The sequence below is a fragment of the Gordonia sp. UBA7860 genome (assembly GCF_002500165.1).
GTDB lineage: Bacteria > Actinomycetota > Actinomycetes > Mycobacteriales > Mycobacteriaceae > Gordonia > Gordonia sputi.
Window position 1 is genome coordinate 1 of record NZ_DLSO01000010.1, and the last position, 50,262, is coordinate 50,262.

Consider the following 50,262-nt stretch of genomic DNA (forward strand, 5'->3'; position numbering starts at 1 on the left):
ACTGTGGCTCATCGCCGCGATCGAGCACTACACCGCGATCCTCGGCGATTTCGCGCTCAACAACACGTGGACCGAGGTCGGTGCCGATCCGACGATGTCGGACCTGTTCACCTGGCACGGAGCCGAGGAGGTCGAGCACCGGGCCGTCGCACACGACGTCGCGGTCTACTTCGGTGACAGCTACCTCCGACGCGGCCGGGCAATGCTGATCGCACTGCCCACCCTGCTACTCCTACTGTTCCGAGGCTTCCGGTTCATCACCCATCAGGACCCGGCGATCAAGCACAACAACTACTTCTACCGCCAGTACCACTACGCACGTGGCGTGCGAGCGGGCGTTCTCCCGACGATCCGCAGCGTGCTCTTCGCAACGGCGAGCTACTTCAGACCGGGCTTTCATCCCAACGAAATCGGTTCGACCGCACAGGCTGTCGCCTACCTGGCGTCCTCGCCCGCAGCACGAAACGCTTCCTGAGTACACCTGGAACACGCCATGAATCAACGGGCACACCCACACACCACCGAGATGACCTCGGTGCCGCCGCATCTCTACGGACGATGGCGCCATGATCCCCTGATGACCTTTGGCACCGTGCTGTCCAAGACGTGGTTGCCGTTCTGGCGCCCGTTCTCGCCACTGCGGTCGACGGCCGAGAATGACGGTGTCACCACGCTGCGCATTGTGGGACGAGAGGTCGTCGCGCAAGACGAGAACGTCGTCGCACTGACGTTCGCCGGACTCGACGACCAGCTCCTCGAAAGATGGCATGCCGGAGCACATCTCGACCTCCTGCTGCCGTCGGGCAGAATGCGCGAGTACTCACTCTGCGGCGACCCCGCCGATAGACACACCTACCGAATCGCCGTGCGGCGCATCCCCGACGGTGGAGGCGGTTCGGTCGAGGTACACGACACCCTGCGCGTGGGCGACACGATCCGGATCAAGGGGCCGCGCAATGCTTTTCCGATCGCATTGCCCGGCTACGGATCGCAAGCCCGCTCACTCCGCTTTGTTGCCGCGGGCATCGGTATCACGCCGATCCTGCCCATGCTGGCGGCGGCCGAGCGCCTCGGTCTCGACTGGTCGATGATCTACACCGGTCGCAGCATGGACTCGATCCCGTTCCGCGACGAGGTTGCGCGATTCGGCGACAAGATCACCATCCGCACCGACGACGAGCACGGTCTGCCGAGCATGGAGGAGTTGCTCGGACCGATCGACCCCCAGACCGGAAGGACCCCATCAGGTCTCGCGGTCTACTGCTGCGGTCCGGTACCGATGTTGGAATCGTTGCGGCGCCATCTACACGACCGCCCTGACATCGAGCTGCACTACGAGCGTTTCAGTCCGCCGCCGGTGGAGAACGGTCGTCCATTCACCGTGACGATCGAGTCGACCGGACAGGAGATCGACGTCGCGGCAGACGAGACCTTGCTGAGCGCGCTCCGCAAAGAGGTTCCGTCAGTGCCGCATTCATGCCGCCAGGGTTTCTGTGGCACATGCAAGATCAGGACGTTGTCGGGGGCAATCGACCACCGCGACAACATCCTGACCGAGCCGGAGCGCGCAGCGGGCTCCATCCTCACCTGCGTATCACGCGCCGGTGGCGATCACCTGACCGTCGACCTCTGAGTGCGCGTCCGGCGTGAGTTCGACGCCGCGCGAGTGACTTTCGCCGCGCAGTAGAATCGCAGCGGCAACGGCAGCCACGGCTGTCACCGCAACCGCCACCCACACCGCACTGTGCAGCCCTTCGACGAAGACTTCCTGCACGGCGATGGTCATACGGCCGGAGATCGACTCAGGGGCGCGGGCGGCGACCTCCGCTCCGCCCATCACCGACCGTTCGGACATCTCGGCAATCTGACGCGGAAGTCCAAGTGCGTTAATTCTTTCCGATACGGACGACGCATACACCGACGTGAGGACCGAGCCGAGTACAGCCACGCCCAGTGTTCCACCGATCTCACGCGTCGTGTCGTTGACGGCGCTACCGGCACCTGCCTGCTCCGGTCGCAGCGAGCTCATGATCACGTGCGTACACGGACCCGTGATAGCGGCGAGGCCCGCAGCCATCAGCGCCATCGACCAGATGATGAGTTCCCAATAACCCGACATCCGTGACGAGATCTCCACCAGCGCAAAGCCTGCCGACATCAGGACAGCTCCCGAGGTCACCACCCAGCGGGGCCCGAATCGGTGTGCCAGCGCCATGGCAACCGGGGAGCAAACCGCGGTCACAAGCGCGAAAGGCAGTGTGCGCAGGCCCGCTTCGAACGGCCCGTATCCCTTCACCGCCTGGAAGAACTGGGTGATCAGGAAGATGAAACCGAACAGCGAGAAGAACGCGACAGCGACCATTCCCGCTGCTGCAGCAAACCTGCGGTTGGTGAACAGCGCGACGTCGAGGATCGGGTGCGCCACCACGAGTTCACGCCACATGAAGAGTCCGATGACCGCACTCGCCACAACTAGGCCCACGATGGTTCGTGCATCGGTCCACCCGTGGTGAGGGCCTTCGATCACCGAATAGGTCAGCAGTCCGAGTCCGACGACCGACAGCACCAGGCCGATGACGTCGAACCGCGACACCGATTCCGGGCGCGTACCGGGCACCACCGCGAGTACTGCGATTGCGGTCACCGCCGCGATGGGCAGGCTGACCCAGAACACCGACGCCCACGAGTAGTGCTCGAGCAGCCACCCTCCGAGGACTGGTCCGATCGCCACGGCGACCCCCGATGTCGCACCCCAGATACCGACCGCCGTGGCACGTTGCTTGCCTTCCGGGAAGATCGCGACGATCAGAGCAAGCGTCGCGGGAAAGACCAGCGCCGCGAACACCCCAAGACCCGCACGCGCAGCAATCAGTTGACCAAGCGTGTTCGACGACGCCGCCAGGGCCGACACCCCGGCGAAGCCCGCGAGACCCACCAGGAGCATCCGGCGATGCCCGAACCGGTCGCCGAGGTAGCCGCCGGTGAGAAGCAACCCGGCGAAGACGAGCGTGTACGCGTCGACGATCCATTGCAGTCCCGAGATCCCCGCCCCGAGATCGCGCGACATGGTCGGCAACGCGACGTTGACGATCGTGTTGTCGACCATCACCAAGAGCTCAGCCAAACACAGCGCACACAGCGCCAACCAGCGAGAACGCATGCGACTCCCCTTCGATGTGGATTGCTGTTCTACTGTTGTAGAACAGTGTTCTTAACTAGAAGAACACCGTTCTAGTAGGTTGTCAATATGGCTTCTTCACGAGGTACGCGTCGTACCCCGGCGACCGAGGTACGCACGAATCTCATCGCGTCCGGGCGTCGGATCCTGGAACGAGACGGAGTCGCCGGACTCACCGTTCGGGCGGTCGCCACCGATGCCGACGTCGCACCCATGGGGGTCTACAACCACTTCGACGGCAAGGAAGGGTTACTCGACGCCCTGGTCAGCGACGCCTTTGTCGAGTTCGCGCGCATGATCGACGTGACAGACGACGACGCCCGAGAGAGGTTGGCGCACAGCGGCAGGGCGTACCGGGAGTTCGCGCGGCGCTACCCGGTCGCGTACTCGCTGATGTTCTCGCGCGAGCACCATCCCGACTCCGACGTCGCCGACCACGCCTTCGCGGTCCTGACCGACCACATCAGATACGGCCAGAACGCGGGACTACTCATGAAGATCGATCCGTACCAGGCGACGATGCAGGTCTGGAGCTGCGTTCACGGTGCGGTCTCGTTGGAGTTGGCGGGCACCCATCCCCCGACGATCGATCCCACGGAGAACTACGAGCACGTCTTGGCCATGGTGGTCCGCGGTCTGAGCTCGTGATGCGAGAATGAGCGCGATGAGCAGCGACGAGAAGGCCACCAACGAATACCGGATCGATGATCTGGCACGGGTTGCCGGGACCACCACACGCAACGTCCGCGGATATCAGGATCGCGGACTGTTGCCCAGGCCACTGCGCCGGGGACGGATCGCGATCTACACCGACCTCCACCTCGATCGCCTCAGAGTGATCAACGATCTGCTCCGTCGCGGATTCACCATCCGGCACATCGGCGAATTCCTCACCGGAATCCAGCGCGGCGACGACCTCGCCGACGTCCTCGGACTTCGCGAGGTGGTTGCCGCCCCATGGGGTAACACGACGAAGACCTCGGTCAGCGCCGATGAACTGCGCGAGTTGCTCAACAACAGCAACCCCGCGTACTTCACGCGATTGATCGACCTCGGATTGATCAGGCCAGAGGGGACAGCGAATCCCCCGACGTCGTTCACGGTGCTCGACCAGGACACCATCGACGCATATGCCCGCCTCGTCCGGCGCGGTCTGACGCTGAATTCGATTCTCTCCGTCCACGAGAACCTCAGTACGCAGATGGATTCGGTTGCGGAGGCACTTATTTCGGCTGGACGCGGGACGATCGCCGAGGAGTACAAGGACGGTTGGATACCGCAGACCCCGGCCGAAGCAGATTGGGTGCGTGATCTTCTCGTCGAATTCAGAAGAGCGGGTTCGACGATCGCGCACAACGCCCTCGACCGCGCACTCGATCGCGACATGGCTCGTCAGCTCGACGATTATCTCGCCATCGCCGACGACTCCGTCGATCAAGATCCACTCGACCTCCGGGGAGAACGTCAGAGCCCGCCCGCCAAGGGACGAAAGCGATCAGGGAACGACGATCGGCGGCAATCCTCCGGGTAGCGGAATGACCGCTCGCGGTTTGGGTTTCGGCCGAGCATTGCTGCGCGGGCGCGGCTGTTCTGCGCGCTGCGACTCCTCGGTCCGCGGGGGCGGCGGAGGCGGCGGCACGTAGGTGGCAGCGGGTGCGCGGGCCTCGTTGAGGTCGGCGAGGTCTGCGTACAACTGTGTTGTCGTCGAACTGTGCGTCGCTGTGACGGGACTCGACGCCGATGGCGACGCGGAACCGCCGCTGAGCCCAAGTGCGGTGGCAGCCAACGCAACTCCGACGACGCCGAGCGCTCCGACACCGATCAGGATCTTCTTCCGACCGCGCCGCGCCGGCGCATCAACCGCTGCCCCACCGACCGCTGTCTCGTCAACCGCCGTCTCGTCAACCGCTGCGGCGTCGTGGCCGCGAGGCTCGATTCCGGGCGATATCGGAACGAAGCCGTCAGCCGGATAAAAGTCTTCGACGTTGTACTGGAAACCGGCGTTGTGCTGAAAACCGACGTTGTACTGGAAACCGGCGTTGTGCTGAAAACCGACGTTGTGCGCAAGACCGGCGTTGTGCGCAAGAGTGGCGGTCGGCAGATAGGCGGGCGCCGACTGATCGGAGTATGCGAGCCGGATTGGCTCGATCCGATCGGTCACGTCGAACTCGTTGTCGACGGATCGCCGCGGCGGGTCGAGCGGTGGTTGCTGCCGGCCTGCTTCTACAAACGAATCGCCAGGGACTTCCGCACCGGCGCCGCCCTGAACATCTGCGACCGGGTCGGCGGCTACGTCCGCGACGGAGTCTTCAGCCACCTCCGCGACCGTCTCGCGGTGGACCTCGACGTGGTCGGTGGTCTGGGCCACGGGTTCGGGCTGCCGTGCCGCGGTTGGCTCCTGCTCGGCGGCGACGTCGTGCAGCGCCAGCGTGACGTCGTCGAGAACCACGATCGGGACGTCGGTGACCGGCGCGAGCAGTTCCGGGAGTCCCGGCCACACGGTGTGCGTCGAATCGAAAACCATCGCGCTGACCGTGCGGCCCGTCGAGTCGGCGCACTGCGCGACGGCGTCGGGGACGCGCTCGGCGCAGGCCAGCGTCGACTGTGCGACGTCGCGTCGTGTGACGCGGAACAGTCGGACGTACTTCTCGCCCATGATGAACGTGCCGTCGGACTCGGCGAGGCGGTATCGGCCCCTATGGCTCAGGAGGCGCAGTTCCGCTGTCCACTCGTCGGAGTCAGGGGCGTCGACGCGTCCCGCGCGCACGAGGTGATCGGAGATGAGGGCGTCGAGGTCGGCTCCGCTTGTGCCAGAAGCACGTCTGCTCGCGAAGGCCGCACCGGACTCGACGTCGACGAGTGTCACTTCGACGCCAGCCTCGGTGACGCTCACCACAGCGAAAGAGTCGACGAGCGTCGAGTGACGGCGTCGGAGATGGTCGGAGACACGACTGATCACGGACGCGTCGACAACCCGCCCGTCATTGATCACCCCGTTCGGGATCACCCCGTCGTCCATAGTTCGGTAGTCTCCGTCATCGAGAAACCCCACGCACATTCTCGTGAGTCGCGCCCAGTACACCTGAGCACGCTCGTTTGACCACTCCCCCGCAGTTCTGAGTGTTCAACCTAGCATGACGTCAGCGGTGCACCACTTGTGTCGCATCTTCGAAGGACAGACGACCGAGACCGACCGAATCCCGCTGATCTGCACCGAACCCGCCATCGTGACTCGCCGTTGCGCCGCCGAGTGCGGCGTACGACCATCCCGCCCGCAGCCACGACTGCGGGTCCAGACACCGGCGCCCGTCGACGATGACACGTGACCGCACAACGGGATCGAGTTCGGATGGCGCCATATGCACGAATTGTGCCCATTCGGTGGCGATTGCGACGACGTCGGCGTCCTGGGCGGCCTCGGCGGCCGAATCGGCATAGTCGAGCATCGGATACATCCGCCGAGAGTTGGCATTGGCCTTCGGGTCGAAGACGGTGACCGACGCCCCGCGCAGCGCCAATTGTCCTGCAACACTCAGTGCGGGTGAATCGCGAACGTCGTCACTTTCCGGCTTGAATGCTGCGCCGAGGACCGCGATGTTGGCGCCCAACAGTTCTCGCGGACATACCTGCGCGATGAGGTCGACCATCGCGGAGCGTCGTCGCATGTTGATCGTGTCGACCTCGCGCAAGAACCGCAGTGCCCCATGCGCTCCGAGTTCTTCGGCGCGCGCCTCGAAGGCACGAATGTCCTTGGGCAGGCATCCACCGCCGAATCCGAGTCCCGCGTTGAGGAATCGACGCCCGATCCTCTTGTCGTGACCGATCGCGTCGGCGAGCGTCGAGACGTCCGCACCGACGATCTCGCAGAGTTCACTGATCGCATTGATGAATGAGATCTTGGTCGCGAGAAACGCATTCGCCGAGACCTTCACCAACTCTGCTGTGGACCAGTCGGTTTCGATGACCGGAAGTCCGGTGTCGATGACCTTGCGGTACACATCGCGCAGCACCGCGCGCGCGTCTCGTGCGTCGGCGTCCGGATCGGTGCCGATCACCAGACGATCAGGACGCAGAGTGTCTTCGACGGCGTAGCCCTCGCGCAGGAACTCGGGGTTCCAGGCGAGTTCGACCGTGGCATCCGGCGCCGTCAACGTACTGATCCGACGCGCCAACGACGCGGCGGTACCTACTGGCACAGTCGATTTGCCGACGATCAGGTGGTCACCACGCAGATGTGGCACCAGCGCGTCCACCGCGCCTTCGACAAACGACGTGTCGGCCGCGTGTCCACGCGCACGCTGCGGTGTCCCCACCCCGATGAAGTGCACGCAACCGTGTGCGGCAGCGGCGTCGGCCTCTGTGGTGAACGAAAGTCTGCCCGCAGAGATGTTGCGGCGCAGGATGTCTGCGAGCCCTGGCTCGAAGAACGGAACCTCGCCCGACGACAGGCGAGCCACCTTCTCCGGATTGACGTCGACGCCGAGCACGTCGTGTCCGAGTTCGGCCATACACGCTGCGTGTGTCGCCCCCAGGTATCCACACCCGATCACTGTCAGCTTCATACCTGAAGTGACTACGTGGGCCGATCTGCCAACTCGCTACGAGCATGTGACCAGTCGCGGACGCGCGCGTGAACGTCGAGGAGTGGCCGGTGAACGGTGAGCGTCTACGGTGCGTCGCGGATGAAGTTCAGATACGCCTTCGACGGCGTCGGGCCGCGCTGGCCCTGGTACTTCGATCCGACCGCGGCGCTGCCGTAGGGATTCTCCGACGGGCTGCTGAGCCGGAACAGGCAGAGCTGCCCGATCTTCATGCCGGGCCAGAGCGTGATCGGCAGATTGGCAACGTTCGACAGTTCGAGCGTGATGTGGCCGGAGAAGCCCGGATCGATGAAGCCCGCCGTCGAGTGTGTCAGCAGACCGAGCCTGCCGAGCGATGACTTGCCCTCCAGCCTGCCTGCCAGATAGTCGGGCAGGCTGCAGATCTCCAGCGTCGAGCCGAGGACGAACTCGCCCGGGTGCAGCACGAACGGCTCTCCGTCTGCGGGTTCGACGAGCGTCGTCAGCTCGTCCTGCCGCTGAGCGGGGTCGATGTGGGTGTAGCGGGTGTTGTTGAAGACCCGGAACAGGTTGTCGAGCCGGACGTCGACGCTCGACGGCTGCACGAGAGCAGGATCGAACGGGTCGATCGACAGGTTGCCGTCGGAGACCTCGGAGCGAATGTCGCGATCGGAGAGCAGCACGCCTGCGAGCGTATCGGACGGTGTGTGGTGCAGGTACGACGACGGCGTTCTGCAGTCTTACCGGTTATTCAGATGGAACCGTGCGAGCCAGGGCGCCTCAACCCCCTGAATTGAGCTCTGCGCGGCACTCCTCCGTTGTCTTGGTCTGGATGCAGTCCGACCACGCCCGCTGGTCGTCGGCCCAGCGATGCTCGGGAGTCTGACCGGTGTTGAGTTGCCACTGATAGTTGGTGCAGATGACGGCGTTGCCGTTGGCGTCGACGGTGGTCCGGCCGATGTCCGCGCCAATGCACTGGTCGCCCAGCGACGGCCCTGAAGTGGCGGTTTGAGGCAGGTTCGGATTGGGTGCGACGCCCTGGACACTGGACCACACCGCGGCGTCGGTTCCCGCGAGACGAGAACAGTAGGCCGTCGAGCCGTCCGTGAACAGAGCCGTGGCCCCGATCGGGCTGCACTGGGCACCCTCGTTGACGGGGGCAACCGTTGGCGTCTGCGGCGGTGCCGTAGTTGTCACCGTGGCCGTCGGCGACGACGCGGTAACCGTCACCGTGACCGCTGAGACGCTCGACTTGTGCTGACCGGCGGTCGTCGCGGTGCCGGAGTCCGTCGCGCAACCCGCGAGGACGACGATGAACGACGCCGCGGCCAGTACTCCCCATCTAGAACGCATGACAATCGATTTACTCCGCGTGCCGCAAGCGTGCGAGCGTAATGGCCTATTTGCTCAGCTCACGGTGCGCTCGGCGATGGCCAGCACGAGCCTACGCGGAGCAAATCGCGCACCGTAGGCGCTGATGCGATTGACAAGACCGTCGACGACGCTCGGCTTGCCCGCCTCGAGCGCCTTGAACGCAGTGTCGACGACCTGCTTGGTCGTGCGTCGCGACTTCATCGCCGAACCGTCGCCCGCAACGTCGAAGAACTCGGTGTCGGTGGCTCCCGGACAGACAGCGAGTACGCGGACTCCCTTTCGCTTACCCTCCGACCACAGCGCCTCGCTCAGCGAAAGCACGTACGCCTTGGTGGCCGCATACACCGCCATGGTCGGAACCGATTGGAACGCAGCGTTACTGGCAATATTTACTATCGCCCCCGTACCTGCATCGGCCATGCGCTTGAGGTAGATCGTGGTGAAGTCGGTGAGTGCGCCGACGTTGAGCGCGACCTCGTCGCGGATGCGCGAGGGGTCGGCGTCGGCGAGGTACCCGAAGGTGCCGAAGCCCGCGTTGTTGACCAAGAGGTCGACGCGTAGCCCGCGGCTATCTGCGTCGGCTACCACCTTGTCGGCAGCGCCCGGTATCGACAGGCCGGCGGGGATGACCTCGGCGCGGACACCGTGGCGAGACGCCAACTCGTCGGCCAGCGCAATCAACTTGTCCTCGCTGCGAGCGACCAGGATCAGGTCAGCTCCTCGCGCCGCGAGGGCACGGGCGAACTGTTCGCCGATGCCTCCGCTCGCCCCGGTGATCAACGCTGTGCGGTTGCGGTACTCCATGACTGGTCTCCCCGTCGTCGTTGTGTCTTGCCGTCACATGTGACGGTGGTGTCTGCGCGAGCCTGGTCGCGAGGATAGCCGTGACATCGCGGCCGGTCACCGTCATCGGAGTCCACGTTTGCTAGGCTGTCGTTCGCGAGCAGAGCTCGCACGCCGATGTAGTTCAATGGCAGAACATCAGCTTCCCAAGCTGAATACGCGGGTTCGATTCCCGTCATCGGCTCTCGTATAACCGCAGGTAGGGCGGTTTTTCCGCGTTCGGCTCAGACCAGTTCGGCGATCATTGCGCGGACCATCCAGTCCCGGTAGTCGGGGATCGTCCAGCCACGCATCACGACCAGCAGCTCATAGAGTTCCGGCGCGATCAGCGTCCACAGCGTGTCCCGTGCGTGTTCGACGGTGACCCCGGCCCGCAGGCTGCCGGCGTCGGCGAGGTGCTCCGCGAATTTGGTCATACCGAACAGTCGTTGCTGTAGCGCAGTCGTCCACAACTCGCGTAGTGCGGGATCGGTGCGCGCGCCGTCGCGGATTGCCAACATCAGTCGTCCGGCGCGGACCATCCGCGGCACCGCTCCCGCCACGTACAACTCGAGCTTGCGGCGGGGGTCGGGTTCGGTCTCGACGGCCCGGGTCTCCGGCCGGTCGGCCACCTCGACTTCTTGGTCATCGCCGGCCAATGCCTGGTCAAAGGCGACCTTGATGAGTCCGGCCTTGCCGCCGAAAGACTTGTAGATGGTCTCGGGGGAGACATCGGCAGCGTCTGCAATGTCTGCGACCGTGACTCCGAAACCGTTGCGCTCGAACAACTCTGTGGCGGACAAGACGATCTGGCGCCGTCGGGCCCGGGCCTGGTCGCGTCGTCCCGACGCGTCGTAGCCTCGCTTTCCATTGACTCCAGTCACCCTGTAATCAATACTAGATTTTCAATACAGTCACTATGTATCGAAAGGGATGATGGACGTGCAGGAACAGGAAGCAACTGGGGTGGCCGTGCGCGCAGTGACCGACATGGGTGCCGGCGACCGGGAGGCGTTCGACGCGACCATGCATCCCGAGGCGGTGAATCGGGAGGCGCACGCGGAGCCACCGAACTGTCGCGGCGTAGGGCCGGAAGCGTTCTGGGCTTCCGCGCTCTGGTTGCGGGCCGCCTTTCCCGATCTGCGGCATGAACCGCACGTCGCCGTGGTCGACGGTGAGTTCGTGGTCGTGTACGCGACGATGTCGGGCACACACCGCGGACCGTTCGTCGTCTACGACGCGGCCGGCCGCGTGGAGCAGGTGTTCGCGCCGACCGGCAAAACCTTCGCCGTGACCCAGACCCACTGGTTCCGCATGCGCGACGGACTGTGCGCCGAACACTGGGCCAACCGTGACGACCTCGGGATGGGACAGCAACTGGGCTGGTTCCCCCCGTCGCCTCGCTACCTCTGGCAGTGCGCCCGAGCGAAGCGCACAGCGCGGCGCGCCGAATTGGGCTCGCGCACTCTCTAGTGACTGGTAGACCAGACGCACGTCTGGGCGGCCCAACACTGGACCGGACAGCCATGGCGGCCGACGGCGATCAGGCATATCGATCGATCAGCCGACAGAAATTGGCATCCAGGCGGCGGCAGTAGGCGGTGCGTCCCATTCTTGTTACAGGCCCCGCCTGTGGGCGATCGGATAACCGTCGATCGGAGGAATCATGTGTTGGGGAGATGATGGGAATGTGGCGCAAACGCCGAACGAAGAGGGCGTTCCCATATCAGCGGGTGACCTCGAGCGGGTGCGCGTGCTGCGAGCCACAGCCGTCGACGCGCTACTGGAAGTAAACGCGATCCTATCGAAATATGTTGACGTTGAAGCTGATTCAATCGATTCAGTGACCATCGCGTTGCGGGGCGTCGGCTACGAGTTCGACGGTGTGCCGCCGGTCATGCAGTGCAGTCAGTTCAATTCCGGTGGTGCGTGCGCCTACGTCGAGTGTGACCCGCCCGGCGCGACCTATCCGTGCCCGGTGGTCACGCTACCTCCCCCGACATGACCCGCTCCGGTGAATGTGGTCCATCAGTGCGGCGTCGCCTGCGTGGTGTCACCTGACCCGGCCCATCATCCAGCGAGCCACGCCCCATGCAGTCCCGCCGGAACACGTTGCGGCAGTTCGATGGTCGCGACGGGTCCCGACGCCGGGTCGTCGGCAGAGAGCAGGTAGAAGCGCGAGCGCATATCTGCGGGGTCGGTGCCGATAGCGCCCCAGAAATCGCCTGCGCCACCGGGGATGAAGATCGGCTCGCCAATGGCAACGCCAGGTGTCCAGCAGGTTTCGGTATCCGCGGACAACTCATAGAACCACAGACTGTCCTGATCGCCGACGTCGCCGGGCCCCTTGGCGACGGTCGCGATGCGGCGATGATCACGGGTCAGCAGTCGGTCGTCGACACGCGGGAATTCCATATCGGTGTCTTTTCGGCTGAGCGCCGTGCGCGACAGTCGTCCATCCGGGTGCACCACCGCCCTGTTCAAGGTCGACGACGACGGGCTCGGCTCCGTCGCGAAACCGCCGGGATACGTCCACTCCACGTAGTCGACGGTCACCGAGCCGTCGGGGTTGTCGAAGGCGTTGGCGAAGTGCCACACCCAGAACGGGTCGGTCGTGATCCACCGCACCGCACCACCGTTGCGGGGGATGAGCGCAATGCGAGTGCCATCATCCGGACGCCACGAGAGCAACGAGCCACCGGTCATTGCGGCTTCCAGATCAAAGATTAAGGGGCACAGGAACAATACGATGTAGGTGCTCGTGAGGGCCATGTCATGAATCATCACCGCGTCGGTGAGAGCTTCGACGGGTGTCGGCTCCACCTTCGTGGTGCCATCAGCGTTGATCACCGACCACGTGAGGTACGGCGCCTCGAGTGTGTAGTTGAACAGCACGAGCTCGCCGGTCGACGGATCCAGCTTCGGGTGCGCAGTGCTACCCACGCGCATCGCGCCGGAGCAGTCGGTCCGACCCAGTGTCGCAAGATCTTTCGCGTTGAGCAGATATGGCTGATCGGCCTCGGCCATCGCCATCAGCTTGCCGGCATGGGAGACGATGTTGATGTCCGGAAGCTCACGGACGGTGCCGGCTAGCTTGTCTCCCACTTCCTCCGCGGGAGGGGTGTATCCGTCGGTGATACCCGACCAGATCGCATGTCCGGCAGCCTCTTCCGCGACCACCATGGGTGTGCGGACGAAGCGATTCAGATACGACGCCCGCCCGTTCTCGATGCTGATGCGGTGCACCATGGCGTCGCCGTCGAGGGGGTAGACGTACGACCCGATCGGATCGAACCGCGGGTTGGGTCCATTGCGCAGGTAGCTCCCGGTCAGCGACTCGGGCAGTTCACCTGTCACCGACAGGTCGGCGACGTCCACCTCCGTTCGCTGTGGCGCAAAGATCCCGGCGAGGTGATTGTGGTGGGTGAGTTCTACGGGTGCAGGTCGGGTTGGTGTGGCGGTCATGGTGTCCACTCTCTGTCGAGCCACTTACCAGGATAAGTCTCGAGTCCACTCGCCGAGCGTCATACGCGACTTCCCCCGCCACTGTCTGACGTGACCGATCAGACCTCAGACGCCGCCACGTCGGCACCGAAACCTGCCGCAGCCAACTCTCCGACCACGCGCTCGGCCGACTCAAGCGCCCCTTCGATGTACCCCGCATGCTCGGATGCCGTCTCGGTGCCTGCCCAGTGGATGTTGCCGACCGGCGCGTGCTCGACCGGATAGAAGCCCTCACGCGTACCGAGGCGTGGCAGAGCCGCGTACCCGCCACCGACCCACTCGTCGTGGTCCCATACCTTGTCGCGCCAATCGGCAAAGTCGCGTACCCGGGGGCCCAGATGGTGTTCGAGTGCGCCGAGCAATTGACTTCGACGCTCGTCGACGGTCAGGTCGCCAAGACGTCGGGCGTCGGCGCCCCCGACCAGGATCGTGAGATGTCCGGGGCCGTCGGGAGGTGACGAGTCGAAGGTCGCGCAGCCCGGGTCGCCGAGCAGGATCAGCTCTGCGTCGATCCCCTCGGCCCCGGCCTTCTTGCACTGACCTGATTGCGCCAGAACGGTGCCTCATAGACGGCGAGCGCCTTGTACACGGAGGCTCCTACTCGGCACGGACCGGATCGGCAACGACAGTCCGCACTTGCCGACCGATGCTGGGCAGCACGCGCAGAAGCGCTCGGCCGAGCCCCCGCAGTCGGCATCGCGGCCGAAGCAGAGTCCCGAACGTGCCAGCCGTGCAATCCACGTGCAATAAGCATCGTTGAATCTGGTTGTTGCATGGATCAGTCCGGCCACCATTCCCGCAATCAACGTCAGTTCGATGCTCTGCATCGTCACGTTGACGAGGTGCGCCGGATTGGTGATGGTGACAACTGCATTGCCGTCGCAGCAAGGTTGGGCATGTTCGCAGTGAGCTTCTCGTACTCCGCCGTGCATGTCTCCACGAGACCGCCTCGGAGTCTGAAAGATTCAGCGCGGATCACCCGATCACGCGCTTGGGATTGTGTGTCGAACCGGGCTCCGCGAAGTCCGGATCAAGTCACTCGTGCCGAAAGAGCTGAGCGGTCATCATCAACTCGATGATGTCGACCGCCGCATCCATGCTGTCGCGCTGAAGTCCGTAGCTGAGCAGGCCGATACCCATGGCGGATCCGATGAAGGCCACGAGCAGGTCGTCGTTGGATAGATCTCCGGAGATCTCGCCGTTCTCACGAGCGTCGTCGAAGATCCAGTTCATGGCGTGCAGGATGGGCTCACCGAGGTCCCGTAGGCCCTCGACCAGTTCGGGGTGCCGGCGCAACTCGACTGGCACCGACGCCAGGAACGGCGTGATCGAGGGGTGTCGCTTGTGAATCTCCGCCGACGCCCGCATGATGGCGCCTATCCGTCCGCGCATGGTGCTCTCGGTCGCCACCGCCGCTTGATAGTCGGGCAGCAGCTCGGCCTGCGCGGCCTCGAACGAAGCACGGTACAGGTCGTCCTTCGACGAAAAGTACTGATAGATCGACGAATGCGTGACACCCGCGTCGGAAGCGATGTCCACCATCCGCGCCCCGGAGAACCCGCGCTCACCGAAGTGCTGCTGGGCGGCGGTCACCAGTCGGGCGATGGTCTCCTCGCGATTGCTGCCGGGTGGTCGACCGACACGCGCGGCGCTGGTTCGACGTCCGCGGCGTGAGGGGGGCACCTGTCCATTTAACCCGATTGAGTGGCGCCGACCGCTGAGCGGTGGTGTCATGACACTCAGACCTCCACGATTTCCTTGGGAATCGTCGACTTCGGCCGCAAGTGGGTGATATCGGTCGGGTCGGGTACGAGTTGCGGATCGCGCAGCGCCGGTAGGGGCGAACGCCCGAATGCCTTGCGCACCCCGAACCTGGCGAGACCGAAGATGACCCGCGGGCTGGAGAGCAACTCACTGAGCGACTCGTGCAGGTTGAACACCCGGTCAAAATGCTCGTCGATTGCCTTGTCGGAGAAACCGGCCTCGCTGATGAACTGCAGGCCGGACCACGTGTAGCGGGTGACCAACTTCTTCTTGACGCCGTCGGCCATCACCGCGGAACCCCGCGCGTGGTCGTAGGCACCGTCTCGAGTGAGCGCCAACTGCCAAGCCAGATCAACCAGCTCTGTATGCCTCGAATAGAAGCGGGAAGGCAGCCCATGGGCGTCGACGTCGCTCTCGGCCAGCACATCTCGCAGGATGAGCGCCGACACCGACGCGCAGGTCATCCCTTGCGCGTAGATCGGATTGAAGGCACACACCGCGTCACCGAGTGCCAGATAGCCGTCGGGCAACCCGGTGACCCGGTCGAAGCGCCGCCACACGTTGCGGGTTGACTTGGTCCGATGAACGTCGGATAGCGGCTCGGACAGGTCCAGTACGCGACCGAATTCCGCTGTGCGACTTGATCGATACGCCGCCTCGAACTCGTCCACGGTGGTCGGCATCGGCTGCCCCCACGAACCCATCACCGCGATGAAGCAGTTGTCCTCGATCGGGAAGATCGAGCACAGGTACTGCTCGGGCACCGACGCGTCGCGATCGATACTCGGCAGGACTGTGAGCCACTTCCACCAGGAAACGTCCTCATCCGGCCACCGATACCAGCGCGACGAATAGCTCACCCGAGCGTCGAGCGTCTCTTCTTCGATCTCGACGCCGAGTTCGGACATCCAACTCAGGCAACGGCTTCCGCGCCCGCCCGCATCGACGACCAGATCGGCGGTGAGCACCACGAGTTCACCGGTGTCGGGGTCGACATAGCGAACACCGGTGACACGCGTTCCGGTGGCATCACGCTGGTGTACAAGACCTTTCACCCTCGCACCCTCGATATAGGTGATATTCGGATCACGACGCGACAGATCGCGGATGCAACTCTCGAACTTGGGGCGTGAGGCGAACAGCATGCGCATCTCCGACCGCGACCGCGGGAACCAGCCGCCGGCCAGACACTGCACCGCGTCGTAGGCGGGGTCGAGCATCATTCCACCCTCGGCCAGCACGTGGTCGGTAAAACCCGGAAACAGATCGTCGAGCGCCCTGCGTCCACGGTCCAGCAGAAAATGGTTGTGCCACGATTGCGGCACTCCGCGACGACCTGTCGGGGTCTCCGGGATGATGTCCTGCTCGAGGATGGTCACGGCGGAGAACCGAGTCCGTAGCGCCGATGCAGCACTCATACCCGCAACGCTCCCGCCGACGACGATTGCATGGGATCTGCTGGTGAGCTGGGACCTGTTGTCGGACAAGGCGCGACTCCAATCAGTATGGCCGCGGCACTGCCGAGGCCGACGTCAGTGAAAACAAACTAACATATCTGTTTGTTAATGGGATAGGCTCTGTCCACGACAAAATCCCTCTGCCTAAGGAGAGCTAGTGTCACTCAAACAGTCTTCGGTCGTATCGCGTGAGGCGACTGCGACCAACAGTGTGCTGCTCGACCGCATCATCGGGGCCGCGATCATGGTCTTCGTCATAGGCTCGATCTGGGCAGCTATCGCACCGGTTCACTCAGGGCCGCAAGTCATCTCGCAAATATTGCTGATCGCGTCGATGGCCGTGCTCCTCGTCGGACACATGATCAAACACCTCGGCCCGGTGTTGCTGATCGCCTTCATCGGCACCGCCGCGGTAATGGAGTGGGCATTCGAGCAGACCAATATCAGCAACGGCGGATTCATCTGGGGCGACCTGCGCTACGGCGCCTCCGCGATACTCGGACCGCACATCGGCGACGTCCCGGTCGCTGTGCCGCTGATGATGGCCGGCATCCTCTGGCCGACGTATGTCTGCGTCAATCTGCTCATCGACGGCAAGGTGATGGTCGATCCGCGCACGCGCACATGGTGGGAGAACGTATGGCGTTGCGTGCTGTACGGTTTCGTGCACAGCTGGTACATGTTCGTCTTCAACGGGCTGTGTGAACAGTGGGGTCTCTACCGCTGGGTGGGCAGCAGCATGGACTATTCAGCGGCCGACATGGCCTTCGGCGATCCGCGCGCCCCGATCGGGTGGGCAATCTACGTATTCGTCGCGATGCTCATCTTCACGTTCGTGATGATTCCGCTGCTCGGCAAGGATGCCGTAGCGAGAGCACGCAAGTCCCCGCTGGCCTGGGTCGACGCTGCGCCGGTGGTCTTCATCGCCATCATGGGTATTCAGGTTTTCCTCAACCCGGTCAACCGGTCGGTGGGCAACGTGGCGATGTGGACCCTTGGATTCTTCGGGCTGACCGTCGGACTGCGTTTCGTCGGCTTGATGCGGGCGCAACGCGCGGCAGTGACGGTCCCCGACACTCCGAAGGAGCTGAGCGACGAGGGCGCGGCTCGCGACGGCGTGTAGGTTCAGCCGTTGCGATTCAGGACTCAATCGGTACGAGGGTGATCAGCGCGAGGGCGGGCACCGCCGGCATCACGACGGGCGGAGCACCGCTTTCGGTCGATGACGACCGACCCGACCGCGCTCAGGGACACCGCGACCGCCATCGGGACTGCACCGGCGAACAGGTCGAAGTCTGGAATGCATAACTCGACGTTGCCGCAGTAGTCCGCGAACTCCTTACCCCTGAACGCACGGATGCCGTTCACCGAATACGCGAGCGCAAGCATCCAGAGAATCGCAAAGGGCACCGTCGCCGTAGCCGTCCGACCACGGATTCGTAGCAGAACGGTACTCGTGAGCAGTGCCCCCGCAGCGAGGGCCGCGGCCGTATGAAAGTCTGCTGCCACACGGCCAGAGCCCTCGATGGTGCGCCGATCTCCCGACGTCCAGTAGAAGACGGCCAACGCCCACGGAATCGCCACGGTCGCAACGACGTGCACCGCCAGCCAGACCTGGCGAGGCATCGCTACGTGGCGGGCACGACGGGACATTGACCCATACTGCCAGCGACGTTCACCTGGCCGACGCCAAGGAGCCTCAGTAATGTCTGCCTTCGTAGATCAGGGCAGGACGAAGGAGGGTGCGGATGTCGGCACTAACCGGCGGAGTCCTTCGCCCGACCCACGGCGAGGTTGGGATCATCAGTGCTGTGCTGATGACCGTCGTCGGTGGGTACGTCGACGCCTTCCTCTATCTGCGGCACCAGGTGTTCGGATTCGCACAAACCGGCAACGTCGTGTTTCTGGCGGTCGGGTTGGTCAAGGGCGACGAATGGGCCAAGTTCGCCTGGCCGTTGCTGGCCTACCTCGCGGGCCTTGTTGCCGCCCAAGTGCTTCGCACACTGGTCCCGACGCTCCCGGCGCGCGCTCTCGGCTCGGTGCTCGTCCTCCAACTCGTCGTCTTCACCGTGCTGGCATGCCTGCCGTCGACCGCGCCTGCCGCACTGTTCGTGATCCCCTTGTCGTTCGTGGGAGGGGTGCGGCTCGAATTGTTCCGCACTGCGGGCGGAATCTCGTTCGTGAGTATCGCGACGACGGGCAACCTGATGCGGTTCGTCGCGGCGGCAGCCGACCTCGCACGCGGAAGGTCGTCGGCGCAGGTTCGGGCCGCTGTCGCCACAGCTATCGTCGTGCTCGCTTTCCTTATTGGCGCACTCTGCGGTGCGGGCGTTGCCCAGACGATCGGCCCGGCACTGTGGGGAGCGGTGCTCCTCGAGGCTTTCGGCCTCGCCGTCTTCGTTGCACAGGTGCGTACGCGGCCAGCCGCGTGACGGTAGAGCGTCCCTAGCTGCGGTCCCGCATCATCTGTCACGAAGACAGCTCACCACGTCATCGTCGGCGACCTGGCCGAACTCGCCGTACGAAAGGCCCACGGCACGAAAGGGTTCGGGAACATCGACGGCCACCACCCGGTCGATGTCGGGATCGCCTGCGAATCTGCGCAGAGCGTCTCGCGGAGCAGTCGGCACGGCGATCATGACGCCGGCGGCGCCCGCCACCCGAACGGCACGCGCGGCAACCGCCATCGTGGCACCCGTCGCGATCCCGTCGTCAACCAGGACGACAAACCTTCCGTCGAACGAATACGGTTGCCGTTCTTGGCGATATCTCGTCTCTCGCTCGACGCGCAGCGCGTCTTCACGCAGCACGATCTCGTGCAATTGCCGATCTGACACCCCTAGTCGCCGCGGCACGTCGTCGGCCACGAACACCTGCCCCGCCGCCAGCGCACCCATCGCGTACTCCGGCTGTCCGGGAGCGCCGAGTTTGCGCACAACCAGCACCTCGAGCGGCAGGTTGAATGCCTCGGCGACCTCACGACCGACGGGCACACCACCCCGCGCGAGGCCGACGATCAGCGGAAGTGGTTGCTCTGCAGACGAACTCGGTACGATCCCGCCGGTCTCGCTGATACGGCCGGCCAATGCTCGGCCGGCGTCGGCCCTATCCGCGAAGAGGCGTGACATCACCGGTCCTCGAACTCACGACGAGGCGGCGAGGGTGATCGCCTGGCCAACTGTGACGGAAAAGCTCGGTATGTCCTTCAGATCGATCGTCGCCTCGTACGTCCGGTCGTAGCCGGTCGCGCAGATACGCCAGCCGTCGTCGGTTCGGCGGTAGGTATCCGCATAGAACGCCGCTCCGATCATCATGAAGGAGAACTCCGGCACGATGACGCGATCCTGCAGGTACCACCGACCGGTCGCGGAATCGCCGTCGACGACGATCTCGGGATGATCGACGCGATGCTCGGTGATGACACCCGGTCCGACGGAGCCGCGCATGTATCCGACTAGTTCATCTCTGTCACCGAAGGACAGCTTCTCGCCATAGTCGCCGGTGACGTCCTCGGTGAGCGTCGCGGCGAATGTATCCCAGTCCTTGGTGTCGAGTGCCCGCAGGTAGCGGTACTTGAGCGCCTTCACTTGCTCGAGATCGTCCATGCCCAACGTCTACTCCGCCCCGCTCGTCGGCGGGGGCGTTTGGGCACAACCGCTCGCGTCAGGCCTATCGCACTAACCGGACACAGCGCCTGCGGGGTACTACTTCTTCTTGGTCCCCGGAAGCACGCCCGCGTCGATCACGGCCTTCACATACGGCCGGGAACGCTCGAGTAGTTTGTTTACATCCTCACTCGCCCATGCCGATCCGGTGATGGCGTCCGTCTCGGCTTCGATCGCGCGGTAGAGATCGAGACCGGCCGGGGTCAACTCGTGACCGTCGTCGACTCTGGTGGCGAGCCCACGCTCGACGAGCCTGTCGACCGAAGCCTCCCACGCCTCGTCCGACCAGCCGCGGGTCAGCTGAGCAAGTCGTCGACCCAATGCTCGACGTCGAATCGTCGGGTCGGGCAGCCCTGCCTCGTGGAAGGTCGCAGCGTCGATTCCGTCGAGACCGTTCTGGACGAGGACCGCAATGTGGTTGTCTCCCCGCCACTCTCGCAGCACCGATAGCGTGTGCCAGAGTGCGAGGTGGGGAGAATCCGGTGGCGTCAGCGCCGCCCACGCCGCGGCAAGCGACCTGCCTCCCGTCGGGAGGCTCGACGCGATGTCGTGGTAACGCTCAGCGAGAGAAGCCATTTCAGGTTCGACGACCCGCTCGCCCAGTATGTCGCGGAACTGTGCGTCGAGCATCTGCTCTCGACGCGCGGCAACCTTGTCGAGACCGGCCTTGCGCGCCGACTCCCATGCGTTGGTGATCAGCTCGGGCGCGAAGTTGTAGAACGACGAGACAACGACCGGGGCTGCGCAGTCGCCCAGCGGCGCGCCGCGTGCTCCGACATAGAAGGCGTGCGCGTCGAGGCCCAGATCGTCCTGTGCCGCAGTGAGTCCCGGGTTGAAGTAGGCGAGGACGTGGAACGGCTCGAGAGTTTCGTACGCCAACCTGGCGCGGGCGGCTGCGGTGTCGTCGACTGTGACCATGCGCTCCACCCTCGCGGCGGGAAGGCCCCGCGTCAAGGATGGCGTCGACGAGCCGGCCCGGGAAGTGTGCTCAACAGCCAGACAGATTCTCCTTGACATGTCCGATTTGACGGGTAGGTTGGATGTAGAACATAAGTTCGATACCGGAGACGGGCGGCATGGGGAACGAGACTTCAGACATCCACGAGGGGCAACCAACGGGCGACGATGATGCGTCGAATCCTGTTGCGCTGTATGAACAATTGCATGCATTGCTCGACCAGCTCGACGTCGTCGATACCAGTGGCGCAACGGAAGCCGAGGTGGCGGCCACGGCGATCGAGCACGAGCGCGCGGTGCGCAGAATGATCTCGATCGGCAACAGTCGAATCATGGATGTGTCCAATCGTGCGGCCTATCGTGCTGTCGGCAAACACTCGTTGTCCGACTTCATGATGGGCCCGCTGCGCCTACACGACGCAACCAAGCGCAGAGGGCAGATCCTGGCCCTCGAAGAGACCTTCACGATCACCGGCGACACGATGCCCCCTACCTACCCTCTGCTCGCCGACGCCTTGCGCAGCGGCGCACTCGGTGCCGATCACCTCACCGCAGCACTCACTGTTCTGAACAAGCTCCCGCAGGGCATCGATGCGGAACAGCTGACCCGCGCCGAAGCCGAAGTTGCCGGGTTCGCACAGAATCTCGCGCCGCGCCAGATTCTCGCCGCAGGCAATCGTCTGCTCGCCTACCTCGACCCGGACGGCACGATCACCGACGACAACGACCGCAAGCGTCAGCGCCGCCTCACCATCGATAATCAAGACACACAGTCGATGTCACGAATTCTCGGCACCCTCGATCCCACGACCCGCGCGATGCTCGATACAGCACTCGCAGCGTGGGCGGCACCCGGAATGAACAATCCTGACGACGAGGCCTCTCCCACCGGCAGCAACGAGTTCGCCGATGCGGACGCGCTCAAGGAGGCAGCGGCCCGCGACACTCGCACCCAGTCGCAGCGCAACCACGACGCGCTCTCCGCAATTCTCAGGGCAGTCCTCGACGGCGGACTGCTCGGCGCCAGTCATCGCGGACTTCCGCCACACCTCGTCGTACGCATCTCCGACACGCAGCTCCGTGAGTACGCGGGCTTCGGACAGACCACTACCGGCGCCGACATCCCGATGCCCGACTTGATCCGGTTGGCCGCACAATCGGTCATGCACCTGGCCGTGTTCTCCGAGCACACCGGCGCGCCTCTCTACTTCGGCACAGCCAACCGCCTCGCGAACGACTCGCAGCGGTTCATGCTGTTCGCGCAGTACGGCGGATGCTCCATGCCCGACTGCCCCCGCCCCTTCAGTCACTCCGAAATCCATCACGCCGAACAGGATTGGGCAAAGGGCGGACGCACCGACATCGACGAGCTCGCACCGGCCTGCGGACCCCACAACCGCGCGGTCGGCGACGGCCCCGGGCAGTTCACCACAGAGAAGATCCCCGACGGCCCCGATCGCGGGAGATACGGTTGGCGATCAAACCCCGACCCGGCGTTTCCGGACAAAGAAAACACACTGCGCACCAACAACATCCACGATCTCGACGCGATCATCGACGAGAAACTCGAGCGATGGCGAGCCGAGCTGACGCCGCCAGTCGCGGTACCAGAATCCCCAACTCCACCGCCGGCAGACCCGCGACGCATCGACGACTACACCTACCCGGAGGACGTCGCCGACGAGATCGTGCGCATGCTGCACGACGGCAGCCTGATCACCGTCGGCGAACTCGAACCCGTCTGACGGCGGCGCCGATTGCGGCGCGGTTAAATCGCCGCGCTCCTGTTGCGGATTTCGAGCGAATCCCGCACATTTGTCGACAGTTGATCGTATGGTCAACTCGCACCGACAGATGACCAGGGGGATTCGTTGCGCCGAATGACTTTCGAGGACCGGCGGCAAGCGCTGGTCGATGCCGCAGTCCGCGTCATCGCACGAGATGGGCTTGCCGCTGCGACGACCAGGGCGATCGTCGGCGAGGCAGGAATGCCTCAGGGCGCGCTCTTCTACATCTTCTCGTCCCGCGATGCGCTGATCACCGAGGTCATCACGCACATCACCGAGCAGGAGCGCCTCACCGCGGTGTTGTCTGCCGACATGGTCGCCGACGACGCGAGCCTCCACGAGGTGCTCAGCGAAGCCATGCTCGGCTACCTGCGCATGCTCGAAGAGGACCCAGCGCGTGAGCTCGCGCTCCTCGAGGTGGCGACACACGCGATCCGCCACGATCGCGCAGCCGTCAACAAGCAGTGGCAGACATACCGCAGCGCCGTCGCCGACGCACTGAGCTACCTGGCCGACCGCATGTCGATCACGTGGGAGCTACCGCTGACGCAGGTCGCCCATCTGGTGACCTCCGCGATCGACGGCCTGACGCTGTCGTGGCTGACCGACCGCGACACCGAGGCTGCGCGCCGCAATATCGACGTACTCGCCACCGCGATCGTCACGCTCGCCGCACCGACAGCGGGCTCCGCGGCGGCACCGGAAGCACAGTCGGAACCGGACACACATGCAGCACCGGAAGCACCGGAAGCACCCACAGCACCGGAGACCGACGCACGGTGACTCTCGATCACGACGCCCACCACAGTCCGACGACCCCGTGGCAACGCGTATCGTCGAAGTGGGTCGGCCTCTTCGGACTCTCCTGGCTCGGCATCTGGCTCGCGCAACTCGCGCCATTCCAGCTCACTCTTCCCAACCAGATCAACGACTGGCTCGATATCGGCACCAACGTCGACGAAAGCAATTGGCAGCGAAGCGTTCTCACATTCGGTGTGGTATCGGGTATCTCCGCGGTGTTCGCGCTCGTCGCATTCCCACTCACGGGTTCCCTATCAGATCGCACGACGAGCCGCTACGGACGACGTCGACCGTGGATCATCGGCGGCACCGCGTTGTTCGCAGCGGGGCTCATCGGACTTGGCTTCTCCGACAACATCATTGCGATAACCGTCGGGTGGTGCGCGGCGCTGACCGGCTTCAGCGCCGTGTCGGCGGCCCTGACCGCTCTGATCAGCGACCAGGTTCCCGTCTTCCAACGCGGCGTCGTATCGAGTTGGGTGTCGGCCCCGCAGGCGATCGGCGTGATCATCGGTATCGCGCTGGTGTCGGCGTTCGGGCTCGGCTTCCTCCCGTCGTACGCGCTTTTCGCGGTCGTACTGATCGCCTGCGTCGCACCGTTCGTGATGTACCTCGACGATCCGCCCATCCCGCGTCATGACAAAGGCAGGATCAGTTTCCGCGCCGTCGTATCCGAGCTGTGGGTCTCGCCACGCGAGCACCCCGATTTCGGGTGGACGCTACTCGGCCGCGTGTTGGTGAATCTTGGTAACGCCCTTGGTACTTCGCTGCTCTTCTTCTTTCTGAAGTTCGGCATCCACTCCACCGACGCCGACAACGACATCCTGCTGGTGACAGCGGTCTACATGGTGTTCGTCGTCATCAGTGCGCTGGTGTCGGGCAAGCTGAGCGACATTGTCGGGAGACGAAAGCCGTTCGTCCTCGCCGCAGGCGTGTCGCAGGGTGCCGCGGCTGTCTGCATCGCAGTCGTCGCCGACCTCCCGATGACGATGGTCGCGGCCGCACTGCTCGGCGCTGGTTTCGGCGCGTTCCTCGGTGTCGACCAAGCGCTGGCAACACAGGTTCTCCCCGACGCCGAGCACAACGGTCAGGACCTGGGAATCATGAACATCGCGATGGCCGTCCCGCAGGCACTCGGACCTCTGGTCGGCGCCGCAATCGTCGAGGTAACCGGCGGTTTCAGTGGATTGTTCGCCGCGTCAGCAGTTTTCGGAATACTGGGCGGCGTGTCGGTTCTGCTGGTACGCAGCGTGCGATAGATCGCCCGGCGCCGCCGCCATACCCGTTGGCCCACAGCATTTCCCATTGGCCAACAGCATTTCCCATTCGCCCACACCACTCCGCACCCATTCACAACACTTAGCACTCATTCACAACGCATCCACGTCTCCACTCATCGACAACAGCCACTAATCCACAACGCATCCATCGTCCATGCAGTCGAACGTCCACATTTCACCAGGGGGTCGAGATGAGCACCAACGCATCCCGCGGAACGCCGCACCACACTTCACACGACGACGCCGCACCGAGCGAAGTGAGCCGCCGCGGATTCCTCGGCGCCTCCGCGGCGGCTGTCGGAGCAGGCGTGGTCGGGATCGCCGTGACAGGCTCACTCGGAGCCGGAACAGCAACGGCCGCACCGTCGTCGGGCTATCTCGTGGGGGCGGGCAAGGGCGATCTCACCGGCGCCATCGCAGGCCAGGGAATGATGGGCTACTCCGACCTCAGCCAGGTCGCCACCGGTCTGCTGCAACGCGTGTGGGCGCGCGCCTACATCATCGCCGACGCCGCGTCGGGCAAGCGCATAGTGTTCGTCAACGCCGATCTGGCCTGCCTGTTCGAGTCCCACCGCGTAGGCGTGATGGACGAACTGCGCCAACGATTCGGCAACCTCTACACCGAGGACAACGTCAATCTCAACGCCACTCACAACCACAACACGTGCGGCGGAACCGCCTGGGACTACGCGTATACGCTTGCAGCGTTGGGTCATCGGGAGAACTCCTACCGCGCTGAGGTGGCTGGCCTCGTCGACGCAATCGTGGCTGCCCACCACTCGCTCGCGCCGGGCACACTCGAACTCGGGCATTCCGAGCTACACGACGCCAGCGCCAACCGATCGCTGCAGGCGTTCGTCAACAATCCGACTCCCGATCGTCGACACTTCCCCGAGCACATCGATCCGCAGGTCACTTCGCTGCGACTTCGTCAGGGCGGCAACGTCATCGGCGAGATCACCTGGTTCGCCACACACGGCACGTCGTTGACCGACGCCAATACGTTGATCTCGATCGACAACAAGGGCTACGCGTCGTACCTCGCCGAGCAGAGCAACCCCGACGTCGTCGCATCGTTCCCGCAGACCAACGCAGGCGACATGACTCCGAATCTCGCTGTGCGCAAACTACATCCGTCCGGGCCGACCGAGGATCACCGCGCCAACTGCACGATCATCGGACAGCGACAGTTCAAGGCCGGCGAACGAGCATTCGCCGCGGCGCGCTCGCTGACCGGCGGGCTGTCCTACGCCTACCGTTTTCTGAACCTTTCCGACATCGCGATCGACGGCGCTTACACCCCTGATGGACGCGCGGCACGTACGAGCCCCGCCATCATGGGTGCCGCAGCGGCGGCGACGAGCACCGAAGACAACACGCGCAGCCAGCTCTCCTTCCTCAAGGAGGGCACCGTACTGCCCTTCGCCGCAGCGCTCGGCGCGACGTCGAAAGTCACTCCGCCCGAATGGGTTCAGCAGGTCCAAGCACCGAAGCTGCCGTTGTTCCCCCTCGGCTACATGCCGCCTCACCCGTGGATTCAGCAGATTCTGCCGATCCAGCTGATCCGCATCGGCGATCTGGTGCTCGCAGCAGCACCCGCCGAGTTCACCATCACCGCGGGGCTGCGCGTGCGTCGGATCGTGGCGGCGGCATTCTCGTTGCCACTGGAAAACGTTCTGCTGCAGGGATACTCGAACGGCTACAGCCAGTACGTCACCACTCCCGAGGAGTACCTCTCCCAGCAGTACGAGGGCGGCGAGACCCTCTTCGGTCGGTATACCCTGTGCGCATACATGCAGGAATTCGACAGGCTCGCACGCGAGATGGCAGCCGGGAAGCCGTCATCGCGCGGCCCGAAGCCGCCGGACCAGCGCGGACCTCAACCCGATCTGCTGACCCCGGTACCCGCCGATACCCCCATCAGTGGTCGACGCTTCGGCGACGTCGTGCGTGGACCGAAGACCTCATACCGGTCCGGTGAGACGGTGTCGGTCGAGTTCTGCGGCGCACACCCCTCCAACAAGGTGCACAGGGTGCGGCAGGGAAGCAGCGCGGCCAAGGACGGCTACTTCGTCGTCGAACGGTACGAGGCGGGTCGCTGGGTCGCGGCCGCCGACGACAACACCTGGGGCACCGAACTCGCCTGGAAGCGGCCGGCCGGCAGTTCGACGGCGTCGAGCGTGACCATCCGTTGGACGACCGGCTCCGGGGTTTCGGGGCGCCACCGCATCCGGTACTTCGGCGACGTCAAGCGGGCCGGCGGCGCGCTGTCGTCGTTCGTCGGGACGAGTCCCGCCTTTGACGTGAAGTGATGCCGTGGCCGCACAGCATGACCGGCCTGACTAGGTGACGGGCCTGACGAGATGACGGGTCCAGCGCGATGACAGGTCCAGCGCGATGACAGGTCCAGCGCGATGACAGGCCCAGCGCGATGACAGGCCCGACGCGATGACAGGCCCGGCGCGATGACGCACGGCCCGACAGGCCGAACCGTCGAACCTGTGGTTGGGTTGTGCGCGTGAATGCCCCCGACGTGACAAGCCCCGGCACGGCAGCGAATCCCGGCACCGCAGCGAATCCCGGCACCGCAGCGAATCCCGGCACTGCACCGATTCGTGGCACGGGAACACATCGTCGTGTCCATCGGGGACGCATCATGCACATCGCAGGCTCGCCGACGGTCTCCGAGGCCGACTCAGCGCTCGTCGACATCCCCGACGGTGCGCTGGTCATCACCGCCGAAGGGTTGATCGACTTCTGCGGCCCCTTCGACGAACTGTCCGCGCTGCCCGGGGACGTCGTCGTCGACCACGGCGATGCTTTCCTGCTTCCGGGATTCGTCGATGCTCACGTGCACTTTCCGCAGACCTACGAGCTCAACGCGTACGGCGGCGGCCAGTTGCTGGAATGGCTGAACAACTGCATCTTTCCCGCGGAGTCGCGACTGGCCAACCCGGTGTTCGCCCGCACGATCGCGCGCGACTTCACCCGCGCCAGGATCGCCGCAGGCACCACGGCCGCAATGGTGTTCGGTTCGGCCTTCCCCCTGGCGCAGGACGAACTATTCGAGGCGACCCGGCGCGCCGGGCTGCGCATCGTCAGCGGTCGCGGCATCCAGACCCAGGGCCCGGACTCGGCTGCCCCGCTGATGACCTCGGAGTCAGACGCGATTGCACTGACAACCGCCGAGATCGACCGGTGGCACGCGGCCGACACCGGAAACCCCGACACCGCTCGGCTACTCACCGCGATCGTGCCGCGCTTCACGCTGTCGGTGACAACGCAGACCCTCGCGGCGCTCGGTGAGCTGTACGCACAGGTACGCGACCGCGGCGTCTACGTCCACACGCACCTCAACGAGAACAATCGGCCCGGCACCGGCGAGGTCGACCTGGTAAAGCAACTCTTCGACGTGGAGTGCTACCTCGACACCTACGACGGCAAGTTCCTCCCCGGTTCGGCCGTCGGGGGCGAGAGCCTGCTCGGCAGACGCACCGTTCTGGCCCACTGCGTCCACTGCACCGACGCAGAGTTGGCCCGGATGGCAGAGACCGGCACGTCGATCGCGCACTGCCCGACGTCGCAGTTGTTCCTCGGCTCGGGCACCATGCCGTGGAACCGCACCGTCGACGCGGGCGTGACCATCGCGCTGGGCAGCGACTGCGGAGGTGGCGACGAATGGCTCATCTCGAAGGTCGCAGGCGACGCCTACAAGGTGCACATCTCCGAGCCCGGCGAGGCAAGCGTCGCAATGCATCCGGCGCAGATGTTGTTCAGCGGAACCCTCGCAGGCGCACGGGCTCTCGACGCCGAATCACGCTTCGGCAACTTCGACGTCGGCAAGGAGGCCGACTTCCTGGTGATCGACCCACAGCAATGGCCGCCGCTGGAACGGATGCTACGCAACGGAGTTCGCGACGACGACCCGCAAAGAGCGCGCGACCAAACACTTTTCGCGCTCCTGATGGGAATGCGCGAACCTGCGATCGCGGAGGTCTACGTCGGGGGCGACAAGGTCGACGCCGACGCGGTGTGACGGCTCAAGCGGTGTGATTTTCTGCGCAGTGTGTGAGCTTTCGCGGCCCGGCGTAGCTCAGATCGGGTGGCCGTCCCATTCGTGGTCGTGCATGAAACCCTCGGCAAGACCGACGTGGTAGCGGCGGCAGTCACGCAGGATCGACGCGTAGGCGACTGGCAGCATGATTCCGGGTTTCATGTCTCCACGCTCGAAGATGACGTCCTCGTAGGAGTGAAAGTCCTTCCAGAACTGGCGCATCGACCGCCCCTGGCGTGATGCCTTTGTCCAGCCGTAGAGCAGCATGCCGAGGCCGATCATGCGGTCGACGTCCGAGTCGGGCACGATCAGGTCGTCGTTGTCGCCGAAGAACGCCGCGGGTACGTCGTTGTGGGGGCGGAACATCATGATCCCGCTCGTCGACCGCGGGTTGCACTCGATGCAGTAGATGCTGCCGTCGGTACCCTCGATGAAGTCGAACCCGGCCTGCCCGGTAAAGCTCTGCGCCGCAACGAATTCGGTGATCCAGTCGAGGATCGGTTGGTGTTCGATGGAGGTGAACGACAGACACGAGCTGCCGCCGATCGCGTAGCTGACGGGGTACGTGGCGTGCGCGTTGACCTTGCCATCGCGGCAGACCGAGTAGGTGCAGTACCGCTTGCCTTCCATCCACTCCTGGGCCAGCCACGGATTCGTCGGATCGTATTCGACCCAATCGAGATTCTGTCCGGGAGTGATCTTGTGTACCTTCTGCGACCCGCGCGAGTAGCACTGCTTGAACGCGAACGGAACGTCGAAGTCGAGGGCTGCGGCGTCGTCGGGTCCCTCGACGACCGCGAACTTCAGTGTCGGGATGCCCAGGGAGACCAGCTCGCGCTGAAAGTCGTATTTGTTGTGCAGCTTGTTCTCGGTGTCGAAGTCGGACAAAAACACTTCGCACTCCGGGGGAAACGTCCCACCATCATCGACAGGATGTCGGTTTCCTCGTGGATGGGAATGACCATGTCGACTTTCTCGTCGACGACGATGCGAGCGAGTTCGCGGCAGTAGTCGCGGGGCTCGAACTTCGGTGCGGGCACCTTGTGAAATGCGTCGACCGAGTTGGAGAAGCGGCTGACACCGATCGGAATGCTGTCGACGACGGTCACCCGATGACCTGCCGCCGACATCAGCCTCGCCAGGTTCAGCGTGAGGAAAGAGCGGCCGAAGGTGATCAGGACGTGCTTCTTCGGGGATGTCGCCACATCGCGAGTCTAGTCAGTTGTCCCAACCCTCCGACGCGGGCGGCATGACAGTCCTCGGATCGGCGGCGATAGACCTCGAGACGGGCGCCGATGGGATTGTCGGTACCTCAGTGGATACTGAGAGCGGAATAATAACTCGCTTGCCGACCGTTAACCGATGAGTTGTGGTTATCGGGGGAGTCTCTACTGCACGACCACTGGCGATCGCACAACCGCTGTGATTACACGACCGCCAGCGATTGCACGAGCCTGTGCCAGACGACTCCTCAGCTCCCGTCCACGGGGCGCGAAGCGAGTGGACTGACCGGATAACGAATCGCGAACAGGACGAGAGGTAGGTCGCATGTTCCTCATCGGCGTCATCGCGGCGAGCCTCGCCGCGGTGGCTTACGGCATGTCGACGGTGCTGCGCGCCCTCGGGGCTCGTCGTGCCGCGCAGACCGAGCGTGATGAGGGGATCGAGACCACCAACGCCGCAGGTGGGCCGACACTTCGCTCCACGGCGTCGACCTTCGTCGACCCTGCGTTCATCCTCGGTACGGTCCTGGTGACTGTCGGATTCGCCGGCGGCGCTGTCGCCGCCCGCTACCTGCCGCTGTTCTTGTCGCAGACGATCGTCTCGGCCAACCTGGTGATCACCGCACTGCTGGGCACCATCATGCTCAACATTGCGCTGCACACCCGCGACTGGGTCGCCATCTGGCTCGTCGTGTTCTCGCTGTGCCTTCTCGGTATGTCGTCGTCGCATCAGACGGGCGATTCCGGGGGCTACTCATTCCACTGGCTGTTGTTCTTCGCCACCATCGTCCTGAGCGTGCTGGCGCTGCTGTCGGTGTACCGACTCGGCCGACACGGCGCTATCGCAGGCGGCGCTGCCGCAGGCCTGCTGTTCGGTGTCATCGCCATCGCGGTGCGCATCCTCGATGGCATCCATCCCTTCGACCCCGTCCGACTGCTCCTCGATCCCGCAGCGTGGACCATCGCGGTCGCGGGAGCCGTCGGATTCTTCGTGCAGACCGTCGCACTGCAGCTCGGCGCTGTCAATGGCGTCACCGCAGTGCTCGTGGTCGGCGAAACGGCAGGTCCGAGCCTTATCGGCGTCATGTTCCTCGGCGATCAGGCCAAGCCGGGCCTCGGTTGGCTTGCGCTGGTTGGTTTCGTCGGAGCTGTCGTGGGTGCGGTGCTTGTCGCCTGGTACGGGTCCGGAGATCCCGACCACTTCGGCGAGGCACCCCCGATGAAGGGCGGGTGGCGTCGCGGGCGTGAAGACGATGAGTTCGACGACGAGTATGACGAGGGCGAGTTCGAAAGCGACGAGTTCGAGAGCGGCCAGTTGCGCTCAGATATGACCGCATCCGATGAAATCGACTCGTTCGGATTCGCGCCCGCCGACTTTGACGACGATGACTTCGACGACGATGACTTCGACGACGAAAACGACGAGGACCCCAGCGGTGATGATGGCCGCAGCGGTGCTCAGGGCCGCAGCGCTGGTGACGGCTCGGTGGCGAGGTCGGACATCGACTTCACCGACGTCGACCTCGACGACCGGCAGCACTCGCAGCGCTACTCGCGCTGATCGGTGTCCTCGACCTCCTGGGCGCCAGCGTCCCGACCGCCCGACTCCCGAGCACCCGTCTCCTGACCGTCTGCCGCCTGAGCACCCACCACCTGGGCGCCTGCCGCAAGAGCGATATCGCCCGGCCCGCTGTCCCGCAGCCCCGTATCCCCCTTGCCGCTGTGCCCCTTGCCGCTATCCCCCTTGCCGCTGTCCCCCTTGCCGCTATCCCCCTTGCCGCTGTCCCCCTTGCCGCTGTCCCCCTTGCCGCTGTCCCCCTGGTCCAGCCCTGCCTCCCCCTGGCCCGCGGCAACGCGCACGGCGGCGCGCAGATTGCGGATGGCGCCGAGTCGCCACGCGGTGGCGAACCACATGATGATCACGAACGGCGCGATGATCAGCATCGACCACAGGTAGCTGTTGTTGGGCATGACGTCGGAGATCACCTGCGCTCGTGACACGCCGTCGACCTCGGCGGGCAGCCATGCCTCGAGGATGTTGCGTGTGAGTTTGACCGGCGCGAACGGGCCGGCACTCGACGCGAGATAGAACGAGATCAGCACGATCGCCAATGAGCCGAGCCATCCGATGACCCTGACCTGGGAGCCAAGGATCTCCGCAGCCGTCCTGATCGACTCGACGGTGAAGCCCAACATCAACACCAGGAGCAGACACGCGACCTGGACGGAGAGCAGTTCCTCTATGACAGACGATTCGTCGTCGCTCGACGCCATGCTCGGCAATCCGATTGCCAACGAGATCAGCCCCGAGATCAGTGCGACGAGCGTGACAGAGCTGGCCGCGCCCTCGATCCGGGCGAATGAGCCGCGCATCGCACCCTCGGTCGCTGCGCTCGCCACCTTCGGACCGACGTCGTAGACGATCAGCACGACGAGTCCGGAGATCAGCGCGCTCAGCAGCCACGCAATCGTGGTGGTGCACACGGCCGCCAGCGCGAAGGAACCGATCAGTGGTCCGAACAGGCTGTCGGCGCTATCCGACAGACGTGTTCCGACGAGCCGCAGGACCCCGACGATCGCGATGACGAGTCCACCGGCGAGAAGCGGACCGGAGAACTCCGAAATCTCGACGGCGTCGAGGTCGGGATCGCGACCTCGGATGACATGCCATTCGGCGGCCGTCAGTTGTCGCAGTCCGCTTCCCCACCGCGTGCGGTCGCTCTCGGCTCCGGGCCGTGTGTTGCCCACGTCCACCAGATTAGGTACCGACCGCCCGCTGTTGGGTGAGGATCGCCGCGATGTCGGCGCGGTCGGTCACGTCGAGCTTCACGCAGGCACGGTAGATGTGCCCCTCCACTGTGCGCACGGACACCACGAGGCGCTCGGCGATCTGCTTGTTCGAGAGTCCGGCAGCCACGAGGTTGGCGATCTCGCGTTCGCGCGTGGTGAGCGGCAACGGTTGCGCCGCACGCTGCAGCGCAGGCGTTCGCAGGCCTCCGCACGACGCCGAGATACGATCGGCCATCGCTGCCGACGCGACCGTCGCGGAACGGTGTGAAGCGTTGTCGTGCAACACACTTGCCTGCGCGGCCGAGTCGGCTGCCGACAACAGGTAGCCCAGCTTCTCGAAATCCGCAGCACACAGATCGAGTTCGACGCCGTCTCCATCGGCACTTGCCCGCGCGTGCCGCGCGTAGAGACCGACGAGCGGACCGTCGACGATGTCGCCGAGTTCAGCGAGTCTGTCCGCCACGGACGTGTCACCGAAACGTGCAGCGGCATGCAGTGATTCGGCTTCGACCGCGAACTGCCCTGTCTCACGAGCCTGCTCGGCCGCATCATTGGCGAGGGTGATCGCGGTGGTGATCATCCCGGTGGATGCGGCTTGGCAGGCGGCAGCGACGCCGAGCATCGGGCCGAACACCGCAACCTGCCTGCCGTATTGCTCGCGGGCTCGGGTGAGCGCGACGTCGGCGTCGTCGGGTAATCCCATTGCCGACAGCGACTCGATGAGGAACAGGTAGGCGGGGAAGTTCCAGGTTGCCGAGTATTCGTCGGTGTCGAGCGTCGCGAGGGTCTGCTCGATGCGTCGTGTGACGGCGGTGCACTTTCCGCGCGCGAGGTCGACAGCGGCGACGAGTTCTCCCGCCATCGCCCAGCCGAGGTATTGCGCGGTGTCGGCGAACGTGGCGTACCGCTGTGCTGCGACCTGAGCGTCCTCGAGGCGGCCGGTGAGCGTGAGTGCGAGTACCTCGCCGATGCCCGCCGGAAAGCGCAGCATCCCATCGGTTTTCGCCTCAGCGTCACGTGCCCGGGCCGCAAGCGGCGCGACGTCGTCGCCGCGTCCCTGTAGCGCGCGGGCGAGCATGCCGCCGAACGCCGCCCACTCGACTGCCCAGGGCAGCGGAGATGACGCCGCGAGTACATCGTCGGAAAGCTCGACCGCCCGCGCGAGATCGTTCTCGAAAAGCGCACACGCCGACCCGATCGCGTCGACGATCGGCGTGAGTAGGGGTTCGGTGACGCGCGCACGGACTTCGTCCAGCAGTTCGTCGGCGCGTTTCGAATCTCCCATGGCCCAGAACATGTTTCCGACGCGCAGGACGCCGATGCGGGTGGCTCTGATCTCATCGAGATCGCCTAGTCGGTACTGCGCAAGTAGCTGCTCGGCTTTGTCGGGTTGGGCCTGCCACATCAACGCTCGGGCGAGCAGCTCCGCCTCGTCTGCGCCGCCGCCGTCGGCGATTGCCGCACGCGCGAACCGCTCGCCCATCGGGACCTGTGCCAAGTTGAGCGCGTCGCGGGCCGCCGAACCGAGCAGTGACGGGTCGATGGCACCGACGTCGCTTTCAAGGGCCAAGTCGGCGAGGCGAATCCGCGCCGCGGGCGTGTCCTTGGGACGCGAATCGAGTGCTCTGACGAGTGCACCGCGAAGTCGACGCGACGACGCGAGGCCGAGGCCGTGCCGGATGACCTCGCCGAACAGCGGATGGTGGAACGAGACATTGAGGCTGCGGCCGTCGCGCGTGATGCGGACGAGGCCGTCGATCTCGGCTTGTTCGACGGCCTCCTCGCTGGCAAGGTCGGACAGCACGTCGATGTCGAGCGGTTCGCACAGGCTCAGGTACTTCAGTGCGGCGAGGACGTCGGGCTGCAGTTGTTCGACGCGTCCGGCGAGGAGCGACGCGAGCTCGGAGGTGATCGCCGCACGTCCGCGAAGCTGCCACACGCCATTGACCTGCCGTAGGGTCCGCGCAGCTCGCGCACCTTCGACCAGGTGTCGCAGGAACAGGGCGTTGCCGCCGGATGCCTCCCACATACGGTCTGCGGAATGCTCTTCGAGCTGGCCACCGAGGACGGACTCGATGAGTTCGACGCTCTGCTCTTTGGTGAACGGCGACAACGTGATTCGAATGAGGTGATTGTCTTTCCAGAGCGAGGTTACGGCGTCGGGTACGGCCTCACCGCTGCGCACGGTCGCGACGATCTGCACTGCGCGATCGATGGCGAGTTGATGGAGCAGCGTCGCCGACAACTCGTCGAGGAGGTGCGCGTCGTCGACTCCGATGATCGTATCGCCCTCTGCGAGAAGGGTTTCGCGCGCTGCTGACAGGTAGGTCACCGGGTCGCTCGACACCGCGGGACCGACTAGGTGTGCGAACACCCCCAGTGGAATCGAGCGGGCAGACTCGGTACCCGCAACCCAGCGCACCCCGGTTTCGGTGCCCGCTGTGACCAGCCGCGCGAGCGTCGTCTTACCGACTCCCGAATCGCCGGTCAGCACCACCCCACACACCGAACCCCCCGGATTCAGCGCGGACTGGATCGTGCGGAATTCCTGCTCCCGCTCGATCAGAGGCCAAGTGCCTTGCATGGGTCACGAGTTTAGTCACTGACCTGCGACTCTCCGACACGACGAGACAAGGCTGTCCCCTGAACGGAGTACCCGACGGGTCTCGCTGGTCCAAAGGGTTTGGGTGGTCCAAAGGGTTTGGGTGGTCTGTCGGGTCTGCTACCCGGCGTCGCGTCGATTCACCAGAAGCACGCCGACTGCGAAGACGATCGCCGCGAAGACACCGAAGTAGATCAGCGAAACCCACGAATTCCAGTGGTAGCCATCGCCGGGAAAGTCACCGTCGAGGAATCGAGAGCCGTTGCGGAACGGGAGAAATGGTCCGATTCGACGTCCGACGACCGGCAGGGCCGCGGCAACGTTCTCGAGGACGAGCATCCACACCAGCACCACCGAGACCGCACCCGCGGTCTGCCGCACGATGGCACCGACACCGATCCCCACGATGACGCACAGTGCCGCCCAGACCGCTGTACCCCAGATCTGTCTGATCACGTGCTCGCTGCCGAGGTCTAGACCGGCGGAGCCGTTCAACGCCTTCACGAGCAGAACACTGCACAACGACAACGGCACGACGACGACAAACGTCAACGCGACGTACACCAGCGCCTTCGCGCACAACACATTCTGGCGACGAGGGGTTGCCAGGAACGACGTGCGGATGGTCCCGAAGCGGAACTCGGTGGTCACGCCGAGTACCGCCATGATCATCAGGATGACGACTCCGAAGAAGTTCACACCGATCAGATACACCGACGCCGCGCTGCTCTGGTCGAACGATCCGTCGGTGGCTGCGCCCTCGGGTTGATCAGCGACCCCGCCTGCACCGCGGGTCACGAGCGCGATCAGTCCCGCGATACCGAGACCGAGTACGACGACCGCCGCAATGCACCACCACGGCGCACGGGTACTGGTCAGCTTGATGCGTTCAGCCCGAACCGCGCCCATCAGTGCTGCCCTCCCCGATAGTCGATCGACTCGGCTGTGGCTGCCATGAAGACTTCTTCGAGCGACGGGGTGTCGGACACCAACTCGTGCAACCCGATTCCGGCAGCCGCCGCGACATCGCCGACCTGGTCGGTGGTGGCGTCGGCGACGGTGAGATACGTCCGGCCGTCCTGTCCGGCGACCGGGGTCACCGCGAGACCAGCGGCCTCGAGTGCCCGGTGGAGTTCCGCCGGTTGCGGGGTACGTACCCGGGCCACGGGGCGCGCCCGCGCAGTGAACTCCGAGATCGAGCAGTCGGCGATGAGCCTGCCGCGGCCGATGACGACCACGTGGTCGGCCGTCAACGACATCTCGGTGAGCAGATGGCTCGATACGAACACCGTCCTGCCCTCTGCTGCCAGCGCCCGCATGAAGTTGCGGACCCAGACGATGCCTTCCGGGTCGAGTCCGTTCACCGGCTCGTCGAAGACGAGAGTGTGCGGATCGCCGAGCAGTGCGCCCGCGAGCCCGAGCCGCTGCGACATACCGAGCGAGAATCCGCCCGCCCGCTGGTCTGCGACGGATGTCAGACCGACCATCTCGAGCACCTCGTCGACCCTGCCCACCGGGATGTCGTTGCTCGCGGCCATCCACCGCAGATGATTGCGCGCGCTTCGGTTGGGGTGCACCCACTTGGCGTCGAGCAACGCGCCGACCTGGCGGAGCGGATGATCGAGTTCGCGATAGAGGCGGCCCCCGACGGTCGCTGTTCCCGACGTCGGCCGGTCGAGGCCGAGGATCATGCGCATAGTCGTGGATTTCCCCGCCCCGTTGGGCCCGAGGAATCCGGTCACGCGCCCCGGCGCGACGGTGAAACTCAGGTGGTCGACGGCGGTCACGCCCCCGAAGGTCTTGGTCAGATCGGCCGCGGCAAGCATTGCCTCGACCATAGCAATCGAGGGCTACCCGCTGGACGGGGTTGCCGCGCCGCTGATGATTTCGACTCGGCAACTCGCTCCGCTCGCGGCCGGCTCAATCAGCGGAACAGGCCACATCCGCCGGCGCGGGCGCCTATCCGCTGGTCGAGCCTGTCGAGACCGCCCGGCCCGGCGAGGATGCCTGCGCCCAGAAACGCGTCGGGATGCGGCCCGCCCCGGCGGCGAGGTGGCCCGCGATCACCGCGTGGCGCATCGCGTTCGCCATGCGCTCTGGGTCGTCGGCGCGGGTCACGGCCGACGCGAGGAGCACGCCGTCGCAACCGAGTTCCATCGCCCGTGCGGCGTCGCTTGCGGTCCCGATGCCGGCGTCGAGGATGATCGGCACCTGCGCCGATTCGACGATCATCTCGATGTTGTGGGGATTGGAGATCCCGAGACCGGTTCCGATCGGCGACCCGAGCGGCATCACGGCGGCGACGCCGAGGTCGGCGAGTCGTGCCGCGAGCACCGGGTCGTCGTTGGTGTAGACGAGCACCGTGAAGCCGTCGTCCACGAGTCGTCGTGCGGCGTCGACGAGTTCGATGGGGTCGGGTAGCAGCGTGCGGTCGTCGGCGACCACCTCGAGTTTCACCCACGACGTTTCGACGGCTTCGCGGGCGAGTTGCGCCGTCAGCACCGCCTCCGCAGCGGTGTGGCACCCGGCGGTGTTGGGTAGCACGTCGATCTTCAAGCGCCGCAACAGATCCAGCACCCCGGTCGTCGATCCCGCGTCGATCCGTCGCATCGCGACGGTCGTCAGTTCGGTGCCCGAGGCGACGAGTGCCCGTTCGAGTACCGCGAGGTTCGCCGCACCACCGGTGCCCATGATGAGTCGGGAACCGAAGTAGCGGTCGGCAATTTGCAGTCCGCCCGAATCCTGTGTCGACGTGTCGGTTGCTGCTGAACCCATCTCAACCACCCTGCACAGCCGTGACGACTTCGATGACGGCGTCGGGCGGAACAACCGTGTCCCATCGTCCACGCGGTACCACTGCCCCGTCGACGGCGACCGCGACGCCACGGTCGGGCAGTCCGAGACCTCGGACGAGCGCGTCGACGGTCGGCTGCGCGTCCCACTCGTGACGCTCTCCGTTCACAGTGAAACTCACCGTGCCTCCTCGTATCCGTACACGTCATCTTCGCGACTGACTTCTTGCTGAACATCGTTGTGCTGCAACAGTTCCAGGACCCGATGCGCGGTGTATGGCGCGAGGACGATCCCGTTGCGGCCATGCCCCGCCGCAACCAGCACTCGCTCGTCGATACGACGGATCAGCGGCAGCCCGTCTGCCGAGCACGGGCGATATCCCACACCGACTTCGGCGAGTGTGTAGCTCGCGAGTCCCGGCATCACCGTGAGCGCATCGTCGAGCAGGTCGCGGACGCCCGCAACCTCTGCGCCCGGCTCGTCGGATTCGTATTGTGTTGCGCCGACGACGATTCCGTCCGCCCGGGGCACCAGGTACACCGTGCGGCCGTCGACTCTGGCACGCACGACGTGACTCGGTGGCGGCACCGACCAGCGTGTGCGAGACAACCGCAGGATCTCGCCCTTCGCGACGTGTATGCGCGCGCCGGACCAGAGCTGCGGCACGCCGGCCCCGGCCGCGAGCAGCACCTGCCGACCCGCGACGTCGTCGAGGTCGGTGATCGTGTCGTTCCGCAGGTGCGCGCCGGCATCCCGCAGTGCACCGCGGAGCCGGGCGAGCAGCAGGCGATTGTCGACGGCACCCTCGCCCAGTGCGACGAACCCGCCGCGCAGCCGTGAGGTCAGCGCGCCCTCCAACTCGCGGATGGCCGCGGGGCCGATCGCTCGGATCTCACGCCCGGCACCCAGCGCCGGCGCCCAGACCTTTTCGGCCAGACGCGTGAGGTGTTCGAGATCGGTTGCCGTCGTCGCAACGAACAGGGAGTCGGCAGCCGTCGCGATCGTCTCGCGGGTGTCTTCTACACCGGAGTCCTCTACGGCGTCGTCGCCGAGGCGTGCCAGCAGGGTCGGCCACTGCGCGACCGATGTCGACGTCGCGGCAAGCAGCGCTTCCTCGCCCGGCAGCCCCTCGCCGAGCGAGCCGAGCATGCCGCCCGCGACGTGTGAGGCCCGCTGCTGAGGTCCGGCGTCGTAAACCACCACTCGCATGCCCGCGTCCGCCGCTGCGAGTGCGCTGGTCAGTCCGATGACTCCGCCGCCGACGACAGCGAGGTCGGGGGTGTCGATTGCAACAGTCAACTTCTCGAGATCCTTCCTTCGCCGGCATGACCCGGATCAGGTACGACGGTCAGCGGGGGCGTCCCGCACTCTCAGCCCGCCGATCCGCGGGCTCCCGTGTCTGTCGAATCCACCTTACTGCTGCGCCTGCTTCCCCCTGACCCCTGCTTCCCCCCTTGCCCCTGCTTCCGCCACAGCACGCATGGCTACGCTGGCGATCGTGACCGCCCACCACGCACGCGCCAAGCGACTGGAGTCCGCGACCCTCTATCTCTGCACCGACGCCCGACGCGAACGCGGCGACCTGGCCGAGTTCGTCGACGCTGCGCTCGCAGGCGGCGTCGACATCGTGCAGTTGCGCGACAAGGGATCTGCGGGCGAAAAGCGCTTCGGAGCACTCGAGGCGCGTGAGGAATTGGAGATCCTCGCCGTGCTGCGCGAGATCACTCAGTCGCGCGGTGCCCTGCTCGCCGTCAACGACCGCGCCGACATCGCGACGCTCGCCGGGGCCGACGTCCTGCATGTGGGTCAGGATGACCTTCCGCCTGCCGCGGCGCGTCGGATCGTCGGCAAGAATGTGCTCGTCGGGAAGTCGACCCACGATGTCGATCAGGCCGCAGCGGCCGAAGCCGACCCCGACGTCGACTATTTCTGTGTCGGCCCGTGCTGGCCCACGCCGACCAAGCCGGGGCGTCCGGCACCCGGTCTCGACCTGGTGCGTGAGGTCGCGGCGAACGAATCCGCCGAGAACCCGCACCGCCGCAAGCCGTGGTTTGCGATCGGCGGCGTCGACGCCGAACGACTCCCGCAGGTCACCGAGGCCGGCGCGCGGCGGATTGTCGTCGTGCGTGCGATCACGTCGGCGTCGGACCCGTCTGCCGCAGCCTCTCAGTTGCGAGCCGGACTCACCTGACACGCCCCGGGGAGTACACGCAGGCGAAACCCACTTGCGTCGCCTGGGGTGCGCAGCGATAAAGTGAACGTCACCATGTTGTGCGCGCCGAGCCTCCTCGTAGTTCGCCGCAGCGGGGTCTAGCTTCGACCGACCCCCCGCTGCGGGGTCGTCGTGCGCTCGTCGGTCATCGAATCTTCGACCGAAATGACCTTCAGCGATGCACAACCTTCACTTTTCTGCACCATGCTGTGACAGCAATGGCGCAGATCCTCTCTGGCAGCGGACCGGCCATGCACTCCCCAACGGAATCCGTCAGGAGGCAGCCGGCATGACCTGGCAGCAATTCGTCGACGAGTACACAACCAACGGTGCGATCCGACTCGGGTCGTGGACCGTCGCCCCAGCACCCGGCGACATGGTCGAATGCCGAGCAACCATCGCCTACGACGACCGGATCATGTCGATGACCGCGACGGCGGCCGGACCGGTCGGCGCGATGACCTCAATCCTCCACGACCTGGGAGTTTCTGTTCAGATCGTTCGGCTGCACCAGCGTCGACTCGACGATCGAAACGTCTCGTTCCTGCTGTGCGAACACGATCGTCGGCAGTGCTGGGCGACGGGCGACGGCGACACCACTGCCGACGCGAACATCAACGCACTCATCGCGGGGGCCAACCGGCTGCTCGCGGGCAGCGACCTGTACTCCTGAAACCCCGGATCTCTCAGACTCCTGAGTTCAATTCGTGGAGTCCAGCGTCGCGATGCGCTCACGAAGTCCCGGCCACGCGCTGCCGAAGGCGGGATGCAGTGGCAGCGTCGCCACATGCGCCTCGGGTACCCACCGCAGTTCCGCTGATTCTCCGTTGGCCGTGGTGATGACCGGGTGTTGCGCGTCGGCGATCACCGTCGTGTAGGTCCAGCCGCCGACCGTCCGGTGCGTGACCAGCGCGGCCACCACGGACACATCGTCGGGGGCGATGCCCGCCTCCTCGCCCGCTTCGCGGATCGCGGTGTCGACGGCACTCTCGTGCGAGTCGCGTGCGCCGCCGGGCAGACCCCAGGTGCCACCCTGATGCGACCATGCCGCGCGGTGTTGGAGAAGTATCCCGATCTCACCGTCGGGAAGCGGCGCCCGCAGCAGCAACCCTGCCGCGCCATGCAGCCCCCAGTACCTCGCACCGTCGTCGAGAACCCAACCGTCACCGTCGCCGCGCACTGCGCCTCCTGCTCGTACCCACACCCTGGAATGCTCTCCGAAAGCCCCGTGCCTCCAACTTAGGTGAACTCCGATCGCGGTGACACTCGCTCACCCCGACTCGCACTCGCTGCACCCCCGCACCATGAGCGTCGCGGACTAGGGTGGAAACGGACTCGACGTGGCGTGCGACATACCCAGAGAGAGCAGGTAACACTCGCTACAGACCGATGCAGAGGGGAGTGAGACGGTGACCGGCGATGCATCCCCCGTGCGGGCTGTGCTGACCCGCGCAGGGCGGACCGTACGCCCGGCCACGACGTCGCCCCCGCTTCGAGAGGTACTCAGCGATCGACGTGAATTGGTCGCGTCGGCACGTGCGGCGGCGCAATCACCGTTCTCCTCGGTGCGGCACTATGCCAAGACGACACCCGGGAAGCTGATCCTGCTGTGCTTCGTCGTCGCGGTCACCGCACTCGGAACCGGATGGTATGCGTCGACGACGCTGAACAACCGCACTCACCAGTTGCAGACGATCATCGACCGCTCCGAACCGTTGTCGGAGGCGGCTCAGGTTCTCTACAGTTCGCTCTCGATCGCCGACGCCGCGGCCAACTCGGCGTTCATCTCCGGCGGGCCCGAGAACCCGCAACTGCGGCAGCGATACTCCGACGCGTTGGCGACGGCGTCGTCGTCACTGCTGGTGACCGCGGGTAGCGACACCGGTCCCGGCGCGGATGCGACTGCGGAAGCCAGGGCACTGAATTCCGACCTCGAGGTTCTCACCACGACCATCCCCGTCTACAGCGGATTGGTCGAGACCGCGCGCACCAACAATCGGTTGGGTAATCCGGTCGGATCGGCGTATCTCGGTCAGGCGTCGGCGCTCATGCAGGACCGGATTCTGCCCGCGGCGCAGCGGGTGTACGAGCGTCGTTCGCTTGCCATCGCCGATCCGCAGAGCGCACTGACAACGCCGCCGTGGGGGGTGTACGCCGCGCTGCTGATCCTGGCGATCATGCTGATCGGGACGTCGCGCTACCTCGCACGACGCACCCGACGCCGCTTCAACATCGGGATCGTGGCAGCACTGGTCGCGATCATCGGCGGGCTGATCTGGCTGCTCACGTCGGGGTTGTTGTCGGTGGCGGCGACCAGTTCCGCCAAGGATGACGGCGCGACACCCCTACGTGAACTGACCGAGGCCCGCATCCTCACCCAGCAGGCACGTTCGGCCGAGACCCTGTCGTTACTACGACGCGGCGATCAGTCCGGGCTGCAGGACTCGTTCGAGCAGGCGACCACCCGGATCGGCATGGTGTTGGACACCCTCGACAGAGACGGCGGGTCGTCGGGGTCGTTGAGCAGCGACCAGATCACGTCGCTGCGTGCCGCGCTCGACCAATGGAAGAAGACCGACGCGCAGGTGCGTGACGCGATGACATCCGGAGACTTCACGCAGGCGCGGGCCATGACCGTTGGTTCGTCGCCGCAAAGCTCCGAGACCAGCTACAAAGCCGTCGACTCCGCCCTGGTGAACGCGATCACGACCACACGAACATCGTTCCGCGACGACATCAACACCGCGCAGCGGGTTTTGGGCTTCACCGGTAACGGCATTCTCGCGTTGTCGATCTTCGCGACGGTCGCGCTGATCCTGGGGATGATCCCGCGTATCCGGGAGTACCGATGACAGCGCGCACCATGGCCTCGGCGCGGACAGCCATCGCGTTCGTCGCGATCGCGCTGGGCGTCGTGGTGCTCGCGGGGTGCGTCAGCTTTCCCGCACCCGAGTCGCCGGGACCGAGTGCGACCGCGCAGACACCCGAGCCGCTCGGGGCGAGCTTCGACGTCGCCAAGGAAGCGCCACCGAACTCGTCGTCGTGTGACGCTACGCAGAGCTTGCGACCGGCGGCAGAACAACCTCAACCCGCACAGATGCCGCCGGGCAGCACCATGGACGCGATCTTCCGTCGCGGCAGGCTGATCGTCGGCACCGACATCGGTTCCAATCTGTTCAGTTTCCGCGACCCGATCACGGGCGACATCCAGGGATTCGATGTCGATCTCGCACACGAGATCTCCCGCGCGATCTTCAACGACCCCAACCGCATCGAGTTCCGGGTATTGAGTTCGGGCGAGCGCATAGACGCGCTGCGCAATCAAGAGGTCGACGTCGTCGTGAAGACGATGAGCATCACGTGTGATCGCCTACGCGAGATCAGCTTCTCGTCGCCGTATTACGTTGCATCCCAACGCATTCTGTCACTACGCGGATCAGGCATCACCGGGCCGGGACAACTCGCCGACAAGCGGGTGTGCGCGGCGCGGGGCACCACGTCGATCGGCCGCATGCAGCAGATCGAACCCCGTGCGAAGATGGTGACCACCACGACCTGGGCCGATTGCCTTGTCATGCTGCAGCAGTCACAGGTCGACGCCGTGAGCACCGACGACGCTGTTCTCGCCGGTCTGGCGACTCAGGATCCGTGGGCACAGGTCGTGGGGCCGAGCCTCGGTCAGGAGAACTACGGAGTCGGCATGCCCGTCGGACACGACGACATGGTGCGCTTCGTCAACGGCACCATCGCCGAGATTCGCGCGACCGGCCGGTGGCAGGAGATGTACGACAAGTGGCTGTCCATCCTCGGGCCCGGATACGGACCGCCCCAACCCACGTACCGCGATTGAGGCGACGCGAGATGCCACGAAGTGACAAGCACAGCGCAACGCCGGCCGCGGAAGTCGAGCGTGACGCCACCACCGACGCGACCAACGGCAGCGCCGACCGTGCCGACCTCGACGTCGGAACCCAACGTGCCGATCTCGCCGACCTCGACGTCGGAACCCAGCGTGCCGACCTTGCCGACCTCGACGTCGGGACCCAGCGTGCCGACCTCGCGGCACTCGACGTCGGCACGCAGCGGGCGGATTTCGCTGCGACGCAGGCGACTCCGAGCATCGGGATGCGCGACGAGTCGACGGGTCCGATCACTCCTGCGCGTGCACTCGATCCCAACGAAGCGCTGGTCTCGGTCGGGCAGACGCGCAGACTCGTGCCGCGTCGTCGGCCGCGAGTGCACGACCGTCGACTCGGCTCGGGGCTCGTCGAACTGCCCAAGGTCACCGACATCGAGCCGCAGGACGCGGTGCTCGATTCTCCGGTCATCGCCGAGGGCAAGCGCAACTGCTGGCGCTGCGGGCGCCCCGTCGGGCGCTCGTCGGGGGCCGGTGCAGGCGCACTGACCGGGGAGTGTCCCCACTGTGGTGCGCGCTATTCGTTCGTTCCGGGACTCGCGAAGGGCACGCTCGTCGCGGGCCAGTACGAGATCGCCGGCGCCATCGCGCACGGTGGACTCGGCTGGATCTACCTCGCGATCGACCGCAACGTCTCCGACCGACCCGTCGTCCTCAAGGGTCTGCTCAACTCGTCGGACTCCGAAGCGCAGCAGGTCGCTCTGGCCGAGCGACAGTTCCTCGCCTCGGTGAACCATCCCGGCATCGTCAAGATCTACAACTTCGTCGAGCACGTCACCGACTTCGGCGAGCGGTTCGGCTACATCGTGATGGAGTACATCGACGGCAAGCAGCTCGGCGACATCATGGCCGAGGGCTCCCTCAGTGACGAGAAGATCGAGAAGTACATGTCGGGGCTGCTGACCTCGCTCGAGTACTCACACCGCGTCGGCGTGGTCCACCGGGACATCAAGCCCGCAAACGTCATGATGACGACCGCCGACGAGGTGAAGGTCACCGACTTCGGCATCGCGCGGGCCATCTCCGACACGGCCGGCACGATCGCGCAGACAACCGCGATCCTCGGCACCGCATCCTACTTTTCGCCCGAGCAGGCCCGCGGGGAGACCGTCGACGGCCGCAGCGACCTCTACTCGGCCGGCATCGTGCTCTACGAGATGCTCACCGGCCGTGTGCCCTTCCAGGGCGACTCGGCAGTCGCGGTCGCGTACCAGCACGTCACCGAGCCGCCGCGCCGCGCGAGCGAACTCAACTCGCGCGTCACGCCGGCGCTGGATGCGGTGGTCACCAAGGCGCTCGCGAAGCGCGCCGACGACCGCTACCAGACCGCCGCCGAGTTCCGCACCGACCTGCAGAACGCGTTCAAGGGCATCGCCCCCGCATACACGCACGCGGTCGCCGAGGACGCGACGCCGACCGAGCTCTTCGGCGCTGGCCCGACCGCGATCGACGCGACGCAGTCGGCCCTCAACTCGATGAACGAGGACGACGATCGCGCCCCGCAGGTCCAGCGTCGCCCCCCGGCGATGTGGATCTGGGGTGCCGTCGCACTCGTCGCCGCGGTGCTCATCGGCGTGCTGCTGTGGGTGCTGCTGCTGAGCCCCACGACCCCGCTGCCGCAGACGAGCGCCACGGTACCGAACGTCGTCGGGATGACCGAGGAGGAGGCCACCGCCACCCTCGAGGAGGCACAGCTCACGAACGTGCGCGTCGAGCACGCCGCGAGCGAGGACGTAGCTCCCGGCGAGGTCATGTCGCAATCGCCGCCGGAGGGCTCGAGCGTTGCGCTCGACACCACAGTCACCATCACGCTTTCCTCCGGGCCCGATGCGATCAACGTGCCCTCGCTCGATGGCCTCACGGCTGAGGAGGCGAAGACGTCCCTCGAAGACGTCGGCCTCCGGCTCGGCACCATCATCAACGAGGACTCCGAGGATGTCCCCGCCGACCAGATCATCCGCAGCGAGCCGGGCGCGAACACCTCGGTCGAGCCTGGTTCGACCGTCAACCTGTACGTCTCGAGCGGCAATGTGACCCTACCCGACGTGAGCGGCCAGCCGATCGCCGACGCCGAAAGCCAGCTGACCGAGCTCGGGCTGAGCCCCGTGCGGCAGGAACTGCCGAGCTGCCAGGCGCAGGACGGCAACCCCGTGGTCAGCATGTCGGTCGCGCCTGGCCCCGTGGCCCAAGGCAGCGAAGTCACGCTGAGCTACTGCTCGGGCACCGCGCCCGACCCCGACCCGCAGCCGAGCGACGACGGCAGCACGACCGACGACTCGGGTGACAACGGCAACGGCGACGCCAACGGCAACAACGGGAATGGCAACGGCAACAACGGCGCCGGCTTCGGCAACCGCTAGCTAGGAGCCGAGCAGGGCCCCCATGCCCACCGTGACGTCCGCGGGCGCGAGGAACGTCTCGTCGATCCACGGGAACAGCCACAGCACGCACGCCGCGAGCACCGCGGCGATGATCACGAGCATGAAGAGCAGCTTCACCGGCCACGGGCCGGGAAGTGCACGCCAGAGCGCTCCGTACAATTCCGTCTCCTATTCGCGGCCGGTGTCTTGGCCGTTGTTCTGCGTGCGCTCGTTCACGACGTTCGCGATCTCGTCCGGGGCGCCCTCATCGCGGGGCGTGAAGTCCACGAACACCGAGTAGGACACGACGCGCTCCGCGACCGAGTAGATCGGGTTGCAGGTCATCATGAGCAGGATGCGGTCGCTCCCCTGCTCCTCCGGGTAACGCGGCACGTCCGACAGGATCGACACCTCGTAGGGGTCGACGTACTCGCCGGAGCGGAACTCGTACTCGTACCAGCCATCGATGGTCTCGACATACGCGTGGTCACCGACCTGGAGGTTCGGGATGTTCTGCATCGGCGCGCCGTACGCGAGGCGGTGGCCGGCGACCGCGAAGTTGCCGATCGCGCCGGGCGCATCCGACTCCATGTAGTACCCGACGTAGTTGTCGAGCACGCCGTACTGGGTGATGTCGGTCGCGATCGTGCGCGAGTAGTCGGCGCCGAACGCGGGCACGTAGAGCACTGCGAAGGGCTCGGCCTCCCCCGTGGGCGTCGCGCGCACCGGGATGCCGCCGGTGTCGACCTCCGGCGCCGGCGCATCCGTGTAGTTCTTCTCGAACTCCTGGCTCAGCTCGCTGCCCGCGGAGTTCTGCTCGTTGCCCTGGATCAGGTCGTTCAGCCAGTACTTCCATCCCATGAAGGCGAGGGTGCCGAGGCCGGCCGTGAGCAACAACTCGCCGAGCACGCCGGTGACCGTGATCCGCTGGGCGCGCTTGCGCCGCTGCTCCCTGCGGGCACGTCTGGTGTCGGCAGGGGCGGGCGAACTCATGCGCGCAATTGTAGACGGCTAGAATGCCTTCATGCCCAACGAGACTCCCAAGGCCGGTCACGACGACGATCTGTCCGACGACATCATCGAAGTCCAGGAAGACGACCTCGAGGACGAGGCCGACGACGCTACGGACGACGGCGTTGAAGCCGAGGCGGAGTTCGACGAAGACGACGACTCGGACGACGTCGACGACGACGATGACGTCGAGGACGACGACGAGGACGACACCGTCTCGGCGGCCGGCGCGACCAAGCGCAAGAAGGCCGCGAAGAAGCCGCTGACGAAGGCGGAGCTGCGCGAAGAGGCCAAGAAGCACAAGCGCGCCGAGCGCGAGCGCATCGAGCGCTCGAAGCAGATCGCCGCCGAGGCCCGCGGCAAGAAGTACGAGCCGAAGGGCTCGGCGAAGGCCAAGACGAAGGATGCGGACGGCAAGCCGCGCACGAAGGAGCAGCAGCGCGCCGCCGCGGCCGCCGAGAGCCGGGCCGCCGAGGGCAACCCGGTGTGGTTCAAGCCGATCATGTTCGGCTTCCTGATCCTCGGGTTCATCTGGATCCTCGTGTACTACCTCTCCTCCGGCCGCGCCCCCGTTGGCGCGCTCGGCGACTGGAACATCCTCATCGGTTTCGGCATCGCCCTCGTGGGGTTCCTGATGATGTCGAATTGGAAATAGCGCCCGCACCTGGGCACAACTCGGCAAACTGCCGGTTAATCTATGGGTTGACCGGCAGTTTTTCTGTGTGCAGAGTTATGCACAACTTATCCACGGGTGTGGAGAATTACAACAGTGTAATTACACCGCGGTAGTTATCCCCAAGGTGTGGATTGATCTGGGGATAACCCTGCGTAGGGGCTAGGACAGCAGGCCGACGAGCGGCGGGATCGCGACGCAGAGCGCGCCGACGAGCACCTGCAGCCAGAGGCCGAGCGTAGGCCACTGCCGGCGCCCCTTCTTGATCTTGCCGGGCCGCTCGCGACCCCGCTCGACATCGAACAGCGTCAGTGCGCCGCAAATAAGGCCGACGACGAGCCCGCCGACGTGCGCCTGCCAGGAGATCCCGGGGTTGAGGAACGAAACGGCGACGTTGATGCCGATGAGCACAAGCATCGAGGTGACGTCCTGCCCCGTGCGGCGCAACACGAGGAACCAGGCGGCAAAGAGGCCGAATACAGCCCCGGATGCTCCAATCACCCAACTGCCCGGCGCGAGCAGCGCGACGGCGAGCGAGCCGCCGAGTGCGGAGACGACGTAGAGCGTCGCGAAGCGGAGCGAGCCGATGAGCGGCTCGAGCGCCCGGCCAAAGATCCACAGCGTGAGCGTGTTCATCGCGAGGTGGAGGAACGAGCCGTGGAGGAACGCGGCGGTGAGCATCCGCCAGGGCTCGAACGCGAGCTGACCGTTCGCGTAGTAGTGGCGCGCGTCCGTGAACTGCGGCGAATACGAGCCGTAGACGTCAATGAGGTCGTTGCCGAAGGTGCGCGTGAGCCACTGCAGGATGCCCACGACCACAATGAGGCCCATGAGCGTGTAGGTGACCGGGCTGCCGCTGCCAATCAGGCGCGAACGCAGCTGGCCCATCCTGCCGCCCGCCGCGCGCACGCGCTGCTGCCGGTGCTCGCGCTGCTGTTGCTGCACGCGGCCCTGCTGCTCGGCGAGGCACTCGGGGCAAATGACGCCGACCGGCGCCTGAGTCTGACACTCCGGGCAAATCGTGCGACCGCACCGCTGGCAGAGCACGAAGCTCTGCCGGTCGGGGTGGCGATAGCAGGTGTTGCTGGAGGGGGAACGTTCGGCGCCGGTCGGCGTGTGGGTCATTGAGTGCTCGGGAAGGGCGCGGGAGCCTAGAGGCTCTCGACGGAGACCGAGTTGATCACGACGTCCTCGAGCGGCTTGTCGCGACCGTCGGTCTGCACAGCCTCGATGGCGTCGACGACCTTCTTCGACTCCTCGTCGGCCACCTCACCGAAGATGGTGTGCTTGCCCTGGAGCCAGGTGGTCGGCACGGTCGTGATGAAGAACTGCGAGCCGTTGGTGCCGCGGCCCGCGATCTTGCCGGCGTTCGCCATCGCGAGCACGTAGGGCTTCGTGAAGTCGAGCTCGGGGTGGATCTCGTCGTCGAAGTTGAAGCCGGGGCCGCCACTGCCGGTGCCGGTGCGGTCGCCGCCCTGGA

Annotated in this window: 47 protein-coding genes, 1 tRNA gene, 1 pseudogene and 1 riboswitch; of the genes and pseudogenes, 21 read left to right on the top strand and 28 right to left on the bottom strand. The window is 65.4% G+C overall.

What is annotated here, in order from left to right; all coding sequences use genetic code 11:
• Nucleotides 1-475: metal-dependent hydrolase (locus B3T59_RS01250; protein WP_287001300.1), on the top strand; the 475-nt coding region annotated here is incomplete at its 5' end.
• Nucleotides 476-493: 18 nt separating this feature from the next.
• Nucleotides 494-1,633, top strand: coding sequence for a PDR/VanB family oxidoreductase (locus B3T59_RS01255; protein WP_287001301.1), 1,140 nt, complete (start codon nucleotides 494-496; stop codon nucleotides 1,631-1,633).
• Here the strand turns inward: B3T59_RS01255 and B3T59_RS01260 are convergent.
• Entirely contained in the window at nucleotides 1,595-3,160 is a 1,566-nt protein-coding gene (locus B3T59_RS01260; protein WP_287001302.1) for a DHA2 family efflux MFS transporter permease subunit, read from the bottom strand. The two genes, B3T59_RS01255 and B3T59_RS01260, sit on opposite strands and share 39 nt — an antisense overlap.
• A gap of 87 nt (nucleotides 3,161-3,247) precedes the next feature.
• Here B3T59_RS01260 and B3T59_RS01265 point away from each other — a divergent pair, with 87 nt between their 5' ends.
• Entirely contained in the window at nucleotides 3,248-3,826 is a 579-nt protein-coding gene (locus tag B3T59_RS01265; protein WP_287001303.1) for a TetR/AcrR family transcriptional regulator, read from the top strand.
• Nucleotides 3,827-3,842: 16 nt separating this feature from the next.
• Nucleotides 3,843-4,709 (top strand): MerR family transcriptional regulator, encoded by an 867-nt coding sequence (locus B3T59_RS01270; protein WP_251721787.1) that lies wholly within the window; start codon nucleotides 3,843-3,845, stop codon nucleotides 4,707-4,709.
• On the opposite strand, the gene B3T59_RS01275 is transcribed toward B3T59_RS01270, so the two are convergent.
• The 5 genes from B3T59_RS01275 to B3T59_RS01295 form a co-directional block, all read right to left on the bottom strand.
• The gene (locus tag B3T59_RS01275; protein WP_287001304.1) at nucleotides 4,674-6,197 is read right to left on the bottom strand and encodes a hypothetical protein; all 1,524 of its coding nucleotides are present in this window, start codon (nucleotides 6,195-6,197) and stop codon (nucleotides 4,674-4,676) included. The two genes, B3T59_RS01270 and B3T59_RS01275, sit on opposite strands and share 36 nt — an antisense overlap.
• Before the next feature lie 121 nt (nucleotides 6,198-6,318).
• Complete coding sequence (locus B3T59_RS01280; RefSeq protein ID WP_287001305.1) at nucleotides 6,319-7,740, bottom strand: UDP-glucose dehydrogenase family protein; 1,422 nt, start codon at nucleotides 7,738-7,740, stop codon at nucleotides 6,319-6,321.
• A gap of 104 nt (nucleotides 7,741-7,844) precedes the next feature.
• Nucleotides 7,845-8,420: a dCTP deaminase gene (gene dcd / locus B3T59_RS01285; protein WP_005201968.1), complete on the bottom strand. Its 576-nt coding sequence runs from the start codon at nucleotides 8,418-8,420 to the stop codon at nucleotides 7,845-7,847.
• A gap of 97 nt (nucleotides 8,421-8,517) precedes the next feature.
• Nucleotides 8,518-9,090, bottom strand: coding sequence for a hypothetical protein (locus B3T59_RS01290; protein ID WP_287001306.1), 573 nt, complete (start codon nucleotides 9,088-9,090; stop codon nucleotides 8,518-8,520).
• Between the two features lie 54 nt (nucleotides 9,091-9,144).
• On the bottom strand, nucleotides 9,145-9,915 hold the full coding sequence (locus tag B3T59_RS01295) for an SDR family NAD(P)-dependent oxidoreductase (protein WP_287001307.1): 771 nt from the start codon (nucleotides 9,913-9,915) through the stop codon (nucleotides 9,145-9,147).
• A gap of 152 nt (nucleotides 9,916-10,067) precedes the next feature.
• Here B3T59_RS01295 and B3T59_RS01300 point away from each other — a divergent pair.
• Nucleotides 10,068-10,138: transfer RNA gene (locus tag B3T59_RS01300), tRNA-Gly, on the top strand.
• 40 nt (nucleotides 10,139-10,178) lie between these two features.
• Here the strand turns inward: B3T59_RS01300 and B3T59_RS01305 are convergent.
• The gene (locus tag B3T59_RS01305) at nucleotides 10,179-10,817 is read right to left on the bottom strand and encodes a TetR/AcrR family transcriptional regulator (RefSeq protein WP_251721782.1); all 639 of its coding nucleotides are present in this window, start codon (nucleotides 10,815-10,817) and stop codon (nucleotides 10,179-10,181) included.
• A 52-nt stretch (nucleotides 10,818-10,869) separates the two neighbouring features.
• Here B3T59_RS01305 and B3T59_RS01310 point away from each other — a divergent pair, with 52 nt between their 5' ends.
• Both B3T59_RS01310 and B3T59_RS01315 read left to right on the top strand, forming a co-directional pair.
• Nucleotides 10,870-11,406, top strand: a complete 537-nt coding sequence (locus tag B3T59_RS01310; protein ID WP_251721781.1) for an ester cyclase — start codon at nucleotides 10,870-10,872, stop codon at nucleotides 11,404-11,406.
• A 370-nt stretch (nucleotides 11,407-11,776) separates the two neighbouring features.
• Nucleotides 11,777-11,938 carry a hypothetical protein gene (locus B3T59_RS01315; RefSeq protein WP_251721780.1) on the top strand — a complete coding sequence of 54 codons (162 nt, stop codon included), beginning with the start codon at nucleotides 11,777-11,779 and terminating at the stop codon, nucleotides 11,936-11,938.
• Nucleotides 11,939-12,003: 65 nt separating this feature from the next.
• Here the strand turns inward: B3T59_RS01315 and B3T59_RS01320 are convergent, their stop codons facing one another.
• From B3T59_RS01320 to B3T59_RS01335, 4 genes are all read right to left on the bottom strand, one after another.
• Nucleotides 12,004-13,398 carry a carotenoid oxygenase family protein gene (locus B3T59_RS01320; protein ID WP_251721779.1) on the bottom strand — a complete coding sequence of 465 codons (1,395 nt, stop codon included), beginning with the start codon at nucleotides 13,396-13,398 and terminating at the stop codon, nucleotides 12,004-12,006.
• Between the two features lie 98 nt (nucleotides 13,399-13,496).
• Nucleotides 13,497-13,991, bottom strand: a complete 495-nt coding sequence (locus B3T59_RS01325) for a flavin monoamine oxidase family protein (RefSeq protein ID WP_313318435.1) — start codon at nucleotides 13,989-13,991, stop codon at nucleotides 13,497-13,499.
• A 481-nt stretch (nucleotides 13,992-14,472) separates the two neighbouring features.
• Nucleotides 14,473-15,120, bottom strand: a complete 648-nt coding sequence (locus B3T59_RS01330; RefSeq protein WP_287001309.1) for a TetR/AcrR family transcriptional regulator — start codon at nucleotides 15,118-15,120, stop codon at nucleotides 14,473-14,475.
• Between the two features lie 56 nt (nucleotides 15,121-15,176).
• Nucleotides 15,177-16,619 carry an FAD-dependent oxidoreductase gene (locus B3T59_RS01335; RefSeq protein ID WP_287001310.1) on the bottom strand — a complete coding sequence of 481 codons (1,443 nt, stop codon included), beginning with the start codon at nucleotides 16,617-16,619 and terminating at the stop codon, nucleotides 15,177-15,179.
• 196 nt (nucleotides 16,620-16,815) lie between these two features.
• On the opposite strand from B3T59_RS01335, the gene B3T59_RS01340 reads away from it, so the two are divergent.
• Nucleotides 16,816-17,781, top strand: coding sequence for a hypothetical protein (locus B3T59_RS01340; RefSeq protein WP_287001311.1), 966 nt, complete (start codon nucleotides 16,816-16,818; stop codon nucleotides 17,779-17,781).
• 23 nt (nucleotides 17,782-17,804) lie between these two features.
• On the opposite strand, the gene B3T59_RS01345 is transcribed toward B3T59_RS01340, so the two are convergent.
• Nucleotides 17,805-18,311, bottom strand: coding sequence for a hypothetical protein (locus B3T59_RS01345; protein WP_287001312.1), 507 nt, complete (start codon nucleotides 18,309-18,311; stop codon nucleotides 17,805-17,807).
• A 95-nt stretch (nucleotides 18,312-18,406) separates the two neighbouring features.
• Here B3T59_RS01345 and B3T59_RS01350 point away from each other — a divergent pair, with 95 nt between their 5' ends.
• Nucleotides 18,407-19,090 (top strand): YoaK family protein, encoded by a 684-nt coding sequence (locus tag B3T59_RS01350; protein WP_005201973.1) that lies wholly within the window; start codon nucleotides 18,407-18,409, stop codon nucleotides 19,088-19,090.
• Nucleotides 19,091-19,120: 30 nt separating this feature from the next.
• Here B3T59_RS01350 and B3T59_RS01355 read toward each other — a convergent pair whose 3' ends face one another.
• The 3 genes from B3T59_RS01355 to B3T59_RS01365 form a co-directional block, all read right to left on the bottom strand.
• Nucleotides 19,121-19,786, bottom strand: coding sequence for a phosphoribosyltransferase (locus B3T59_RS01355; protein WP_005201974.1), 666 nt, complete (start codon nucleotides 19,784-19,786; stop codon nucleotides 19,121-19,123).
• 15 nt (nucleotides 19,787-19,801) lie between these two features.
• Complete coding sequence (locus B3T59_RS01360; RefSeq protein WP_064862699.1) at nucleotides 19,802-20,263, bottom strand: nuclear transport factor 2 family protein; 462 nt, start codon at nucleotides 20,261-20,263, stop codon at nucleotides 19,802-19,804.
• 99 nt (nucleotides 20,264-20,362) lie between these two features.
• Nucleotides 20,363-21,241, bottom strand: coding sequence for an SCO6745 family protein (locus B3T59_RS01365; protein WP_287001313.1), 879 nt, complete (start codon nucleotides 21,239-21,241; stop codon nucleotides 20,363-20,365).
• Between the two features lie 158 nt (nucleotides 21,242-21,399).
• On the opposite strand from B3T59_RS01365, the gene B3T59_RS01370 reads away from it, so the two are divergent.
• The 5 genes from B3T59_RS01370 (at nucleotide 21,400) to B3T59_RS01390 (ending at nucleotide 29,184) form a co-directional block, all read left to right on the top strand.
• On the top strand, nucleotides 21,400-23,025 hold the full coding sequence (locus B3T59_RS01370) for a DUF222 domain-containing protein (RefSeq protein ID WP_287001314.1): 1,626 nt from the start codon (nucleotides 21,400-21,402) through the stop codon (nucleotides 23,023-23,025).
• Between the two features lie 135 nt (nucleotides 23,026-23,160).
• Nucleotides 23,161-23,850: a TetR/AcrR family transcriptional regulator gene (locus B3T59_RS01375; RefSeq protein ID WP_287001315.1), complete on the top strand. Its 690-nt coding sequence runs from the start codon at nucleotides 23,161-23,163 to the stop codon at nucleotides 23,848-23,850.
• Nucleotides 23,847-25,127 (top strand): MFS transporter, encoded by a 1,281-nt coding sequence (locus B3T59_RS01380; protein WP_287001316.1) that lies wholly within the window; start codon nucleotides 23,847-23,849, stop codon nucleotides 25,125-25,127. Before B3T59_RS01375 ends, B3T59_RS01380 begins: the two co-directional genes overlap by 4 nt.
• 212 nt (nucleotides 25,128-25,339) lie before the next feature.
• On the top strand, nucleotides 25,340-27,460 hold the full coding sequence (locus B3T59_RS01385) for a neutral/alkaline ceramidase (RefSeq protein ID WP_231894927.1): 2,121 nt from the start codon (nucleotides 25,340-25,342) through the stop codon (nucleotides 27,458-27,460).
• Between the two features lie 344 nt (nucleotides 27,461-27,804).
• The gene (locus B3T59_RS01390) at nucleotides 27,805-29,184 is read left to right on the top strand and encodes an amidohydrolase family protein (protein ID WP_287001328.1); all 1,380 of its coding nucleotides are present in this window, start codon (nucleotides 27,805-27,807) and stop codon (nucleotides 29,182-29,184) included.
• 57 nt (nucleotides 29,185-29,241) lie between these two features.
• Here B3T59_RS01390 and B3T59_RS01395 read toward each other — a convergent pair.
• Nucleotides 29,242-30,407, bottom strand: a pseudogene (locus tag B3T59_RS01395) (carboxylate--amine ligase).
• 343 nt (nucleotides 30,408-30,750) lie between these two features.
• Between B3T59_RS01395 and B3T59_RS01400 the strand changes: the two are divergent.
• Complete coding sequence (locus tag B3T59_RS01400) at nucleotides 30,751-31,986, top strand: EamA/RhaT family transporter (RefSeq protein WP_287001317.1); 1,236 nt, start codon at nucleotides 30,751-30,753, stop codon at nucleotides 31,984-31,986.
• Here the strand turns inward: B3T59_RS01400 and B3T59_RS01405 are convergent.
• The 7 genes from B3T59_RS01405 to B3T59_RS01435 all read right to left on the bottom strand — a co-directional run bounded on the left by B3T59_RS01405 (nucleotide 31,974) and on the right by B3T59_RS01435 (nucleotide 39,909).
• The gene (locus B3T59_RS01405; RefSeq protein WP_287001318.1) at nucleotides 31,974-33,173 is read right to left on the bottom strand and encodes a hypothetical protein; all 1,200 of its coding nucleotides are present in this window, start codon (nucleotides 33,171-33,173) and stop codon (nucleotides 31,974-31,976) included. The genes B3T59_RS01400 and B3T59_RS01405 overlap by 13 nt on opposite strands.
• Before the next feature lie 10 nt (nucleotides 33,174-33,183).
• Nucleotides 33,184-35,799 carry a helix-turn-helix transcriptional regulator gene (locus B3T59_RS01410; protein ID WP_251721762.1) on the bottom strand — a complete coding sequence of 872 codons (2,616 nt, stop codon included), beginning with the start codon at nucleotides 35,797-35,799 and terminating at the stop codon, nucleotides 33,184-33,186.
• A 138-nt stretch (nucleotides 35,800-35,937) separates the two neighbouring features.
• Entirely contained in the window at nucleotides 35,938-36,726 is a 789-nt protein-coding gene (locus B3T59_RS01415; protein ID WP_005201992.1) for an ABC transporter permease subunit, read from the bottom strand.
• Nucleotides 36,726-37,643: an ABC transporter ATP-binding protein gene (locus tag B3T59_RS01420; protein WP_064861639.1), complete on the bottom strand. Its 918-nt coding sequence runs from the start codon at nucleotides 37,641-37,643 to the stop codon at nucleotides 36,726-36,728. Before B3T59_RS01420 ends, B3T59_RS01415 begins: the two co-directional genes overlap by 1 nt.
• Nucleotides 37,644-37,776: 133 nt before the next feature.
• The gene (locus B3T59_RS01425) at nucleotides 37,777-38,592 is read right to left on the bottom strand and encodes a thiazole synthase (RefSeq protein ID WP_287001319.1); all 816 of its coding nucleotides are present in this window, start codon (nucleotides 38,590-38,592) and stop codon (nucleotides 37,777-37,779) included.
• A gap of 1 nt (nucleotide 38,593) precedes the next feature.
• Nucleotides 38,594-38,791, bottom strand: a complete 198-nt coding sequence (thiS, locus tag B3T59_RS01430; RefSeq protein WP_064861630.1) for a sulfur carrier protein ThiS — start codon at nucleotides 38,789-38,791, stop codon at nucleotides 38,594-38,596.
• Nucleotides 38,788-39,909 carry an FAD-dependent oxidoreductase gene (locus B3T59_RS01435; RefSeq protein ID WP_287001320.1) on the bottom strand — a complete coding sequence of 374 codons (1,122 nt, stop codon included), beginning with the start codon at nucleotides 39,907-39,909 and terminating at the stop codon, nucleotides 38,788-38,790. The genes thiS and B3T59_RS01435 overlap by 4 nt, the downstream gene beginning before the upstream one ends.
• A riboswitch (TPP riboswitch) is annotated at nucleotides 39,906-40,017 on the bottom strand. It overlaps the preceding gene by 4 nt.
• Before the next feature lie 73 nt (nucleotides 40,018-40,090).
• On the opposite strand from B3T59_RS01435, the gene thiE reads away from it, so the two are divergent.
• Together thiE and B3T59_RS01445 are read left to right on the top strand one after the other, a co-directional pair.
• Nucleotides 40,091-40,801 (top strand): thiamine phosphate synthase, encoded by a 711-nt coding sequence (thiE, locus tag B3T59_RS01440; RefSeq protein WP_251721758.1) that lies wholly within the window; start codon nucleotides 40,091-40,093, stop codon nucleotides 40,799-40,801.
• Between the two features lie 310 nt (nucleotides 40,802-41,111).
• Entirely contained in the window at nucleotides 41,112-41,495 is a 384-nt protein-coding gene (locus B3T59_RS01445) for a hypothetical protein (RefSeq protein WP_064861637.1), read from the top strand.
• 27 nt (nucleotides 41,496-41,522) lie between these two features.
• Here B3T59_RS01445 and B3T59_RS01450 read toward each other — a convergent pair whose 3' ends face one another.
• Complete coding sequence (locus B3T59_RS01450; RefSeq protein ID WP_064861628.1) at nucleotides 41,523-42,002, bottom strand: NUDIX hydrolase; 480 nt, start codon at nucleotides 42,000-42,002, stop codon at nucleotides 41,523-41,525.
• A gap of 229 nt (nucleotides 42,003-42,231) precedes the next feature.
• Here B3T59_RS01450 and B3T59_RS01455 point away from each other — a divergent pair, with 229 nt between their 5' ends.
• The 3 genes from B3T59_RS01455 to pknB are packed head-to-tail and all read left to right on the top strand — an operon-like array spanning nucleotide 42,232 to nucleotide 47,098.
• Complete coding sequence (locus B3T59_RS01455) at nucleotides 42,232-43,674, top strand: hypothetical protein (protein ID WP_064861627.1); 1,443 nt, start codon at nucleotides 42,232-42,234, stop codon at nucleotides 43,672-43,674.
• Nucleotides 43,671-44,672, top strand: a complete 1,002-nt coding sequence (locus B3T59_RS01460; RefSeq protein WP_064861626.1) for a glutamate ABC transporter substrate-binding protein — start codon at nucleotides 43,671-43,673, stop codon at nucleotides 44,670-44,672. Before B3T59_RS01455 ends, B3T59_RS01460 begins: the two co-directional genes overlap by 4 nt.
• A gap of 11 nt (nucleotides 44,673-44,683) precedes the next feature.
• Nucleotides 44,684-47,098 (top strand): Stk1 family PASTA domain-containing Ser/Thr kinase, encoded by a 2,415-nt coding sequence (pknB, locus tag B3T59_RS01465; protein ID WP_287001321.1) that lies wholly within the window; start codon nucleotides 44,684-44,686, stop codon nucleotides 47,096-47,098.
• Here the strand turns inward: pknB and B3T59_RS01470 are convergent, their stop codons facing one another.
• Nucleotides 47,099-47,278, bottom strand: coding sequence for a hypothetical protein (locus B3T59_RS01470; protein WP_287001322.1), 180 nt, complete (start codon nucleotides 47,276-47,278; stop codon nucleotides 47,099-47,101).
• A gap of 9 nt (nucleotides 47,279-47,287) precedes the next feature.
• On the bottom strand, nucleotides 47,288-48,091 hold the full coding sequence (locus tag B3T59_RS01475; RefSeq protein WP_287001323.1) for a class E sortase: 804 nt from the start codon (nucleotides 48,089-48,091) through the stop codon (nucleotides 47,288-47,290).
• A 31-nt stretch (nucleotides 48,092-48,122) separates the two neighbouring features.
• Here B3T59_RS01475 and B3T59_RS01480 point away from each other — a divergent pair, with 31 nt between their 5' ends.
• Nucleotides 48,123-48,764 (top strand): cell division protein CrgA, encoded by a 642-nt coding sequence (locus B3T59_RS01480; RefSeq protein ID WP_287001324.1) that lies wholly within the window; start codon nucleotides 48,123-48,125, stop codon nucleotides 48,762-48,764.
• Between the two features lie 180 nt (nucleotides 48,765-48,944).
• Here B3T59_RS01480 and B3T59_RS01485 read toward each other — a convergent pair whose 3' ends face one another.
• Together B3T59_RS01485 and B3T59_RS01490 are read right to left on the bottom strand one after the other, a co-directional pair.
• On the bottom strand, nucleotides 48,945-49,907 hold the full coding sequence (locus tag B3T59_RS01485) for a rhomboid family intramembrane serine protease (RefSeq protein ID WP_287001325.1): 963 nt from the start codon (nucleotides 49,905-49,907) through the stop codon (nucleotides 48,945-48,947).
• Nucleotides 49,908-49,933: 26 nt separating this feature from the next.
• Nucleotides 49,934-50,262, bottom strand: a 329-nt coding sequence (locus B3T59_RS01490) for a peptidylprolyl isomerase (protein WP_287001326.1), incomplete at its 5' end; no start/stop codon positions are given.

What these genes read in the sequence shown, in the direction of transcription:
- B3T59_RS01385 (WP_231894927.1), top strand. Translation starts at nt 25,340, where the DNA reads ATGAGCACCAACGCATCCCGCGGAACGCCGCACCACACTTCACACGAC.
- B3T59_RS01370 (WP_287001314.1), top strand. Translation starts at nt 21,400, where the DNA reads ATGGGGAACGAGACTTCAGACATCCACGAGGGGCAACCAACGGGCGAC.
- B3T59_RS01375 (WP_287001315.1), top strand. Translation starts at nt 23,161, where the DNA reads ATGACTTTCGAGGACCGGCGGCAAGCGCTGGTCGATGCCGCAGTCCGC.
- B3T59_RS01390 (WP_287001328.1), top strand. Translation starts at nt 27,805, where the DNA reads ATGCACATCGCAGGCTCGCCGACGGTCTCCGAGGCCGACTCAGCGCTC.
- B3T59_RS01345 (WP_287001312.1), bottom strand. Translation starts at nt 18,311, where the DNA reads ATGTCCCGTCGTGCCCGCCACGTAGCGATGCCTCGCCAGGTCTGGCTG.
- B3T59_RS01460 (WP_064861626.1), top strand. Translation starts at nt 43,671, where the DNA reads ATGACAGCGCGCACCATGGCCTCGGCGCGGACAGCCATCGCGTTCGTC.
- B3T59_RS01275 (WP_287001304.1), bottom strand. Translation starts at nt 6,197, where the DNA reads ATGGACGACGGGGTGATCCCGAACGGGGTGATCAATGACGGGCGGGTT.
- B3T59_RS01420 (WP_064861639.1), bottom strand. Translation starts at nt 37,643, where the DNA reads ATGCTTGCCGCGGCCGATCTGACCAAGACCTTCGGGGGCGTGACCGCC.
- B3T59_RS01260 (WP_287001302.1), bottom strand. Translation starts at nt 3,160, where the DNA reads ATGCGTTCTCGCTGGTTGGCGCTGTGTGCGCTGTGTTTGGCTGAGCTC.
- B3T59_RS01270 (WP_251721787.1), top strand. Translation starts at nt 3,843, where the DNA reads ATGAGCAGCGACGAGAAGGCCACCAACGAATACCGGATCGATGATCTG.
- B3T59_RS01485 (WP_287001325.1), bottom strand. Translation starts at nt 49,907, where the DNA reads ATGACCCACACGCCGACCGGCGCCGAACGTTCCCCCTCCAGCAACACC.
- B3T59_RS01255 (WP_287001301.1), top strand. Translation starts at nt 494, where the DNA reads ATGAATCAACGGGCACACCCACACACCACCGAGATGACCTCGGTGCCG.
- B3T59_RS01280 (WP_287001305.1), bottom strand. Translation starts at nt 7,740, where the DNA reads ATGAAGCTGACAGTGATCGGGTGTGGATACCTGGGGGCGACACACGCA.
- B3T59_RS01335 (WP_287001310.1), bottom strand. Translation starts at nt 16,619, where the DNA reads ATGAGTGCTGCATCGGCGCTACGGACTCGGTTCTCCGCCGTGACCATC.
- B3T59_RS01310 (WP_251721781.1), top strand. Translation starts at nt 10,870, where the DNA reads ATGGACGTGCAGGAACAGGAAGCAACTGGGGTGGCCGTGCGCGCAGTG.
- B3T59_RS01265 (WP_287001303.1), top strand. Translation starts at nt 3,248, where the DNA reads ATGGCTTCTTCACGAGGTACGCGTCGTACCCCGGCGACCGAGGTACGC.
- pknB (WP_287001321.1), top strand. Translation starts at nt 44,684, where the DNA reads ATGCCACGAAGTGACAAGCACAGCGCAACGCCGGCCGCGGAAGTCGAG.
- B3T59_RS01360 (WP_064862699.1), bottom strand. Translation starts at nt 20,263, where the DNA reads ATGGACGATCTCGAGCAAGTGAAGGCGCTCAAGTACCGCTACCTGCGG.
- B3T59_RS01400 (WP_287001317.1), top strand. Translation starts at nt 30,751, where the DNA reads ATGTTCCTCATCGGCGTCATCGCGGCGAGCCTCGCCGCGGTGGCTTAC.
- B3T59_RS01445 (WP_064861637.1), top strand. Translation starts at nt 41,112, where the DNA reads ATGACCTGGCAGCAATTCGTCGACGAGTACACAACCAACGGTGCGATC.
- B3T59_RS01320 (WP_251721779.1), bottom strand. Translation starts at nt 13,398, where the DNA reads ATGACCGCCACACCAACCCGACCTGCACCCGTAGAACTCACCCACCAC.
- B3T59_RS01355 (WP_005201974.1), bottom strand. Translation starts at nt 19,786, where the DNA reads ATGTCACGCCTCTTCGCGGATAGGGCCGACGCCGGCCGAGCATTGGCC.
- B3T59_RS01365 (WP_287001313.1), bottom strand. Translation starts at nt 21,241, where the DNA reads ATGGTCACAGTCGACGACACCGCAGCCGCCCGCGCCAGGTTGGCGTAC.
- B3T59_RS01290 (WP_287001306.1), bottom strand. Translation starts at nt 9,090, where the DNA reads ATGCGTTCTAGATGGGGAGTACTGGCCGCGGCGTCGTTCATCGTCGTC.
- B3T59_RS01475 (WP_287001323.1), bottom strand. Translation starts at nt 48,091, where the DNA reads ATGAGTTCGCCCGCCCCTGCCGACACCAGACGTGCCCGCAGGGAGCAG.
- B3T59_RS01350 (WP_005201973.1), top strand. Translation starts at nt 18,407, where the DNA reads ATGTCGGCACTAACCGGCGGAGTCCTTCGCCCGACCCACGGCGAGGTT.
- B3T59_RS01425 (WP_287001319.1), bottom strand. Translation starts at nt 38,592, where the DNA reads ATGGGTTCAGCAGCAACCGACACGTCGACACAGGATTCGGGCGGACTG.
- B3T59_RS01410 (WP_251721762.1), bottom strand. Translation starts at nt 35,799, where the DNA reads ATGCAAGGCACTTGGCCTCTGATCGAGCGGGAGCAGGAATTCCGCACG.
- B3T59_RS01295 (WP_287001307.1), bottom strand. Translation starts at nt 9,915, where the DNA reads ATGGAGTACCGCAACCGCACAGCGTTGATCACCGGGGCGAGCGGAGGC.
- B3T59_RS01415 (WP_005201992.1), bottom strand. Translation starts at nt 36,726, where the DNA reads ATGGGCGCGGTTCGGGCTGAACGCATCAAGCTGACCAGTACCCGTGCG.
- thiE (WP_251721758.1), top strand. Translation starts at nt 40,091, where the DNA reads ATGGCTACGCTGGCGATCGTGACCGCCCACCACGCACGCGCCAAGCGA.
- B3T59_RS01480 (WP_287001324.1), top strand. Translation starts at nt 48,123, where the DNA reads ATGCCCAACGAGACTCCCAAGGCCGGTCACGACGACGATCTGTCCGAC.